The sequence below is a fragment of the Paenibacillus wulumuqiensis genome (assembly GCF_000971965.1).
Taxonomy (GTDB): Bacteria; Bacillota; Bacilli; order Paenibacillales; family Paenibacillaceae; genus Saccharibacillus; species Saccharibacillus wulumuqiensis.
The window spans coordinates 115343-173013 of the sequence record NZ_LAQP01000015.1 but is presented as its reverse complement, the minus strand read 5'-3'; the positions used below and the strand labels follow the sequence as shown (position 1 = coordinate 173013).

Annotated in this window: 46 protein-coding genes and 2 pseudogenes (1 of these 48 cut by a window edge); 33 read left to right on the top strand and 15 right to left on the bottom strand. The window is 51.4% G+C overall.

The annotated features are described in order from the left end of the window. Positions 1 to 584 carry the 5' portion of an NAD(P)/FAD-dependent oxidoreductase gene (locus tag WH45_RS18050; RefSeq protein WP_046215823.1) on the bottom strand. 415 nt of this gene lie to the left of the window's left edge, so the window shows 584 of its 999 coding nt (coding positions 1-584); the start codon lies at positions 582 to 584; its stop codon lies off the left edge, out of view. A gap of 649 nt (positions 585 to 1233) precedes the next feature. Here WH45_RS18050 and WH45_RS18040 point away from each other — a divergent pair. Further along, a complete protein-coding gene (locus tag WH45_RS18040; protein WP_046215821.1) occupies positions 1234 to 2427 on the top strand; it encodes an NAD(P)/FAD-dependent oxidoreductase in 1194 nt (397 codons plus the stop codon). Between the two features lies 1 nt (position 2428). Then, positions 2429 to 2677, top strand: coding sequence for a hypothetical protein (locus WH45_RS18035; protein WP_046215820.1), 249 nt, complete (start codon positions 2429 to 2431; stop codon positions 2675 to 2677). 237 nt (positions 2678 to 2914) lie between these two features. Here the strand turns inward: WH45_RS18035 and WH45_RS18030 are convergent, their stop codons facing one another. Beyond that, positions 2915 to 4918 carry a methyl-accepting chemotaxis protein gene (locus WH45_RS18030; protein WP_046215819.1) on the bottom strand — a complete coding sequence of 668 codons (2004 nt, stop codon included), beginning with the start codon at positions 4916 to 4918 and terminating at the stop codon, positions 2915 to 2917. 326 nt (positions 4919 to 5244) lie between these two features. After that, entirely contained in the window at positions 5245 to 5994 is a 750-nt protein-coding gene (hemQ, locus tag WH45_RS18025) for a hydrogen peroxide-dependent heme synthase (protein ID WP_046215818.1), read from the bottom strand. Positions 5995 to 6326: 332 nt separating this feature from the next. On the opposite strand from hemQ, the gene WH45_RS18020 reads away from it, so the two are divergent. The 4 genes from WH45_RS18020 (at position 6327) to uvrC (ending at position 12071) form a co-directional block, all read left to right on the top strand. Beyond that, on the top strand, positions 6327 to 7886 hold the full coding sequence (locus WH45_RS18020; RefSeq protein WP_046215817.1) for a replication initiation and membrane attachment family protein: 1560 nt from the start codon (positions 6327 to 6329) through the stop codon (positions 7884 to 7886). Positions 7887 to 7986: 100 nt separating this feature from the next. Further along, positions 7987 to 8949 carry a primosomal protein DnaI gene (dnaI, locus tag WH45_RS18015; RefSeq protein ID WP_046215816.1) on the top strand — a complete coding sequence of 321 codons (963 nt, stop codon included), beginning with the start codon at positions 7987 to 7989 and terminating at the stop codon, positions 8947 to 8949. Positions 8950 to 9132: 183 nt separating this feature from the next. Further along, complete coding sequence (gene trxA, locus WH45_RS18010; protein WP_046215815.1) at positions 9133 to 9450, top strand: thioredoxin; 318 nt, start codon at positions 9133 to 9135, stop codon at positions 9448 to 9450. A gap of 542 nt (positions 9451 to 9992) precedes the next feature. Then, positions 9993 to 12071 carry an excinuclease ABC subunit UvrC gene (uvrC, locus tag WH45_RS18005; protein ID WP_046215814.1) on the top strand — a complete coding sequence of 693 codons (2079 nt, stop codon included), beginning with the start codon at positions 9993 to 9995 and terminating at the stop codon, positions 12069 to 12071. A gap of 83 nt (positions 12072 to 12154) precedes the next feature. Here the strand turns inward: uvrC and WH45_RS18000 are convergent, their stop codons facing one another. After that, entirely contained in the window at positions 12155 to 14311 is a 2157-nt protein-coding gene (locus WH45_RS18000; protein WP_052723844.1) for a type II CAAX endopeptidase family protein, read from the bottom strand. Positions 14312 to 14606: 295 nt separating this feature from the next. Between WH45_RS18000 and WH45_RS17995 the strand changes: the two genes are divergently transcribed. Next, positions 14607 to 15953: a TrkH family potassium uptake protein gene (locus tag WH45_RS17995; protein ID WP_046215895.1), complete on the top strand. Its 1347-nt coding sequence runs from the start codon at positions 14607 to 14609 to the stop codon at positions 15951 to 15953. 66 nt (positions 15954 to 16019) lie between these two features. On the opposite strand, the gene WH45_RS17990 is transcribed toward WH45_RS17995, so the two are convergent. After that, positions 16020 to 16988: a LysR family transcriptional regulator gene (locus WH45_RS17990; protein WP_046215813.1), complete on the bottom strand. Its 969-nt coding sequence runs from the start codon at positions 16986 to 16988 to the stop codon at positions 16020 to 16022. A gap of 332 nt (positions 16989 to 17320) precedes the next feature. Between WH45_RS17990 and WH45_RS17985 the strand changes: the two genes are divergently transcribed. The 9 genes from WH45_RS17985 to WH45_RS17945 all read left to right on the top strand — a co-directional run bounded on the left by WH45_RS17985 (position 17321) and on the right by WH45_RS17945 (position 25933). Further along, positions 17321 to 17989, top strand: coding sequence for a succinate dehydrogenase cytochrome b558 subunit (locus tag WH45_RS17985; RefSeq protein ID WP_046215812.1), 669 nt, complete (start codon positions 17321 to 17323; stop codon positions 17987 to 17989). Between the two features lie 128 nt (positions 17990 to 18117). Then, the gene (sdhA, locus tag WH45_RS17980; protein ID WP_046215811.1) at positions 18118 to 19860 is read left to right on the top strand and encodes a succinate dehydrogenase flavoprotein subunit; all 1743 of its coding nucleotides are present in this window, start codon (positions 18118 to 18120) and stop codon (positions 19858 to 19860) included. Between the two features lie 99 nt (positions 19861 to 19959). Beyond that, a complete protein-coding gene (sdhB, locus tag WH45_RS17975; RefSeq protein ID WP_046215810.1) occupies positions 19960 to 20748 on the top strand; it encodes a succinate dehydrogenase iron-sulfur subunit in 789 nt (262 codons plus the stop codon). 117 nt (positions 20749 to 20865) lie between these two features. Continuing rightward, a complete protein-coding gene (locus tag WH45_RS17970) occupies positions 20866 to 21663 on the top strand; it encodes an AAC(3) family N-acetyltransferase (protein WP_046215809.1) in 798 nt (265 codons plus the stop codon). Between the two features lie 57 nt (positions 21664 to 21720). Next, positions 21721 to 22500 (top strand): DUF3891 family protein, encoded by a 780-nt coding sequence (locus tag WH45_RS17965; RefSeq protein WP_046215808.1) that lies wholly within the window; start codon positions 21721 to 21723, stop codon positions 22498 to 22500. 126 nt (positions 22501 to 22626) lie between these two features. Then, complete coding sequence (locus tag WH45_RS17960) at positions 22627 to 23565, top strand: metallophosphoesterase (RefSeq protein ID WP_152663589.1); 939 nt, start codon at positions 22627 to 22629, stop codon at positions 23563 to 23565. A 25-nt stretch (positions 23566 to 23590) separates the two neighbouring features. Further along, a complete protein-coding gene (locus WH45_RS17955) occupies positions 23591 to 24331 on the top strand; it encodes a metallophosphoesterase family protein (RefSeq protein WP_046215807.1) in 741 nt (246 codons plus the stop codon). 19 nt (positions 24332 to 24350) lie between these two features. Continuing rightward, entirely contained in the window at positions 24351 to 24995 is a 645-nt protein-coding gene (locus tag WH45_RS17950; RefSeq protein WP_046215806.1) for a GNAT family N-acetyltransferase, read from the top strand. Continuing rightward, positions 24992 to 25933 carry a DMT family transporter gene (locus tag WH45_RS17945; RefSeq protein WP_046215805.1) on the top strand — a complete coding sequence of 314 codons (942 nt, stop codon included), beginning with the start codon at positions 24992 to 24994 and terminating at the stop codon, positions 25931 to 25933. The genes WH45_RS17950 and WH45_RS17945 overlap by 4 nt, the downstream gene beginning before the upstream one ends. 158 nt (positions 25934 to 26091) lie before the next feature. On the opposite strand, the gene WH45_RS17940 is transcribed toward WH45_RS17945, so the two are convergent. After that, a complete protein-coding gene (locus WH45_RS17940) occupies positions 26092 to 26901 on the bottom strand; it encodes a histidinol-phosphatase (RefSeq protein WP_046215804.1) in 810 nt (269 codons plus the stop codon). A gap of 24 nt (positions 26902 to 26925) precedes the next feature. Beyond that, positions 26926 to 27828 carry a LysR family transcriptional regulator gene (locus WH45_RS17935; RefSeq protein ID WP_046215803.1) on the bottom strand — a complete coding sequence of 301 codons (903 nt, stop codon included), beginning with the start codon at positions 27826 to 27828 and terminating at the stop codon, positions 26926 to 26928. A 420-nt stretch (positions 27829 to 28248) separates the two neighbouring features. Between WH45_RS17935 and WH45_RS17930 the strand changes: the two genes are divergently transcribed. From WH45_RS17930 to WH45_RS17875, 12 genes are all read left to right on the top strand, one after another. Continuing rightward, entirely contained in the window at positions 28249 to 28704 is a 456-nt protein-coding gene (locus WH45_RS17930; protein ID WP_046215802.1) for a chemotaxis protein CheX, read from the top strand. Between the two features lie 267 nt (positions 28705 to 28971). Further along, positions 28972 to 29748 (top strand): SDR family NAD(P)-dependent oxidoreductase, encoded by a 777-nt coding sequence (locus WH45_RS17925; protein WP_046215801.1) that lies wholly within the window; start codon positions 28972 to 28974, stop codon positions 29746 to 29748. A gap of 140 nt (positions 29749 to 29888) precedes the next feature. Next, on the top strand, positions 29889 to 31322 hold the full coding sequence (locus WH45_RS17920; RefSeq protein ID WP_046215800.1) for a DEAD/DEAH box helicase: 1434 nt from the start codon (positions 29889 to 29891) through the stop codon (positions 31320 to 31322). A gap of 10 nt (positions 31323 to 31332) precedes the next feature. Further along, the gene (locus WH45_RS17915) at positions 31333 to 32097 is read left to right on the top strand and encodes an ABC transporter ATP-binding protein (RefSeq protein WP_046215799.1); all 765 of its coding nucleotides are present in this window, start codon (positions 31333 to 31335) and stop codon (positions 32095 to 32097) included. Further along, the gene (locus WH45_RS17910) at positions 32090 to 33313 is read left to right on the top strand and encodes an ABC transporter permease (RefSeq protein ID WP_046215798.1); all 1224 of its coding nucleotides are present in this window, start codon (positions 32090 to 32092) and stop codon (positions 33311 to 33313) included. The genes WH45_RS17915 and WH45_RS17910 overlap by 8 nt, the downstream gene beginning before the upstream one ends. A 155-nt stretch (positions 33314 to 33468) precedes the next feature. After that, the gene (locus tag WH45_RS17905) at positions 33469 to 34692 is read left to right on the top strand and encodes a PucR family transcriptional regulator (protein WP_046215797.1); all 1224 of its coding nucleotides are present in this window, start codon (positions 33469 to 33471) and stop codon (positions 34690 to 34692) included. Between the two features lie 202 nt (positions 34693 to 34894). Beyond that, on the top strand, positions 34895 to 36031 hold the full coding sequence (ald, locus tag WH45_RS17900) for an alanine dehydrogenase (protein WP_046215796.1): 1137 nt from the start codon (positions 34895 to 34897) through the stop codon (positions 36029 to 36031). Positions 36032 to 36545: 514 nt separating this feature from the next. Continuing rightward, entirely contained in the window at positions 36546 to 37757 is a 1212-nt protein-coding gene (locus tag WH45_RS17895) for a branched-chain amino acid ABC transporter substrate-binding protein (protein WP_046215795.1), read from the top strand. Between the two features lie 92 nt (positions 37758 to 37849). Beyond that, positions 37850 to 38836: a branched-chain amino acid ABC transporter permease gene (locus tag WH45_RS17890; RefSeq protein ID WP_046215794.1), complete on the top strand. Its 987-nt coding sequence runs from the start codon at positions 37850 to 37852 to the stop codon at positions 38834 to 38836. A 9-nt stretch (positions 38837 to 38845) separates the two neighbouring features. After that, complete coding sequence (locus WH45_RS17885; RefSeq protein ID WP_046215893.1) at positions 38846 to 40144, top strand: branched-chain amino acid ABC transporter permease; 1299 nt, start codon at positions 38846 to 38848, stop codon at positions 40142 to 40144. A gap of 149 nt (positions 40145 to 40293) precedes the next feature. Beyond that, complete coding sequence (locus WH45_RS17880) at positions 40294 to 41082, top strand: ABC transporter ATP-binding protein (protein WP_046215793.1); 789 nt, start codon at positions 40294 to 40296, stop codon at positions 41080 to 41082. Next, positions 41079 to 41783 carry an ABC transporter ATP-binding protein gene (locus tag WH45_RS17875; protein WP_046215792.1) on the top strand — a complete coding sequence of 235 codons (705 nt, stop codon included), beginning with the start codon at positions 41079 to 41081 and terminating at the stop codon, positions 41781 to 41783. Before WH45_RS17880 ends, WH45_RS17875 begins: the two co-directional genes overlap by 4 nt. A gap of 92 nt (positions 41784 to 41875) precedes the next feature. Here WH45_RS17875 and WH45_RS17870 read toward each other — a convergent pair whose 3' ends face one another. The 3 genes from WH45_RS17870 to WH45_RS17860 form a co-directional block, all read right to left on the bottom strand. Then, entirely contained in the window at positions 41876 to 44881 is a 3006-nt protein-coding gene (locus WH45_RS17870) for an S-layer homology domain-containing protein (RefSeq protein ID WP_046215791.1), read from the bottom strand. Between the two features lie 286 nt (positions 44882 to 45167). Then, positions 45168 to 46466, bottom strand: coding sequence for an aminotransferase class I/II-fold pyridoxal phosphate-dependent enzyme (locus WH45_RS17865; protein ID WP_046215790.1), 1299 nt, complete (start codon positions 46464 to 46466; stop codon positions 45168 to 45170). 250 nt (positions 46467 to 46716) lie between these two features. After that, positions 46717 to 47343 carry a pyridoxamine 5'-phosphate oxidase family protein gene (locus WH45_RS17860; protein WP_046215789.1) on the bottom strand — a complete coding sequence of 209 codons (627 nt, stop codon included), beginning with the start codon at positions 47341 to 47343 and terminating at the stop codon, positions 46717 to 46719. 224 nt (positions 47344 to 47567) lie between these two features. On the opposite strand from WH45_RS17860, the gene pdxR reads away from it, so the two are divergent. Both pdxR and WH45_RS17850 read left to right on the top strand, forming a co-directional pair. Then, positions 47568 to 49112, top strand: coding sequence for a MocR-like pyridoxine biosynthesis transcription factor PdxR (gene pdxR, locus WH45_RS17855; protein WP_046215788.1), 1545 nt, complete (start codon positions 47568 to 47570; stop codon positions 49110 to 49112). A 131-nt stretch (positions 49113 to 49243) separates the two neighbouring features. Continuing rightward, positions 49244 to 50029 (top strand): helix-turn-helix domain-containing protein, encoded by a 786-nt coding sequence (locus WH45_RS17850; RefSeq protein ID WP_046215787.1) that lies wholly within the window; start codon positions 49244 to 49246, stop codon positions 50027 to 50029. A gap of 482 nt (positions 50030 to 50511) precedes the next feature. Here the strand turns inward: WH45_RS17850 and asd are convergent, their stop codons facing one another. After that, the gene (gene asd / locus WH45_RS17845; protein ID WP_046215786.1) at positions 50512 to 51339 is read right to left on the bottom strand and encodes an archaetidylserine decarboxylase; all 828 of its coding nucleotides are present in this window, start codon (positions 51337 to 51339) and stop codon (positions 50512 to 50514) included. Between the two features lie 348 nt (positions 51340 to 51687). Here asd and WH45_RS17840 point away from each other — a divergent pair, with 348 nt between their 5' ends. Together WH45_RS17840 and WH45_RS17835 are read left to right on the top strand one after the other, a co-directional pair. After that, the gene (locus WH45_RS17840) at positions 51688 to 52287 is read left to right on the top strand and encodes a histidine phosphatase family protein (protein ID WP_046215785.1); all 600 of its coding nucleotides are present in this window, start codon (positions 51688 to 51690) and stop codon (positions 52285 to 52287) included. 35 nt (positions 52288 to 52322) lie between these two features. Next, positions 52323 to 52943: an NUDIX hydrolase gene (locus WH45_RS17835; protein WP_046215892.1), complete on the top strand. Its 621-nt coding sequence runs from the start codon at positions 52323 to 52325 to the stop codon at positions 52941 to 52943. Positions 52944 to 52963: 20 nt separating this feature from the next. Here WH45_RS17835 and WH45_RS17830 read toward each other — a convergent pair whose 3' ends face one another. From WH45_RS17830 to WH45_RS17820, 4 genes and pseudogenes are all read right to left on the bottom strand, one after another. After that, on the bottom strand, positions 52964 to 53899 hold the full coding sequence (locus WH45_RS17830; RefSeq protein WP_046215784.1) for an AEC family transporter: 936 nt from the start codon (positions 53897 to 53899) through the stop codon (positions 52964 to 52966). Between the two features lie 331 nt (positions 53900 to 54230). Continuing rightward, positions 54231 to 54587 (bottom strand): annotated as a pseudogene (locus WH45_RS24290) (nuclear transport factor 2 family protein); the annotation flags it as partial. 111 nt (positions 54588 to 54698) lie between these two features. Beyond that, positions 54699 to 55148 (bottom strand): annotated as a pseudogene (locus tag WH45_RS24285) (nuclear transport factor 2 family protein); the annotation flags it as partial. A gap of 255 nt (positions 55149 to 55403) precedes the next feature. Then, positions 55404 to 56612: a cytochrome P450 gene (locus WH45_RS17820; RefSeq protein ID WP_046215783.1), complete on the bottom strand. Its 1209-nt coding sequence runs from the start codon at positions 56610 to 56612 to the stop codon at positions 55404 to 55406. Between the two features lie 438 nt (positions 56613 to 57050). Here WH45_RS17820 and WH45_RS17815 point away from each other — a divergent pair, with 438 nt between their 5' ends. Next, positions 57051 to 57494: a GNAT family N-acetyltransferase gene (locus WH45_RS17815; protein WP_046215782.1), complete on the top strand. Its 444-nt coding sequence runs from the start codon at positions 57051 to 57053 to the stop codon at positions 57492 to 57494. The last annotated feature ends 177 nt before the right edge of the window (positions 57495 to 57671 follow it).

The window sequence follows — 57671 nt, the reverse complement described above, 5'->3', positions numbered from 1 at the left end:
TCATGCGCACGGAATTTGTCCCGGCGGTGAATCAGTGTCACTTCGGCTGCAACAGGCTCCAGCATCAGTGCCCAGTCGACAGCCGAGTCGCCGCCGCCACTGATCAGTACTTTTTTACCGGCAAAACGGCTCAGGTCGCTGACAAAGTAGTGCAGGTTGGTCTGTTCGAACTGGGCTGCATTGGGCAGTTCCAGACGGCGCGGTTCGAATGCGCCCACACCGGCGGTAATGATGACCGCTTTGCTCTCATGGGTACCTTTATCGGTCGTTACCACGAAGTGACGATCGCCTTTTTTCTCCACGTTGAGCACTTTTTCTTCCAGACGGATATCCGTGCTGAACAGATTCATCTGCTGCTGCAGGTTGTTGACCAGTTCCTGTGCAGTCACTTTCGGGAAGCCGGCCACATCATAGATATATTTCTCAGGGTAAAGGGCAGCGAGCTGTCCGCCCAGCTGAGGCATACTTTCGATCAGTTTGACAGATGCCTGACGCATACCGCCATAAAAAGCGGCAAACATGCCTGCAGGACCTCCGCCAATAATAAGGATATCGCTCATTTCTCCGGTGGTTGTAGATGTCACCGTACCACACCTCCATAAGTAGTGAAATCACAGTCTATAAGCAGAGCACTCAAGCGAGTGCCGGATGCTTCAATATAAGACATACATGCAAATCTTTTATCATTATAATCGGTTGAGAACGATTTTCAAAGGAAGGAAATGATCAATATTGTGAAGGGCAGGATCGCTTCAGTCGCTTTCTGAAAATTTAAGATTAATTTTTACATGAAATATACTGAAAATTAAATTTTCTCTTGATCTTTTCAGCGAAAATAGCTATCATTTCAGTTGTGTCGATAATGGTTTGTGACAGAAAAAGGACAGTTTTTTGAAAAAAAAGCAAATTTTTTTTGAAAAAATGGAGCATAAAGAGTACAATATAATGTGACATATCGTATAGCAATAACTAGACGTCATCTCTATTTCTGCCACCTGTTGTGTATATTTTCACAATTGCACTCTAGCGCTTCCGTGAAATTTATATACAAGTTTCTGCCAGAATGAAGAACCATTATCCAAGGTTTGGTTAAATAATTTATATCGTTTCAGTGCAGTGTCTGACTGTCTGTCTTCTAACGTAAGTGGGCAGCTGGATAATGCACGTAATGAATATCATTATGATTCAGCATTTTCTAATGCTCAATTGAACAATTGGAAGGGGAAAACAGACATGAGTAGCATTCCAAAAATCGTCATTCTGGGCGCCGGTTATGGCGGCATTATGACAGCACAACGTCTTCAAAAAGAACTGAACTATAATGAGGCAGACGTGACTCTGGTGAACCGTCATGAGTATCACTACTTCACCACTCATCTGCATATGCCTGCAGCAGGTACGGACGCTGAAGAAAACGCATATGTGCCAATCTCCAAACTGATCGACGAATTCAAAATCGATCTGGTGAAATCCAATGTCAAACAAATCCTGCCACAGGAGAAAAAAGTAATCCTGGAAGACGGTACACTGTCTTACGATTACCTGGTTATCTCCCTGGGCGGCGAGCCGGAAACATTCGGTATCCCGGGCATGATGGAAAATGCAATGATGATCCGCAGCATCAACTCTGTTCGCAAAATCCGCGAGCATATCGAAAGCCAATTCGTGGCTTACAAAACCGATAAAAAACCGGAGCGCCTGAGCTTTGTTGTCGGCGGTGCCGGCTTCACAGGTATCGAGTTCGTAGCCGAGCTGGCTGATCGTGTAGCCGATCTGTGCAGAAAACACGGTATCGACCGTTCTGCAGTAAAAATCTACAACGTGGAAGCAGCTCCAACAGCACTGCCAGGCTTCGATCCTGAACTGGTAGAGTACGCAATGAAAGTGCTGCAAAACAAAGGCGTTACTTTCCGTATTGGCGTAGCCATCAAAGAATGTCAGCCTGACGGCGTCGTCGTGGGCGACGATCTGGAGAAAATCCCGGCAAACACTGTCGTATGGACAGGTGGTATCCGTGGTAACCGTGTCGTGGAAGAAGCTGGCTTCGAAACCATGCGCGGCCGTGTCAAAATCGACGAATATCTGCATGTACCAGGCTATGATGATATCTTCATGATTGGTGACAGTGCACTGATGTTCAATCCGGAAGGTCGTCCTTATCCTCCGACTGCACAGATCTCCATGCAGCAGGGACCGGTCGTGGCACAGAACATTCTGGCTGCCATTCGTGGACAACAACCGAAGAAATTCGTATTCAGCAACAAAGGTACTGTCGCTTCCCTGGGTAAAGGCGAAGCTGTTGGTATCGTAGGCGACCGCAAGCTCAAGGGCTGGGTAGCTGCACAGCTGAAAAAAGTCATTGATATCCGCTGGCTGTTCATCATCGGTGGCGTATCGCTGGCACTGAAAAAAGGTAAATTCCTGTAAGATGCGTCATTGCAGCGTTCAGGTACGTGGATTGCTGACGCGTGACGAGCTGGACCGTTACAACGGCTTGATGGAAGCCGGTTCCTTTCTGGAAGAGCAAAGCCGTTATGATCTGGCTTATGTGATCCAGCAGGAAGTGGATCTGTTGATCCAGCCGGCCATTGAGCAGTTAAAGGATAAAAGCCGGGCACGTGACCGGGAAGAGCAGGAGTATCTCGCTTCTCTGAAGAATGAGGACACTGCTGAATAACCGAACTTTTCGTGAATAATGCTATGATATGCAGATACAGATAAAGAGCAGGCTCCGCTTAGGAGCCTGCTCTTTTTGTATTTATAACAGTCTATTCAGGAGAGAACAGAGCAAGAGGGATGAGGATAACGATTACTGATTGATGATGCTTGAAGCAGTATGATTGAAGTGTTAATTCAGCTTTGGCTCTTTCCAGATGGAATCAATGATTGGAATGTGGGTGAACTTGGCCCGGTGTTACCGGGAAGACGTATCGCCGGCTTGCTCATCCACTTTGAACTGGCCGATCTCCTGGAGCAGATGATTGGCGCTCTCGCTCAGACGTTTGGACGAAGTAGAGATGCTGGAAATGGACTGGGTCTGTTCGATAGTGGAAGAAGCGGCTTCCTGGGTAGCTGCAGCACTCTCTTCGGCTACGGCAGCCAGGCCGGTAATAACGTCGGATACCTGGATAGCACCGGATTGTACTTCATTGACACCGGACAAGACCTGGGTGATGCGGCCGATAATGCCATCGACCGAGCTGCGGATCTGTTCGAATGATTCGCGTGTCTCGCTCATGGACTGCTGCTGCTGTACTGTCGTCTCACGGAAGGAGGCGAGTACAGCAGAGCTCTGTCTGCCGGCATCCTGCAGTTCGGTCAGCAGGGCGCTAATGTCGGAAGCGGAATGGGAAGCCTGCTCAGCGAGCTTTTGCACTTCGCTGGCGACGACGGCGAATCCGCGTCCATGCTCACCGGCACGGGCTGCTTCAATGGAAGCGTTCAGGGACAAAAGATTGGTCTGGCTGCTGATGTCACGGATAACCTGCGTAATCTTGGCGATCTCTTCCAGCTTGTCGATGAGCAGGGAGTTGGAAGATTCTACACGTTTGGTCGATTCCTGACCTGCTTGGGATAGCGCGCTCTGCTGGGTAATGGCATCGGTACCGCGTGTCATTGCTCCATTGACTTCTTCGATCATGCTGGCAGCCTGTCCGGCATGAGCGGATACCTGCTCCAGTGATTGGGTCATGGTCATTACCATTTCGGCACCGGTCTGGATCGATTCAGCCTGGTCATTGGCACCACGGGCAATTTCTTCGATAACGGTCGAGATTTGCTGGGCAATATCTCCTGAGCTGGAGGCATTATTGTTCATTTGCTGTGAAGCGGCATTTACATTCTCGGCAGAACGGGAGACGGTCTGGATCAGATTGCGCAGAGCGGCCGACATGGTATTGAAGTCTGCTCCCAGCTGGGCGATTTCATCCTTGCCTTTGAATGGAACCTGTACAGTGAGATCGCCTTCGGCCAATTTTTGTGCGTTTTCTTTGAGAACATTCAGAGGCTTTACGATACGGGATGCGACTACAAAAGCGAATGCAGACAATGCCACAGTCAGTACAATCAGAATAAGAGTAATCTTGTTGCGTAACTGTACATAATCAGCGAAAGCATATTTCTCGGAGATGGAAGTGGCGATCGTCCAGCCGGTTCTAGGCAGCTTTTGATAGTACATCAGCTGTGGGTCACCATTGTAGCTGTAGGAGACCAAACCGGAATTGTTGGTAGTCAGGGAAGAGGCAATATTTCGATAATCAGCCTGCTCGGATAGCAGTTTATTAACAAAGTCGGTATTTGGATGAGCGAGAACATTTCCGTTGCGATCGAGCAGGAAGCTGAAGCCGCCTGGGGTTTTAATTGAATTGATATATTCGGTAATGGTAGAAAGATAAATATCTTCTCCAAGTATGGCGGCAACTTTTCCATTTTCATCTTTTAGGGGCATTGTAATGGGTACAGAGTATTTGTTAGTGGATATATCGAGATAAGGATCATTAACACTCAATTTGTTGGCGGCCAACCCATTTATATACCAGGGACGCTGGCGAGAATCATATCCTGCATCCGGTATCCAGCCACTCCCATCTACGAGAGCACCGTTATCAAGACCTAAATATAGATCGGATATGGTCCCATTATTGAGTTCGCTTTTGTATACTTCCAGGTGCTTGACAGTTACCTGATCAATGGGAATATTATCTTGAATAAATGTTCCTATCGTCTCCAGCACTTTGCTGTTGGTATTAATCCAGCCTTCTGTCTGACTTACGGCCGTTTTTACTGTACCTTTTAATTCATTGTTTACGGACTGCGTTGCTTCCTTGTTAAGTGCATACAGAGCAATGGTACCTACAGGTACGGCAATAAGAACGACTGCTGAAATGACGAGTAGAATCAACTTGAATTTTAAAGACATGTGATCTCCCTCTTTCTCTTTTCTCCGTAAAATAATGGTAAGTGTCAATGATTTTAATTTTATATCGTCAAACCGTCTGGGAATTATTACATTATTCGACACAAAATTTTCAGAATTTAAGCCTTTTTTACTAAATATATTGCAGAAAGTTTATTTGAAAGAAAACCCTTACAAAAAAGGAGGATGGACAAGACGGAAAGGTGAGCTTGCAGAGTCTGTCCATTTATATAAAAAAACCTGTACATGATCCGGAATATAGAGGATCATATACAGGTTTTGGGATGAATAGTAATCAATCTGCATCAATTACCAGGCATATGTGATATTTACAATTTCAGCATTTCTTCAAACTTCTCGCTGTCCAGCAGACTGCCTACATAGAAAGCGCCAAATTCGCCAAACCGTGCGCTGGCTTCGTCAAAACGCATTTCATAGACCAGCTTTTTGAACTGCAGGGCATCGTCGGAGAACAGGGTGACGCCCCACTCCCAGTCATCGAGACCGACAGAACCGGTAATGATCTGTTTGACCTTGCCGGCGTAGCTGCGGCCGATCAGTCCGTGGCTGCGGATCATCTCGCGGCGTTCTTCCATCGGCAACATGTACCAGTTGTCGCTCAAATTGCGCGTTTTGTTCATCGGATAGAAACAGATATAACGGGCAGCAGGCAGTGCCGGTTTGAGGCGGGCGACCACCTGTGGATTCAGCATCGGATCTTCCTCGCTCTTGCCGGCCATGTAGCTGCTCAGCTCGACGACGCTCACATAGGAGTATGCTTTTTCCGTAAACCGGGCAAAAGTCGTTTTATTAAATTCGGTCTCGATCTGATTCAGATCTTCGAGCGTCTCGCGCAGATGCATCATTACAAAGTCGGCTTTTTGTCCGACAATGCTGTAGAGCGCTGTGCTGCCGCTTCCTTCTGCGCTGATCGTGTTCCACTCATGGATAAGCGCGTTCAATTCTTCGAGGGCACCTGCACGTTCTTCATCATCGGCAGCTTTCCATGCCGTCCAGTTGATCGTACGGAAATCATGCAGTGCATACCAGCCTTCCAGTGTAGCTACAGCTTCGTTCATAAAAGAAATCACTCCTGTATGTGTAAGTTGGTCAACCGTGTATTTCCGGGAATATAATAAGGCGCAGCTGTTCAATCCATGCGCCCGGTCTGCAAAACCTGACCCTATTATTGTAACCGAACCGGTGGGGCAGGGCAATTCACTTCACACTCTGTTCATCGTTGCTTCATCCAAAAAAACGTTATTGATGTGCATTCCCTCAAACAATAGATCATGTTGAAGCACAGTGGTTATTCCGCCCATATTTTCACTTTATTTTCAGAGTGGAAAGTGAATGTTTTGTGGTAGAATAGAATTCCGTATAAATGGGTGCAGCAGAAAGGGGGCGGAATATGCGCATCAAGAATTTACTTCATTTTACAGAGAATCATCGTTACTGCGTATACCGCGAATTTGGATTGGGCAGTCTGGACGAACGGATGCTGAACCTGGTCTACCAGCCGCTCACCGGAGCGTTCGCCATCAGTCTGTACCGGCTGCTCTGTGATCATTTGAACGCTCAGCAGGTGGGCTATTCGCCAGTGGAGCAGCAGCGTGGTCTGTTTCTTACGCTCGGTCTGGAACCGGGGGAACGCGGACGCAAGCAGCTGATGGAACAGGCATCCCTGCTGGAAGCAGTCGGTCTGCTCCAGACGAGCCGGGTTTATTTTCCGAATGAGGATGACTATATATATGAATACGAACTGCAGCAGCCGCTGTCACCGGGCGAGTTTTTCCGGACACAGCATCTGACACTGCTGCTGCGGGACAAGATTGGCAAGTTTGCCGTGCTGTCGCTGCGTGAGCAGTTTTTCGCCAAGCAGCCGGAAGGCTGGGATAGCCAGTCCGTACAGAAAGAAAATATTTCACAGCCGTTCTATGATATATTTGAGCTGAATACGCATGTGATCGATTACGAACTGGAGCAGGCGCTGACCGAAGTGAGTACGCAGACTCGCAGCAACCAGCCGAAGCTGAGTGAAGACGATCTGATCAACTATGCGGATATCATCCGCTATTTCCCGCGTGGATCGCGCAACCGGCAGTTTGTGGAGAAGCTGCGCTTTCAGCCGGAACAGATGAATGTACTGAGTTATATCGCCTATAAATACAAGCTGGATATCCAGGATATCTGCCGGATGCTGGATGAGGACGGGATCTTCACTGCAGATGGCGAACTGGCCGAGGAAGAAATCCAGCGCCGGGCGAATCTGCAGTACCGTCAGGGCAAGAAGCGGACGGAAGAGCGTCAGATCCACGAAGCCAAAGTGGTCTCCCTGCGCCAGCAGCACCAGCAGGAAGCGGGCGAAGAGCCGCAGGATCTGCCGGTGGAGCACGCAGTGGAGATGGAATACTATCTGGAAGTGCCCAGACAGTTTACCGGCAAATGCGATATTCATCAGTACAATATGATGCTGCGCAACCAGCCATACACCCGGATGCTGGAAATGTTCTATCCGGGCAGTGTACCGAACAGTATTAATGATATTTTCGAGCATATCGATATTAATTATAAGCTGCCGGAAGAAGTGATGAATGTGCTTATTCATTACCTGCTGGCTGTCAAAATGTCCCAGCCGGGCGAGCGCCTGAGCGGCAAATTCGTGGACTGGATCGTGACCAACATGCTGAATCAGCAGGTCAATACGTATGAAAAGGCTGTCCGTTATGTACAGGAGCAGAACAAGCTGGATCTACGTATCAGCGATCAGGCCAAGCTGAAAGGCAAAGAAGGAGCGGCAGGCACAGCCAAGCGCACCGGACGAAGCTACGGACGCACGCCGGCACGTGCCAAGCCGGAGATTCCCATCGTGGAAGGCTCACAGGGAAAAGCATCCAGCATATCCGACGAGGAGCTGGCTGAGGTACTGAGAATGGCCGAACAGATGCAGTCTGGCAAAAACGGCGGCTAAACAGCCGCTGAACCGGCGATGAGCAGGATGCGCCGCAAGCCTGTCTGCCATCACAGGCAGCGATAGTAAGAGTTGAACAAACGGGAAGGGGCTACACACCATGGAATCCATCGGTGATCTGCTGCGGCAGATGAAGAGTACGCGATTTCGGGAACAATCGAACAAGATTGCCACGCAGCTGTTCACGGATCCTCTGGTGATGGAGCTGCGCAGCCAGCATCCGGAGCTGACCGATCAGGAGCTGATGACCAATCTCAGTAAGCTGTACCAGTATGTCGGGGATCAGCGCAACTGCGATAATTGTCCCGGACTCGATAATTGCCCGAATGATTTTCAGGGGCATTACACCAAGCTCAGTGTGCAGTCATCCGAAGAAGGAGCCCGGCTGCATGAGCGCAAAACACCATGCCAGAAGCAGCTGAGCAGACAGCATGAACAGCAGGTCAGACAGCGGATTCACAGCTTTTATGTGGATGACCGCGCTTTGAATGAAGGTTACAACGCCGTGGAGATCGTATCCAAGGATATCGAACGTGTCCCGGCGGTCAAGAAAATTTTTGGCTACATTAATGAAGTGAAACAAAATGGACTGTCCGCCAAGGGGCTGTATCTGGTTGGACACTTTGGTACAGGCAAGACCTTTTTGATGTCCTATATGCTGCATGAGCTGGCCAAAGCCGGATATACCGGCGTGATTGTATATATGCCTGAATTTGTGGAAGATCTGAAGTCGATGTTCCAGGACAACAATCGGATGAAAGAAACGATTGAGATTATGAAAAATACGGATCTGCTGATCTTTGACGATATAGGCGCAGAGAATCTGAACCCATGGGTACGTGATCATGTGCTGGGTGCCATCCTCAATTACCGGATGGAGCGCAAACCTACTTTTTATACCTCGAATTATTCGCTGGATGCGCTGCTGCAGCATCTGAGCTTTACGAATAAAGATGGCGAAGAACGGTACAAAGGCGAGCGGCTGATGAACCGGATTGCTCCGTTTGTCGATGTGATCAGCGTAAGCGGAGAGAACAAGCGTGGAGATATCCCGGGCGTTTGATTTGTTACTTTTGATATAATAGTGATTAAAAGATAAATGCTTACTAAAATATAGATAAGTATAATAAATTCGTATTATCTGTTTCGGAATTCGCATTCCTGTGTTATAATAGGGGTGTAATAGGTTCTGTAGTTGTTTAAATAATGAATAATTCAAATAAAGGTATTCAAGGAGGAAATTCCCATGGCAATCGTTAATGTATCTGATCAATCCTTTACAAGTGAAGTAGAGGGACAAGGCACAGTGCTGGTAGACTTCTGGGCACCATGGTGCGGTCCTTGTAAAATGCTTGCTCCAATCCTGGATGAGCTGGCAACTGAAGTTGGCGACAGCGTGAAAATCGCTAAAGTCAACGTAGACGAAAACCCTGAAACTGCTTCCCGTTTCGGCGTAATGAGTATCCCTACAATGATCTTCTTCAAAGACGGTCAACCGGTAGATAAAGTTGTAGGCCTGAACTCCAAAGATTCCCTGAAATCCATCCTGGCAAAACACCAATAATTTTGCCTGGCATATAAGATAACTGCAGCCAAGTGCAGCCCGTCCTTCGGATGAAGCCGTGCTTGCTGCTCCACAACCCCTGGTGTATACCGGGGGTTTTTTCTGTCATCAGGTGGATGCGGCGGTGATGTAAAGGGCAGGATATATACAGAACATACGTTGCTATAAAGCTACCAGTTCCCCTGCAATAGCTGGTATAATAAATAAGTCACCCACTCATTTGAACCATAGTGGGCCCGCTATAACGATAAAGATGCTGCTCAAGCTGTAAGTAAGAGCTTTTATTACCCAACTATACAGGTTGCCCTCAACGGGGTAATACATTGTAATATGCAGTCTGCTCAGCTGGATCTGCTCGCCTGCACAGAGCGCAGGAAAAGGAATTGGACCAAAGGACGGCCGTTAAGCCATAAGATCGACCGCCAGCGGTCATTTGAGATCTCATGGCTTAACCGGAGGACGTGTCCTAATCCTTTTTCATAGCGGTTGATGTCCAGCCCAGCAGTCATCTCACACCACGATTACCCAGAAAGGAGAAGTCTATGGATTCACATTTGGAGACGATTCGCGAACAGGAACAGGCCATGGATAATATCCGCAACAAGCTGGCACTGCTGCCTGATCTGCCGGGCTGTTACCTGATGAAGAACCGGGAAGGCACGATTATCTACGTCGGTAAAGCCAAAGTGCTTAAAAACCGCGTCCGGTCTTATTTTACAGGCAGCCATGATGGTAAAACCCAGCGTCTGGTCGCAGATATCCGCGACTTTGAATATATTGTAACCGGCAGTAATATGGAAGCACTCATTCTGGAGTGTAACCTGATCAAAACCCATCAGCCCAAATACAATGTACTGCTGAAGGACGACAAGACTTTTCCATATATCAAAATTACCAATGAAGCGCACCCGCGGCTGGAAGTTACCCGGCGTGTGCTCAAGGATAAAGCCAAGTATTTTGGCCCTTATCCAAACGCTTTTGCCGCCCAGCAGACCAAAAAGCTGCTGGATCGCATGTATCCGCTGCGCAAATGCAAAGTGATGCCAAAGGAAGTGTGCCTGTACTACCATATGGGCCAGTGTCTGGCGCCATGTGAGTACGAAGTGCCGGAGAAATCCTACGATGAGATCCGCCAGGAGATTACCCGCTTCCTGAGCGGTGGTCATGAGGAGATCAAAAAGGATCTGCAGCGCAAAATGGAAGAAGCGGCGGAAGATCTGTACTTTGAACGGGCCAAGGAGCTGCGTGACCAGATTCGTCATATTGATGCGCTAATGGAAAAGCAGAAAATTACGATGGCTGATGCCAGAGACCGCGATGTTTTCGGTTTCTCGGTGGATAAAGGCTGGATGTGCGTACAGATTCTGTACGTGCGGCAGGGTAAAATGATCGAGCGTCATGCCTCGGTATTTCCTTTTTACGGGGAGCCGTACAATGACTTCATGTCCTATGTCACCCAGTATTACAGCGATAATCCGGCGATGCCGCAGGAGATTCTGCTGCCGGCGATGGAAGCATCTGCGGATCTGGACAGTGCCGATGACAAGGCGCTGGATGCAGCCGAGCAGGAAGGTCTGAATACCAATGACGGAGACGGCTCTACCGGAATGAATGATCTGGCTGACCGCGTAGCCGAGACGGGTCAAGAATATGCCGTCCGCTCTGCAGCGATGGAAGCAGAAGCAGCAGAGTCTGAAGAGCCGGTGAACGTCTCCGGTGACCAGCAGGGCGATCCGGAAAGTGTCAAAGCCGCCGGAGGCGACCAGCTCGATGCTCCGAGCAGCGCCCAGATGCTGCAGCAGTGGCTGGGCATCAAAGTACTCATTCCGCGCCGCGGTCTGAAGCGGCAGATGATTACGATGGCGCAGGACAATGCCAGAGTCTCGCTGGATGAGAAGTTCCGCCTGATTGAACGCGATGAAGAGCGTACGTCCAAGGCAGCAGAGAATCTGGGACAGGCGATCGGCCTGAATAATCTGCACCGGGTAGAAGCATTTGATAACTCGAATATCCAGGGTTCCGATCCGGTATCGGCGATGGTCGTATTTATCGATGGCAAGCCGGCCCGAAAGGAATACCGCAAATACAAAATCCGCACCGTAGAAGGTGCGGATGACTATGGTACGATGCGTGAAGTTATCCGCCGCCGCTATGAACGGGTGCTCAAGGAAAATCTGGAGATGCCCGACCTGATCGTGGTCGATGGAGGTAAAGGTCAGATCTCTGCAGCGGCAGATGTACTCGAGAATGAACTGGGGCTGTTTATCCCGGTCTGCGGACTGGTCAAGGATGCGAAGCACCGGACCGCCCAGCTGATGGTTGGCGATCCGGCAGAACCGGTCAAGCTGGCCCGTGACAGTCAGGAATTCTATCTGCTGCAGCGAATTCAGGATGAGGTTCACCGGTTTGCGATTACGTTCCACCGGGAACAGCGCGGCAAATCGATGGTGGTCTCCCAGCTGGACAGTATTCCGGGTATCGGAGAGAAGCGGCGCAAGCTGCTGCTCAAGCACTTTGGCTCGGTAAAAAAAATAAGAGAAGCCAGTGTCGAAGACTTCCGGCCTCTCTCGATCGGCGACAAGCTCGCCCGGCAAATATTGGATGCATTAAAAGAAGAGTAGCCATCATGGCTACTCTTCTTTTTTGAATTATGATCATGCATGTCATCCATGATGTTCACCTGTATTGTAAGTGAACCGCCTTATTATTTGGATGTATCTTCATCATCTTTTCGTATAGGCGGATGCGGATGATCTGTCACCGAGTCGTCCGGCTGTCCGGCGGTATCCGGTGAAGCAGGATTAGCAGATGAGCCTGGTTCTACCGTACGGTTCGTCTCGGGCTTGTGAAGATTAACCGGCTGGGATTCGGAACGATCTACCGGCTGCTGATCGGCTGCACGCGGCGCTTCATGTTCACCGGTATGAGTAGGCTGGCCGACTGGCTCTGAGGGGTGAACAGGCTGCTGGTCACGGTAGCTGTCCTGCGGAGCAGGTGGCTGTACCGGTGCAGCAGGTGCCTGCGGCTCCTGATAGCGCTGGAACCGACCTGGATCATTGGGCAGTCCCTCTCCATGATGATGTGCAGGGGCGCCAGGATTGTAGTAGGAATGCGGCGGTTGGCCGATCCCTGGCTGTCCGGTGGGCGCATATACCGGCATTCCGGTCTGCTGTGACGGCGTATACGGCGGATAAGCATTATCCATCCCTTTATTACGTGTGAACAGATAAATGAGATACGCAATAATGGCCGGCATAATGATGTAGAAAATGCCAAGCGCAATATTGCCTGCTCCTCCCAGGGTCATCAGACTGAAGGACATCAGGATCGTATCGAACATGACGTGAGCGAATACGACAGCGATAAAGCCGTAACGCAGGAACACCAGACTGAACAACAGTCCGATAATGAGCAGTTCCACCGGACGGGCATAGACCGGATAGATCGGATACAGCGTATGTCCGAGCGCCCAGATGATCGAAGTGATCGCTGAAGCGACAAATGTATTCCGCAGCAGCTTCTTGAGCATGCCGATCCCGAACAGGCGATAGACGCCTTCTTCGCCAATGCCGGCCATCCAGGCGAGCAGCGGCAGCAGTGCCGGTATAGCCATATTGTATGGAGAACTGGAATCGTCACTGGACGAGAATATGCCGAGTGCATTTTCCAAAAACAGATAAATGATCGACTGTACACCGAGCAAAATAATGGCGAACAGGTAACCGACTGCAGCGCTGTGCAGTACATATTTGCCGTAGCCGATCTCTCTGGAGCGCGGCCACATGTTCATCCCGCGTTCGCGCCACAGGCCATCACCGCCGACGAGTGAGAAGTAGAGCAGTACAGCCATCATGACGTTCAGGATCAGCTGCAGCGCGACCAGGAACAGCGTCATGAAGACACCATAACCTTCACCGCCAAAGCTGGCTTCAAAATAAGGCCACATGTTGACCACACTGATCACGGATACCGCGCAGTAGATCAGCGACAGTATAATGCCTCTTTTAAAGGAAGTATGCTTGCGCTTCAGGGAAGCGAATACGATTGCCAGCACACCGAGCACCAGTGTGAACAGTCCATAACCGGCAAAAGTCAGCCAGTAGGCCAGTGTAGTTTGCTTTTCAATATAACTTGTATAGGAGGCAGGCGGCGTTAGCTCCGGCTGGAACGAACGCAGTTCGCCTTCTTCAAAAGTGAATTTGAGATGCAGCTGGGCTTCTCCGAGCTTGCCGCCATCACGCATCACATAATCCAGTCCGGGACCTCCATTGGTCTGAAGTTCCAGCGCATCCGGATCATAACCCATTGTTTTCAGTACAGGGCGAGCCTGTTTGACTTTTTGGGTGAGGGTCATATTGCCCTCATTGGCTGAAGTCGGCTTGGGCGATAACGGATTGCTGGTGTCCATCGGAGTGTCCGAATCGCTTTTGATCAGGAAAGCGACTACTTTTCCGGTGTTCATATGTACATCAATGTCTACGGAAGACAGGTAGCCGCCTGCTTTGTAATGTACACGGAAAATATCATAGGGAGCGATTTTCTCCAGTTGTTTGCTGTACTGCTTGCTAAGCTTTTCCTTGGCTACATATCCGCTCAGCTCCGAATCGGTATGATAGCTGACTGCAGGGGATTTCAGACGGCTAATCATCTCCGGGGTCAGCGGCAGATTATTCTTAAATGCGTCAGCACTGGCAATTGCTTTTTCCTGGCTGATCACATTGGTCTGATCCACTTCCAGTGTCTCCGAAGCGGTCAGCGGAATCACCTGGGTAAATAAAAAGATAACCAGAGCGATAACTGCCAGAATACTCAGTATCTTGTAATTGGGTTTAAGCTGTACAGGCTTGCCTGTTGGGTTCATAAGTTCCTCCTTGGTGTAATCATGTCATTTGTCCGTTCTGTCGCCTTTTATATAAAGAAAGGATTCAGGTACAATGCGAAAAAAGGCGCAGATAATGCAAGTTTAGCGTAATCTGTAAACTATTGCAAAATAGCTTTGTAGTCCGGTAAGACAGGGCTTATAATCATTAAGCATCCCAATTGGCAATATCTGCGATAGAAAGACATCCGACAGGTGAAGCTATCATAATATACACGCATATGGATGCTTATGAATACCATTAATGAAAGTGAACAGAGGTGTACATACGTTGAAGATGAATTTGAAGTTAAAACCCAATGCCAGAGCATGGACGCCGCCGCGTATTCTGGCGCTGGGCTATGCCACCATTATTTTGCTGGGAACCGCGCTGCTGATGCTGCCCGAGTCGCATCAAGACGGCGTGGGAATGAGCTTTTTGAATGCGTTCTTTACCGCTACGTCGGCTACCTGTGTAACCGGCCTGGTTGTTGTGGATACGGGAACATTTTTCACTACCTTTGGCCAGACGGTCATCATGTGTCTGATCCAGATCGGGGGTCTGGGCTTTATGACGATGGCGACGCTGATTGCGCTGGTATTCCGCCGCCGAATCTCCCTTCGGGAACGTCTGATTCTGCAGGAGTCGATGAATCAGGGCGATATGGAGGGCATCGTCCGTCTGATCAAAAAGGTACTTTATTATTCCTTTGCGATTGAGCTGGTCGGTGCGGTACTGTTCAGCCTGCGGCTGATGATGGATCATCCTCCCGGGCAGGCTGTGTTTTTTGGAATGTTTCATGCCGTATCGCTGTTTAACAATGCCGGGTTTGACCTGTTTGGTGATTACCGGAGTCTGACCGGGTATGTTGACGATCCGATCATGAATCTGGTGGCAATTCTGCTGATTGTACTCGGCGGTCTCGGATTTGTGGTACTGTCGGACCTGATCGAATTCCGCAAAAATCGCAGACTGTCCCTGCACACCAAATCGGTACTGCTGATGACAGGGATTCTGCTTACAACCGGATTTGTGCTTGTGTTTCTGTTCGAATTCTCCAATCCGGGGACACTCGGCAAACTGGGCTGGGGCGGCAAGTTCTGGGCGTCGTTGTTCCACTCCACGACGACCCGTACAGCCGGAGCCAATACGGTTGATCTGACCCAGTTGCGGCAGGCCACCCTGCTGCTGACCATTATATTCATGTTTATCGGCGGTTCGCCGGGTTCCACGGCCGGCGGGGTCAAGACGACGACGATTCTGCTGATGTTTGGCGCAGTGCTTGCCATGCTGCGCGGACGCAAGGATGTCGTGCTGTTCCGCTTCCGTCTGGGTCAGGAACGCATTTTCAAGGCGCTGACAATTGTTATCTTTGCGCTCGTACTGGTCATGACAGCGACGATGATCCTCAGCATGACAGAGACGGCGGATTTCCTGACCGTATTGTTCGAGGTCACTTCGGCATTCGGTACAGTCGGGTTGTCACTTGGACTGACACCGCATTTGACAGTGGTCGGCAAGCTGCTCATCTGCCTGTTGATGTTTGCCGGTCGGGTCGGGCTGATCACGCTCGCTTATGCGCTGGCACCAAAGCAGGAGAAAGAACCTTTCCGCTATGCCGAAGGCAAGATCATGATCGGCTGATTACCTGCCTGATCATCTGCAGGGTATCATATTTGTACGGGGATATTCAGCCAAATGAAAATGATCCTATGGCGACCACTCTTCATTTTCGAGCCGGGGAGGCGTATCGGCTACACGGATATTCGCATCCTTGATCATCCGTGAGGAATCGTCAAACCGGGCGGTCGTATCGGCGATCCACTGGCGTGCCGCTGATCCCAGCTCGGCCGCTTCATTATAAATAAGGCAGGTCGTACGGCGTGTCTGCTCCAGCTCCGGAATATGCAGAGAGACCAGCTCGTTGCTCGACAGCAGCTGTTCACCGATATAGGAGCGGGGCAGCAGCGCTGCCGCCATACAGATCGGCAGCAGCCGTACGATCGCCTCAAACGAATCGATCTCCATGCGCAGATCCGGCATGATCATATATCGGTGAAAGACATCATCGATCAGTTTGCGATACCAGGTACCCTTGGAGAACATAATCATCGGCAGCCCCTGCAGATCCTGCATGTCGGGCTGCTTTTTGCTGGCCAGAATATGACTTTTGGGCAGTACCAGTTCCAGATGATCGTCAAACAGCGGCGCACAGACAAGTCCCGACTCATGGATGGAAGAAGCAACGATGCCGATATCGGCACGTTTGTCACGAATGTCATTGACAATCTCGTGCGTCTTGCCTGTAATGAGCTTGACCTCGGCATACGGATGTTTCTCGGTAAAGCTGCGTACGAGCGGGGGCATGGTCGTCTGCAGGGTGGTCAGGCTGGCTCCAAACGTCACTGTCGTCTGTTCCTCGGACTTGTAACGGTTGAGGCTCTGGAGGAAGCGCAGCTGCTGCTGACGCTGTTCCAGGGCAAACGTATAGGTCAGCCGCCCGATAGCGGTCAGCTCCAGCCGTTTGCCGTTGCGGTTAAACAGGGCAACCCCCAATTGTGACTCCAATTTGGCTATTTTGCGGGAGAGTGCAGGCTGTGATAAATTCAGCAGCCGGGACGCTTGATTCAGACTGGATTGCTCGACAACGACAGCAAAAACATCTAAATCTTCTATCATCTGGGAAATAATCTCCTCTCTTATGCAAAAAAGTTATAACATTTAATAATTATATTGCAATTCCATTATAAGCCAAATTAGAGTAACATAAAAAGCGACACAACTTGTTCACATACGAACGTTATGTGAATATCTTTTCACGGAAGAAAGATATTGCATAATTGGACACCTTATTTACAGTCGTGAACAAGCTGTAAAGCTACGGAAGATGGGGAACTTCCTAGCAAGGATGGACAGAGGTCCGATACTTGCCTGTCCGTCCGGGTCTAGGCGGCATTTCAATATGCCTGTCGATATGAAAACGCTCTTATTAGGAAAGGGGAACGTCATTCATGAAAGGCTTTTACGCCAGAAGGCTGCATTCGCTGCTCGGGGTCATTCCGCTCGGTTTATTTTTTCTGGAGCATATGATCACCAACTTTTCTGCCTATGAAGGAGGAAAGGAATCTTTTGATGCCGGAGTGGAATTTCTAAATGGTCTGCCACTTGTACTGGTTCTGGAGACCTTTTTTATTTTCCTTCCGCTGCTCTATCACGGCATCTATGGTCTGTATATCGCATATCAGGCCAAGCCGAACAATGCTCATTATGGAAATGAGCGCAACTGGCGCTATACGCTTCAGCGTGTGACCGGTGTTATTACTTTTATCTACATCGCATGGCACGTATACGATACCCGCTTCCAGGTTGCGCTTGGTAATGTAACGCATGAGCAGCTGGGTGGAGTCATGCACAATATCGTCACCAATCCGGCAACATTCGTGCTGTATACGATTGGTGTGGTAGCGGCTTCGTTCCACTTTGCCAATGGACTCTGGTCGTTCCTCGTTACCTGGGGGATCACGGTAGGACCAAGATCGCAGCGCGTTTCTTCATACATCTGTATGGCGCTGTTTGTGATCGTATCGATTATGTTCGTTCTGTCTCTGGTAGCATTCCGTAATATGGAATTCCAAGACCCAACCGTTGCATTTCAAAGCATTCGTCATTTTATCGCATAAATGACCCTGCTGCTGTGCAGTCCATTTCGTTGTATCGTCTGCAGTGCCTGAAAGGGTGTGACGGTATGCAGCGAATGGCATTCACAGCCAGTCAGGGGCAAGCAGGTTAAAGGGGAGGGTAATTTCTTATGGCAACATCCAATATCATTATCGTGGGCGGCGGTCTGGCCGGTCTGATGGCTACCGTTAAAGCGGCGGAAGCCGGCGTTCACGTTCACTTATTCTCACTCGTACCGGTGAAGCGTTCGCACTCCGTATGTGCGCAGGGCGGCATCAACGGTGCAGTTAATACCAAAGGGGAAGGCGACTCACCGTGGCTGCATTTCGATGACAGCGTGTACGGTGGTGACTTCCTCGCCAACCAGCCTCCGGTCAAAGCGATGTGTGATGCCGCACCTGGTATCATTCACCTCATGGACCGGATGGGCGTTATGTTCAACCGTACCCCGGAGGGTCTGCTGGACTTCCGCCGCTTCGGCGGCACCAAGCATCACCGTACCGCTTTTGCTGGTGCAACAACCGGTCAGCAGCTGCTGTACGCACTCGATGAGCAGGCGCGCCGCTGGGAGACAGCCGGCCTCGTGACCAAGTACGAAAACTGGGAATTCCTGAATGCCGTACTGGATGATGAAGGCGTCTGCCGCGGTATTTCCGCTCAGAATCTGCGCTCCATGGAAATCGTTACGTTTGGCGCCGATGCGGTTATTCTGGCGAGTGGTGGTCCTGGTATTATTTTCGGCAAAACGACCAACTCGGTCATCAACACCGGTACGGCAGCGAGCGCTGTGTATCAGCAGGGCGTTCATTATGCCAACGGTGAGTTTATCCAGATTCACCCGACAGCCATTCCCGGCGACGACAAGCTGCGCCTGATGTCCGAATCGGCTCGTGGTGAAGGCGGACGGATCTGGACGTACAAAGATGGCAAGCCATGGTACTTCCTGGAGGAGAAATATCCTTCCTACGGTAACCTGGTGCCGCGTGATATCGCTACCCGTGAAATCTTCGACGTCTGTGTTAACCAGAAGCTCGGCGTTAATGGCGAGAATATGGTCTACCTGGATCTGTCCCACAAAGATCCAAAAGAACTCGACGTCAAACTCGGCGGCATTATCGAGATCTATGAGAAATTCATGGGCGATGATCCACGCAAGATTCCAATGAAGATCTTCCCGGCAGTCCATTATTCCATGGGCGGCATGTGGGTCGATTATAACCAGATGACCAATATTCCGGGTCTGTTCGCTGCCGGCGAGTGCGAGTACCAGTATCATGGTGCCAACCGTCTCGGAGCCAACTCCCTGCTGTCCGCGATCTACGGCGGTATGGTAGCGGGACCGAAAGCGGTCGAATATGTCAAAGGCCTCAAAAAATCCTCTGCCGATCTGCCAACAAGCCTGTTCGACCAGGCGCGCAAGCAGCAGGAAGAGAAATATGAGCGTCTGCTTGGCATGAATGGTAAAGAAAATGCTTACGTGATCCACAAGGAACTTGGCGAGTGGATGACGGATAATATGACGGTTGTACGCTACAATGATAAGCTGCAGGCGACGATAAATAAGATTAAGGAACTCAAACAGCGTTATGGCAGCATTGACGTGAATGACTCCTCCCGCTGGACCAACCAGGGAGTGGCCTTTACCCGTCAGCTGTGGAACATGCTGGAACTGGCTGAAGCGATGACCCTCGGTGCGCTGCTGCGTGACGAGAGCCGCGGAGCCCACTACAAGCCTGACTTCCCGGTCCGTAACGATGAAGACTTCCTCAAAACAACCAAAGCCACCTGGACACCGGATGGACCACAGATTTCATATGAAGAAGTCGATGTGTCCCTGATCCCTCCTCGTGTGCGTGACTACTCCAAAAGCTGATTAGCCGTCCGGAGCCGTCACTTGGAATACAATTGACATGTCGTGAGTATATCGTATGAACACTCAGATTAATGTGAATGATAGAAGGGGGCATTACCCATGGCGGAAGCAGTTTCAACCGAGAATCAAACCACACAGCAGACCGGCCGCAAAGTGAAGTTTGTCATCACCCGTCAGGACAAGCCGGAAGGCTCATCCTATACGGAAGAATTTGAATTACCGTATCGTCCCGGCATGAACGTAATCAGTGCGCTGATGGAGATTCAGCGCAACCCGGTCAACAGCGGCGGCAAAGACACCGCTCCGGTATGCTGGGAATCGAACTGCCTGGAAGAAGTATGCGGTGCCTGTTCCATGGTCATCAACGGCAAGCCGCGTCAGGCCTGCTCGTCTCTGGTCGACAAGCTGGAGCAGCCGATCACAGTAGCGCCGATGAAGACATTCCCTGTTGTCCGTGACCTCGTCATTGACCGCAGCCGGATGTTCGGTGCACTGAAAAAGGTAAAAGCATGGATTCCGATCGATGGCACGTATGATCTGGGTCCGGGTCCACGCATGGCGGAGAACAAACGTCAATGGGCGTATGAACTGTCCAAATGCATGACCTGCGGGGTCTGCCTGGAAGCCTGTCCGAATGTGAATGACAAAACCGACTTCATCGGCCCTGCGCCGTTGTCCCAGGTTCGTCTGTTCAATGCCCATCCGACAGGTGAAATGAACGCCGAAGAGCGTCTGGATGCCATTATGGGCGAAGGTGGTATCGAAGCCTGCGGTAACTCGCAGAACTGTGTGCGTTCCTGTCCAAAAGGAATTCCGCTCACCACTTCGATTGCCGACCTGAACAAAGAAACCAACAAACGTATGTTCAAGCGCTGGTTGAGTGTATAATAGTCTACAGCCAGCAGCATAATACGAAGAGCAGGCGACTGCTCTTCCCACAAGCGGGTGACGCGTATAACGCGGAAGCCCGCTTTTTTATACATATGATTACCGGAGGAAGACGATATGATTAGTGAAAGACCGATTAGCTTTGACCAGTTAACTGCCGAATTCCGGGCGCTTGGCGTAACGGCAGGCATGAATATTCTGCTGCATTCTTCCTTGAAAAGTATCGGAGGGTGGATTCCCGGCGGCGCGGAGACCGTGATTCTGGCGTTGGAGCATGTGCTGGGAGAAGAAGGCACATTGATGGTGCCGACGCAGACTTCACAGCTGACACACCCCAAGCTGTGGAAATATCCGCCTGCCGATCCCAAATGGTGGGATCTGATCTGTGAGAGCACACCCGCCTATGATCCTGATTTTACTGTACCGACAGGGATGGGGGTCATAGTGGAGACGTTCCGCAAGCAAAGAGGCGTCATTCGCAGCAGTCATCCCCATGTCTCATTCGCCGCTCGCGGCCCCTATGCACGCGAGTGGATGGCCGATCATGGACTGGACTATGGGCTGGGCAGTGATTCTCCGCTTCAGAAGCTGTATGATGCGGATGGTCATGTGCTCATGCTGGGCACGGATTATCTGACCAATACGTCGATTCATCTGGCCGAATTCATGGCCGACTGGAATGGCAAAAAGCAGATCGAGATGAATGCACCGGTCATGACGGAATCCGGGAAACAGTGGATTACGTTCAAGGATCTGAACTTTGACTCGGATGATTTTGACCGAATCGGCAGTGACTTCGAAGAGGATTGTCCACATCTGTGGAAGCAGGGCAAAATGGGTCAGGCGGATGCCAGGCTGCTGTCCCAGCAAGGACTGGTCGATTACGCGGTGGGCTGGTTGGAAACGCATCGTTGAGGATATATATTAGGTATAAATCTTTTACATAATCGGTTAGAGAGAGGGGTTATCCTTATGATATGCCGAGAGCGCGAACATTCTTTTATTATGATCCGTCAGCATGATCATGCACGACTGTCCGGAGAATTCTCAAGACATATGGATTCCGGCCCAACCCGGGAGACGACGCGCTGGGATGAAGTGATTCTGGGCTGTGAACAGCATGATCGGGGCTGGATTCCGCTGGATCAGATTCCGGTATGGAATGATGCGGAGCAGAAGCCGTATACCTTCATGAATTTCCCGGAGCCGGCCAAGCTGGTCTTTTACCGCTATGGCATCAGCCAGCTGGAAGAGATGAGTGCTTACGGGGCGATGCTGGCGAGTATGCATTATACGGCGCTGGTTAGTCATTATGGCGAGGAAGATCCATTTTGCCAGGCCTTTTTGCAGGAAGAAAAGGAACGTCAGGACCGTATCCGGGAGCAGCTCTCTCCGGCAGAGGATGAGCTGGCCTACCACCGGTCGGTACTGGAGCTGTGTGATGATCTGTCGCTGTATGCCTGTCTGAATGAGCCGGGTGTCAACAAGAGCGAGGAGCAGGACTGGTGGAAAGACGGATTTGCTGTCGGCAAAAAGCTGGATGTTACCGGTCACCAGACGATTATGCCGCAATGGCAGGAGCCGGGAATCATCACGCTGAGTCCGTTTCCTTTACGGGAATCGGTTGATGTTCAGCTAATCTACCGCGAAGTATCCAAGGAGGATATCCGAAAGTCCGGACTCGCCGAAGCGTATGAAGCGGCGGCAGAGCAGCAGCTGAAGATTACGTTTCAACCGGCCAAAGACAGCTGATTTGTTCTGACGGGAACTTCCGAATTTGACGAAGGCTTCAGGATTCGGCAAAATAATCATTATATATAACAGCGCCTGCATGTACTGCAGGCCTGTCTGTAATGAATAGAGCTGAAGACAGCCGGAGTGGAGAAGGAGGGGCCCAGCCTGAAATATCATAATAAAATAGACATTGCACATAGCAGAGGCGGCTCTCTCATACCGTCCCATCTGTATTCCATGACCCGCAGGCAATTTCTCAAAGGCAGTGCAGCTGCGCTGGCGGCACTCGGAGCAGGTGGCACCGGGTATACATGGCTCGGCGAACCGAACTGGCTGGAAAAGGTATATATCCAGATGGAGCTGCCGCAGCTGCCAGCCAGTCTGAACGGCATGAAGCTGATCCAGTTCAGCGATATGCATCTTGGACTCGGCAAAAATGAAAAGGATCTGGAGCAGCTGGCGGATGTAATTATGGCCGAGCAGCCGGATATGATCTGCTTTACCGGGGATATGGTCGACGATGATGCCGCAGCGCTGAGCCCCGGCGTGGGCGCTCTACGGCGTATGAAGGCTCCGCTAGGCCAGTATGCCGTGCTGGGCAATCATGATTATCTGCAGGATGCGCTGGCCGTATCGAGGATGATGGAAGAAGGCGGATTCCGTATGCTGATGAACGATAACCACCAGATTCGCCGGGAAGATGGCGTACTGGCGATTGCCGGTCTGGATGATCAGCTGCTCGGCAATCCGGATATACATAAAGGAGCGGCAGGTATTCCCGCGGAAGCCTGCCGGATTCTGCTTATGCATGAACCCGACTATGCAGACCGGATACCGGCGGATCTGAACTTTCATCTGCAGCTGTCCGGTCATAGTCATGGCGGTCAGATCCGGCTGCCGATGTTCGGAGCGGTCATTACGCCGAGAGGCTCACGCAAATATATTATGGGCTGGTATCAGGCCGGACCGACAGGACAGCTGCCGCTCTATGTAAACAGGGGGATCGGCATGTCCCAGATTCCGGTTCGGTTGATGTGCCGTCCGGAATTGACCATTTTCACCCTGAAAAGAAAGACGGTATAAGCATCGCCGGAAATGGAGGAAAACGATGGAACGTATTGCACTTGTATCTGATATTCACGGCAACTATCCTGCATGGCAGGCCGTGCTGGATGATATCGAACGCCGTGGAATCCGGCGTATTTTTTGTCTGGGCGATATTGTCGGCAAAGGACCGGATTCGGTCCGGATTACCGACAGTGTGCGGGAACGCTGCGAAGTCGTGATCCGCGGCAACTGGGAAGAGCTGATTGTACGGATGAGCGGAGATGATGAGCTGTTCGGCTGGCATGCCGAGCGTCTCGGTACCGAGCGTCTCGACTATCTGGATTCGCTGCCGCTGCGGCATGACTTTATGCTGAGCGGACGGATGGTCTCGCTGGTGCACGCCTCTCCGGAAAGTGTATTCCAGCGCGTGCAGCCATGGGACCCGGTAGAACAGCGTCTGGCGATGTTTGCTCCTGTACCCGGGCAAGAGACCTCAGCGCCGATCATCCCGGATATCGTAGGCTACGGAGACATTCACAACGCCTATCTGCAGTATCTGGAAGGCCGGATGCTGTTTAATGCCGGCAGTGTGGGCAATCCGCTCGACCTGTCGGAGGCATCTTATGCTATTCTGGAAGGAGACTATCTGTCTAATGCGATATCTCCCTATTATCTGCAGTTCGCCCGTGTGCCGTATGATATTGAACAGGCAGTGGCGGATGCGCAGACAGCGGGAATTCCGGCATTGGATTATTATATCAAGGAGCTGCGTACCGGCATATACCGGGGACTGCAGACCTGAACCCAGGGAGGAAAGAGGAATGGCGATGCTGAGTAAAAAGGAATTGAAAAAAGGAATTCCCGAGCTGCAGACCGACCGGCTGATTCTGCGTCGTCTGACCGCAGGGGATATTGAGCGCTGGTGGGAATATCTCAGTGATCCGCAGGTCATTACGTATCTGTATGGCTCTCCCCAGATCAAAGAATACCAGGCACTTCAGCCGGACCGTCTGGGACGGAGAGTGGACGAAGCATTCCGCAGTATGACCTCCATTCATTTTGCCGTTACTTCCAAGGAAGATGGCACAATATATGGCGTATGTTCTTTTCAGCGCTGGGATGAACATGCGGCCCGGGCAGAGATCGGATTTGCGCTGTGTCAGCAGTTCTGGGGCAAAGGTTATGCGACCGAGGCGGTAGGCCGCCTGGTCACTTTCGGATTTGAGGATATGGGTCTGTCCCATATTGTCGGACGCTGCCATGTCAAAAACCAGCTGTCTATCCGCGTACTGGAGAAAAACGGAATGCGTCAGCAGCCGCCTTCCAATCCGGGGATCAAGAGCTACTGGCAGGAAATGGGGATCATTGTGTATTCTGTAGCGAACAGCGAATTTGTGCTGCGCAAAGAGCGGGCTTCCATGCATCCGCATATACGCGAGGATCTCGGTGGTTCCGTCTCTTCATGAGTGGTCAACGCTGGTTCACCAGTCCTGTCGGTGTACTCGTCAGCTCGCTGATCGCTGTCATTTTGTGGGGAAGTGCACTGCCGTTTATCAAGCTGAGCTATCAGCATCTGGGCATTGGTTCGCATGATTTGTTTGCCCAGTGGCTGTTTGCCGGATATCGGTTTACGCTGGCCGGTCTGCTGCTGATACTGCTATCTTATGCGCTCAAGCCGCGCGGCCAGAAGATTACCAAAATACCGGCCGGACGGCTCAGTATGCTGGCGCTGCTGCAGACGCTGCTGCAGTACATTCTGGTGTATGCGGCGCTGGGACTCGGCTCGGGCATTACGATGTCCATTATTGCCGGCTCCACTTCATTGTTCCAGCTGCTGGCGGTTCGCTGGATGGAACGTACGGAAAAGCTGTCTGCACGCAAGTGGATCGGTCTGCTGCTCGGTTTCTCGGGTATTACGGTTATGGGCATGGCCCAGGGCAGTGAACTGCGGCTGGTGTTTGGAGTCGCGGAGCTGCTGATGCTGCTGTCGGCACTGTCTGGAGGCGTAGGGAACGTGCTGGCACGCCGTGAGGCTGCGGTAGAGCCGGTGATCAGCCTGACCGGCCGCCAGATGTTCTGGGGCGGTCTCGGCCTGCTGGTGCTCGGCTGTGCCTCGGGAGAGCCTTTTCCGTTCCATTGGGATCTGATAGGGATCGGCATGCTGTTCTACCTGGCTGTCGTCTCGGCAGGAGCCTTTGCACTCTGGAATATGGTGATGAAATACAATGAAGTCGGCAAAGTCTCCATGTATCTGTTTCTCACTCCATTGTTCGGGGTGGTACTGTCGGCGGTATGGCTGGATGAGAAGATATCGTTGTGGGCGCTCTTGGCACTGAGCCTTGTTGCTGCAAGTATTGTGCTGGTGAACCTGCAGCGCAGACCAGACGAATCACAGACATCATAAAGTTACTTGTTTGTCATCCAACTGCAATACAGTCGCAACGTGATTCTAACAAGCTGGCTTTATGATAAATGGCAAGACCCCCTTTTTGATACATGTAAAAGGACCTGCACTCGGCAGGTCCTCTTTTTTTGCGTATAAATATGTTATCTGCTGTTTGGTTATAGCGCCACAACCTGCCGCTGCTTCTGTTTGTAATATACCCATTCGGTATAGCCGATCTCGCGCAGCTTGCGGGCGACCAGATCGAAATCATCCCCAACGCGCTGGGCAATGTGCGAATCCGAGCCAAAGGACACTTCCACCCCAAAATGATACGCGCGCTCCAGAATATCATCCACCGGATGCCACAGTCCGCATACTTTGATCTTGCCCGACGTGTTCACTTCAATCGCTACACCGGATTCGGCGATCGTCTGCAGCATCTGATCCAGCGCCTCGGGAGCCTGAATGTCCGTAAAGGCGGGATAGTTGCTCTTCATGGCGTCGATATGGCCGAGAATCTGGAACATGCCGCTTTTGGCGGATTCGCCGATCAGGCGGAAATATTCCGATTTGGCAGCGACCTGGGCTGCGGTATCCATGCCTTCCCAGCGGGTACGGTCAAAGATGCTGTAGCCATCGCTGAAATGAACGGAGCCAATAATATAGTCAAAAGGGTACTGGGCCAGTGTCTGCTGATACAGCTGCGCATGATCCGGGAAATAGTCCGATTCGATGCCGAGCAGCACGTCAATTTTGCCGGCGTATTCTTTTTGCAGATCCAGTACTTCCTGTACATAATTTTTCAATTCGCTTTTGCCCATGGTTGTATTGGGAAAAGGCTGTTCCTCGTCGGAACCAAAATAGGGGGTATGATCGGAAATGCCGATCACCTGAAGGTCTGCGGCAATCGCAGCCTCGATATAATCACGAATATCACCATCTGCGTGACCGCAGCGGTAATGGTGGGTGTGCAGGTCAAATCTCATACGTCAACCGCTCCTTTAGCTAATTTATTCCGGACTCGTAAAATGATCTTCCGGCATGCCCTTAAGATCATTGAGAAACTGGCGCATCGCCGAATTGAGATAGCGGCCGGACTTGTAGATCAGGCCGACCGGATGACTGACTTCAAACTCCGGCATCGGGATCATGACAAGCGTTCCATGCTTGAGCTCACTCGTAATGGACTGTCTGGAAATGATCGCTGCGCCCAGATCAATCTCGACCATTCGCTTCACTTCCTCACTGCTGGACAGCTCCATCATGACCTGCGGCTCAATGCCATGTGTTTTGAATACTTCATCGACAAACCGTCTGCCGACCGTATCCGGAGACAGCATAATCAGGGGAAGGTTCTCCAGATCATGAATCGTGGCCTTGCGGGTACGTGCCAGGGGATGCTGGGGCGAGACGACCAGTTCGAACATATCATAATAGAGGATGGACGTCTCCAGATTCGGATTGCGCTCGATCAGATAACCGATACCGACATCCACCAGCCCGTTCTCTACACTGTTATAGACCTGGGAGGAAGACATCGAATGAATCATCGTCTTGATCAGCGGGAACTGATTCTGGAAATAGGATAATACCCGTGGGAGAATCTGAATGGCAATTGAGGTCGTTGTCCCGAGCAAAATGCGTCCCTGGGGCGTCTCGTCCAGATCAGCCAGCCGCTGCTTAAGCTGCTCGACAATGGTCAGAATCTGTTCGGCATGCTCTAGAAATACAGTACCCTGATCGGTTAACGTAACCGGCTGGTTGCGGTTAACGAGTATGGTCTTGAATTCATCTTCGAGGCTTTTGATCTGAGCGGAGACCGCAGGCTGTGTCAGATTAAGCAACTCACCTGCCTTGCGGAAGCTCATCGTCCGCGAAATGGTCAATAATGTCTCCAATTGACTGATATTCATGAGTTCCTCCTTATGTACACCTATTATTAAATTATAGGTGATTCCCGAAAAAGCGGCAATGCGGTGGAACACCTATTCATACGTGAATCACCATCTCTTTTGTAAAATCTGCAAAATAATTGGCCCAAACCGATTTATTCAGCACATTCTAATCTACATAAAACCCTCTTACTATCCGATAATAATAAAAAGGCAGTCGATTGGACCTATAAAACAGCATACACACCATTCTTTGTACCTAGAAATCGACATTCTATCATCGATGAAAACCTTATTTTCAAACAAATTTTAATTATTATCGAAGTTTTCCAATGTTTCTGGATGAATTGTCCTAGGTTATAAGTTATAATAACATTACAATTCATAGGTCATAAGTTTCAGTTAAAATAGTAACCCATAAGTAGAGGGGAGTATTAAAGTATGAAGGCGGAAGTTATTAATCCATTTTTAGAAGCAGCAAGGTTGGTTATCGGACAGGTGGTTCAGGTGGCCCCTTCTACCGGAAGTCTCGGCATTAAGGATATTGAGTTGGTGGACGACCATATCTGGATCCAGATTGGCATGACCGGACAAATGAGCGGCGATATTATTTTTGGTATTCATGAGAGTGTAGCTTTGCGGATGGTCTCGGCCATGATGGGCGGATTTGTAATGACAGAGATGGACGAGATGGGACAAAGTGCCATTTCCGAGCTCGGCAATATGATCAGTGGTAATGCAAGTACCATTTTGTCCAACCAGGGCGTAACCGTAGATATCACACCTCCAAAAGTGATGAAAACAAGTGCAATTACCTTTACCTCTGCCAAAGCATTGACCATTCCATTGATTATGGAAGGGATTGGCGAGCTGGATATTCAGGTTATGGTATCCTGATCCACGATACGGCAAAGCAAAAACGATGTCATGAGGACATCGTTTTTTTATGGGGAAATGCTGTATGAGAGAATAAGATGATAGTAGTTATTATAAATACAAGACCCCAATAATCTCAAATATCAATATGGCTCTTCGCGAATCAGCGGAGGGCTATTTGACTTTCTCGCCTTTGCCGCTCAGAACTTTAGTCATAATCAGTAAAATGCTGTCTGCTGGATATCTGGCGGTGAATCTCTTAAAATAGAAGAGACTGGAGGGAACGGTATGAATCTGGAAAATAAAGTGATATTAATAACAGGCGCATCCAGCGGATTGGGCGCAGGAGTGGCTCCGCTGCTGCTGGAGCAGGGTGCGATCCCGATCCTCACCGCACGCTCTGTGGACAAATTGTCAGAGCTGTCAAGGCGGCTTAACGGGCCGCATGAGGTTATGCGCATGGACGTGCAGAATGCAGAGGAGATTGATCGGGTCGTCCGGCAGGTCATGGAGAAGTACGGCCGGATCGATATTCTGCTCAACAACGCCGGCTACGGCCAGTTCAAAACGATCCAGGAGATGGAGCTGGAGGAATACAGCGAGATGATGGATGTGAATTATCTCGGTATCGTTCGCTGTACGAAAGCCGTACTGCCGCATATGCTGGTAGCAGGCAGCGGACAGATCGTCAATGTGGCTTCACTGGCCGGCAAGTTTGCCACCGCCAAATCCACCGCCTATACCGCGACCAAGCATGCTGTGCTGGGCTTCACCAACTCGCTGCGTCAGGAGCTGCGCGGCACCGGCATTACCGTATCTTCTATTAATCCGGGACCGATCAGCACGGCTTTTTTTGAAAGGGCGGATCCTTCCGGGGAATATGTGCGCAATGTGAGCGGATTTATGCTGCCGGCCGAACGGGTATGCCGGGAGATTGTCCGTGTCATGCGCAAAAAGCGGGAAGAGTCGGATTTGCCGGGCATCGCCGCTTTTGGGCTGCGGCTGTATTCGCTCTGTCCGCGTCTGGCCGATCGGCTCACCTACCGGTTTTTTGACCGCAAATGACGGAGGCGGCTGAAATGCATATTACAGTTCGGATTTATGCAAAATGCTGATATAATGGTAAAGTATTGTGCTCTGTAAGGATCATGGCTGTGTCCGTTGATTTGCATACACTTTAACTTGAACGATAAAGGATGAAACCTATGGAATCAAAATTGAATTTTCTCGGGTTGGGCATTAAAGAATCCCTTCATGATGCACTCGCCCGTTATGGTATTACGGCTCCCTCGCCCGTACAGGAGGAGACGATTCCGCTGATGCTGGAAGGACGGGATATTATAGCCCAGTCCCAGACCGGCAGCGGCAAGACGCTGGCCTATCTGCTGCCGATTCTGCAGAAGATCGATCCGCAGCACAAGCAGATGCAGGCGTTGATTCTGGCACCTACACAGGAGCTGGCGATGCAGATCGTCCGCGAAAGCGAACGGTACGGCGAAGACCTCGGCATTACGACGCTCGGACTGATCGGCGGCGCAGCAATCAAGCGTCAGGTCGAGAAACTGAAGCGTCATCCGCATATTGCGGTCGGTACACCGGGACGGATCAACGAACTGATCAATATGCGCAAGCTGAAAATGCACGAAGTGAACGTGATCGTCGTCGATGAAGTCGATCAGGTGCTGGGTCTGGGTGGCGGTGCCGATGTGCAGCGTATCATCAAGAGTGCGCGCCGTGATCGTCAGCTCGTCTTCCTGTCTGCTACGGTCAATGAAGAGATCCGCAGCGTAGCCTACCGGGATATGAAAGATCCGGCCACCGTTGGTATCGAGCCGGAGCGTCATACGGCCTCTGCGATTGAGCATGTCTATTTCGTAACCGAAGAGCGGGACAAAATGGACACGCTGCGTCGTGTGCTGCGTCATTACAAGGCTCCACGCTCTATCGTCTTCGTCAATACGACGGAACAGATCGCCGAAATCGAGTCCAAGCTCGATTATATGGGCTTCAAAGTACGCGCCATCTACGGCGATGCCGATAAAGTAACCCGCAGTACGGTATTGTCCCAGTTCCGCTCCGGCAAGGTGCAGGTACTGGTAGCGACCGATGTGGCGGCACGCGGCCTGGATATTGAAGACCTGAATCTGGTTGTCAGTCTGGACCCGGCCTTTGATGCGGAATTCTATGTGCATCGCAGCGGACGTACCGGTCGTATGGGCAAAAAAGGTGTCTCCGCTTCCATCGTGACCGATCGCGAACGCTTCATTATGCGCAAGTTCGCCGAGACGCTGAATATTAACCTGGAAGAACAGGTGCTGGAAGCGGGTCAGGTTCTTCGGAGCGATGAAGTGGTCAAACGTCCGGCGCGCAAGCCATCCAGCTCGCCATCCCGTCCGGCAAAAGCAGCTCCTGCCGGACAGCCTAGCGGAACACTGGATCAGACATCCAGCTCGTCCGCACGTGCCATGCCAGCCGATGATAAAGGAAGACCATCTTCCGGAGGCAACCCAGCCGCCGGCCGTACAGGCTCCACCTCCAAAAAAGATGGCAGAACCAAAGTAAGAAAAGCCGATCAAAAAAGCAAGGGAGCGCCAAAATGGCTAAAAGCCAAACGTGAAGCTTCCCAGGACGAAAAGTGAGGTCTTAACTATGGAACAGGTATCTGTACTTAACGTTAACCGCCTGACCGGCGGTTACAGTCATGGCAAGCCTGTCCTGCACGATATCAGCTTTGAGGTTGGCCGTGGTGAGATGATCGGATTGATCGGCCTGAATGGTGCAGGCAAGAGTACAACAATGAAGCATATCCTCGGTCTGATGACGCCGCAGGGTGGAGAAGTGCGTATCCAGGGCTCTACATTGTCCGCAGATACGCAGCAGTACCGGGCTTCGCTGGCCTTTGTGCCGGAATCCCCGCAGTTGTATGAAGAGATGACGGTACGCGAGCATCTGGAATTTACCGCCCGCGCTTATAACGTGAGTCCGGAAGATTATGAGCAGCGCTCCCGGCGGCTGATCCAGCTGTTCAATATGGGAGACAAGGAAGACAGTCTGTCGATGCATCTGTCCAAGGGCATGAAGCAGAAAGTCATGATTATGTGTGCCTTTGTCGCAGCACCGCCGCTCTATATTATCGATGAGCCGTTCCTCGGACTGGACCCGCTCGGTATCCGGTCCCTGCTCGACTTTATGGTGGAGACCAAGCAAAATGGTTCTTCCATCTTGCTGAGCTCGCATATCCTGTCAACGATCGAGAATTATTGTGACCGGTTTATCGTGCTGCACAAAGGCCGTGTCATCGTGCAGGGCACCCTGGAACAGATCCGTGAGCAGACGGGTCAGCAGGGAGTACCGCTGGAGCAGATTTTCTACGATCTGGTTCAGGACTCCAAATGGACGGTTAGCGATGAATGATCTGCTGCGGCTGCGTCAGCAGCGGAGGGCCGACTTCTGGTCCAGGATACTTCCGTATACGCAGTATGTCATACAGAGCGGTCTGGCTGTTGTAACCCTGTTTCTGCTCATTGCCTTTGCCGCCTGGTATACGACCTTTCTGCAAAAGCTGCCGCCGGGTCTGCCTGTATACTGGATCATGCTGATTCTTCTGACACCGCTGACCGTGTACGGTACAGTGCGCACCTATATGCGTCCTGCGGACGTCGTATTCATGCTGCCGATGGAGACCAGAATGCGTGAGTACTTTGCTCCGGGCTGGCGTGGTGCAGTAATTGGCAAGTACATCTGGCTGCTGCTGATTACGCTGATTGCTTGGCCGTTCTATATCCGGGCCGCCGCTGATCCCAAGCCGCTGCTGCTCACGCTGGCACTATTGCTGCTGCTCAAAATAGTCAGCAATTACGGCAGCTGGCAGGAGCTGCGGATCAATGGCGATGCTCTACGGGTCATCTACCGACTGCTGCGCTATGTGGCAGTCATCGCCCTGCTGGCCGCTTATCTGTGGCTGCCGCTGTGGACAGGAACGATCGTGCTGCTAATCGGAGCCGCCGTGTATTATGGTCTGCTGCGAATGCCGGGCAAAGCCCAGGTTCCGTGGGAACGACTGATTGCTGCCGAGAAGAATCATGCTACCGCCGTTATGCGTATGCTGGGCTGGTTTGTGGATGTGCCGACCGGTGAGCGCAAGATTAATCGCCGCCGCTGGTTGTCCTTTGTCGGTAACCGGGTACCCTGGAAGCAGGAGCGGGCGTTTCGCTTTCTCGTCTCCAAGACGCTGGTGCGCAGTGAACTGCTGCCTACCCTGATCCGGTTTGTACTGTTCGGGATGCTGCTGGTACTGCTTACCCGGGAATCATGGTTTGGTGTCGCTGTCTATCTGCTGTTCATTCTGCTGGCAGGTATGCAGATGACTACTCTGCGCAAGCAGCATACGGACACCCTGTGGCTGTCCATTTATCCACTGCCGCCGACGTCCCAGCGATTGGAGACGGTCGGTCTGATTACCCAGGTACAGCTGCTGATCGCTATCCTGCTCTGGATTCCGCTGGCAACCGCCGGTGATCCGGTGCGGATCGTCTGGACACTGGCTGCCGGTCTGGTCATGGTATGGCTGTATCGCAGCTCCCTGAATCGTAAGTGGCTGCGCGATCTGGCAGCGGAGGATGAGCTGTAGACGTAAGGGTGGATAGAGTGAATGGATGGAGTAAAATGAATGTAATATCATGATATGCCGGATTGGATGCTGTCCAATCCGGTCTTTTCTATCCGCTGCCGGACGCCGGGCAACCTGCGAGCCGCAGCGGCCCAAACCGAAGAGACAGGCGGTGTATGACATTGGAGCATATAATCGACAGCCAGATCGACAGTCTGCAGACGCTGGCCGAGACGATCAGCGAAGTAATGGGCAGTCCGGTGACGATCGAGGATGAGAGCCATCGGCTGCTCGCCTACAGTACCCATGATCCGAATACAGACCCGGCCCGGATTGCGACCATTGTGGGACGCAAAGTACCGGAGCATGTGCAGCGTGCCCTGTATGAGTCCGGAGCGATGCAGCGGCTGCTGGACAGCGAGGAACCGCAGCATATCCGGGAGCTCAGCGAGGTAGGGCTGCGCAGCCGGATGGCGATCTCGGTGCGTCATTATGATGAGGTGATCGGCTATATCTGGCTGCTGGAAAATGACGGTTCCTACACGGCAGAGCAGCTGCGGCAGTTCAAGCGCGGCGCCCGGATTGCCGCCTCCAAAATGATCCAGCAGCAGCAGCGCCAGCAAAAGATCGAACTGTTCCGTAGGCTGCTGAACGGACGCTTCCCGTCCGAGCAGGAGGCGGCAGAACAGGCGAGAGAGGCGGGTATTGAACTTCCTGATGCAGGATATGTGCTGGTGATGGAGCAGGGAGGGCAGCAGGATACCAGCGGCTGGTATGACAGAGTCGTTCAGGCTTCTGCCGAATATGCAGTCAAAATCCATCTGCAGCTGCCGGAGCCGAATCGGCTGATTCTGCTCTGCGGGATGAATGGTCCATTCCGATCCGATCACTCTGCCGAACTGTCTGCACGGATCGGGCTGATCATTACGCGGCTGCGCCAGCTGCTGCCGGTCGAGGGGCTCTGTTATGCCGCCGGCGAAGGATTCAGCTCCGTTCTGCATATCCAGCGCAGCTACCGGCAGGCACGGGAACTGATCACCCTGCATCAGCATCTGCCGGAGACCCGTGTCCTTCATTATTACCCGGATGCGGGATTCTATCGGTATCTGAATGCGATGCACCGCGAAGCCGAGCAGTTCCCGGTAAGCTGGGGGCCGATCGACCGGCTGGCCGCCTATGATCAGGAACACAACAGCAATCTGCTGCAGACGCTGGCGGTATTTCTGGATCATGACAGTGATGCCAAGCAGGCAGCCGCCCAGCTGCACGTGCATACGAATACGCTCAATTACCGGCTGCGGCGGATTGCCGAGGTAGGACAGGTGAATCTGGACAGCATGGCAGAGAAAGTCACCCTGTATCTGGAACTCAAGCTGCTCTGGTTTGATGAAGGAAGTTAATACTGCATCAATCATTCGTCATAGATGAGCTTAACCGACATTTGGCTCAATTATATGTCAGTAATTATGACGTATTGCTAGGCTTTTTGTATTTTTACACAATTGAGATTGTTAAAATTTGGGGAACTGGACGATTACATGCCATTTTATCTATCCTATAATGAGGGTACGAACAGGCACGTTATCTGAAGGAGGCAACCCGATGAAGATTGGTATCCCGAAAGAGATTAAAAACAATGAAAACCGTGTAGCGATTACGCTGGCAGGTGTAACAACGCTGGCGATGGCAGGGCATCAGGTGTACGTGGAGAGCAGTGCAGGCCAAGGCAGCGGATTTACGGATGCAGCTTATGAACAGGCAGGCGCAACAGTGATTCCGCAGGCAGCCGAAGTCTGGTCGACCGCCGAGATGATTCTCAAGGTCAAAGAACCACTGCCGTCGGAGTATGGCTATTTCCGCGAAGGACTGATTCTGTTCACCTATCTGCATCTGGCCGCCGCGCCTGAACTGGCCGCCGCATTGATCGAGAAAAAAGTAATCGGGATCGCCTATGAGACGGTAGAGGTGAATCGTACCCTGCCGCTGCTTACTCCAATGAGTGAAGTGGCTGGCCGGATGGCGGTACAGATCGGTGCCCAGTTCCTGGAGCGTCCGCATGGTGGCAAAGGGATACTGCTCAGCGGTGTACCGGGTGTCAAAAAAGGAAAAGTGACCATTATTGGCGGCGGTGTCGTGGGTACCAATGCAGCCAAAGTAGCCGTAGGCATGGGTGCGGATGTCACAATGATCGACCTGAGTGCAGATCGTTTGCGTCAGCTGGAGGATATTTTTGGCCATTCCATTCAGACGTTGATGTCCAACCCGTATAATATTGCTGATGCCGTAGCCAGTTCGGATCTGGTAATTGGTGCAGTGCTGATTCCGGGAGCCAAGGCGCCTAAGCTCGTTACAGAAGAGATGGTTAAACAAATGGAAGCGTATTCAGTTATTGTCGATGTCGCTGTCGATCAGGGGGGCATCGTGGAGACGGTAGACCGGATCACTACGCATAACGAACCGACTTATGAAAAGCATGGCGTACTGCATTATGCTGTCGCCAATATGCCGGGTGCCGTACCAAGAACATCGACGATGGCGCTGACCAATGCGACCATGCCTTATGTATCGCAGATCGCCAATCGCGGACTGCGTGAAGCACTGATGACCAATCCGTCACTCAAGCTGGGCGTTAATACGGCTGCCGGTGCCATGACTTACGCGGCAGTCGCCCGGGACCTGGGCTATGAATATGTATCGGTAGATGATGCGCTGAAAAAGACCTTTACTGCAACGAGCTGAGGAATCGCCGATTGGTAGCCGAATATAAACAATCCACATGAACTCATCAAAAACAAAAACTCCGGATCAGGGATCGCCTGCCGGAGTTTTTTTATGTTTGTGTACGTATTTCTTATTTCTATATAGGAACAGAGTATGATTATGTAATGTAAATGTTATATAAATTTTATTTAACAAATAATAAAGTCATATTTATTTACATATTAAGTGGCATATTATTATAAAATACACCTACGAAAAACTATAGAAACCTATACTGGAGGAAAATGAAAAGCGATTAAAGGTGCATGAATATGTAATAAACATATATCATTTTGCTTTAAACGAACGATTTAAGATTGAATTTAGTAAAATATACGTTTATTTAAAATATTAATTCATAATATATTCCATTTTATGATTAATAAATTCACAATTTCTGATTGCCGGATGTATGGAATGTATGTATACTTTAAACAAGCTATCGTACCACATAATGTTAATTAAACTTACATTAAAAGGGGGATTAAGTAGTATGAGATGGAGATGGAATGGTGTAGTGGCAGCGGCCCTCGCAGTGGGCCTGCTGGCGGGATGCGGCAATGGCGGCAGTGCAACAACGACCGGTGCAGCATCCGGCGGGGACAGCGGAAGTGCCGGCAGTAAAGTGATCAAAATTGCAACACAATCTCCATTATCCGGGGGCAGCTCGATCCAGGGCGAAGCGATCCGGCTGGGAGCGCAGATGTCGATGGAAGATCACAAGGAAGACTTCAGCAAGCTTGGTTATTCACTGGAGCTCGTTCCTTATGATGATCAAGGTGATCCCAAAAAAGGTGTAGCCAATGCCGAGCAGATCGGTGCGGATCAGGCTGTGCTGGGTGTTATCGGTCATCTGAACTCCGGTGTATCCATTCCATCTTCGGTTGTGTATGAAAAATACAATATTCCGATGATCTCCCCGGCGAGCACGGCGACCGAATTTACCGATCGTAAGCTAAAAGTGGCTAACCGCGTCGTCGCACGGGATGACTTTCAGGGACCGGCCGCTGCAGAGTATGCGGTGAAGACGGTCGGGGCCAAAAAGATCTTTGTTATCCAGGACAAGACAGCCTACGGACAGGGACTGGCTGAAGCTTTCCGCGATAAAGCACAGGAGCTGGGCGCCACGATTGCCGGTTATGAAGGCATCACGGTAGGAGAGAAGGATTTTAACGGGGTGCTGAATATTGCTGCAACGCAAAATCCGGACTTTATCTTCTTTGGCGGTCTGTATGCCGAAGGCGGACTGATTATCAAGCAGGCACGGGATAAAGGAATTACGGCTCCGATCATGGGCGGCGATGCGCTGGATTCCTCGGGACTGGTCGAGATCGCCGGTGCCGATGTCAAAGGAGCACTGTACAGCTCGGTAGCCGGTGAGATCGCCAAAATGGAAGGCGGCTCCGACTGGGCAGCCCGCTATCAGCAGGAATTTGGCAAGGCACCGGAAGGTTATTCCGCTTACGCCTATGATTCCATGACCATTATGCTGGATGCGATCAAGAAGACGCTGGACAGCGGCGGCGGAGAGATGCCATCCCGTGAAGCCGTGCGCGACGGTGTACGGGCCACCAAGGATTTCAAAGGCATTGCCACCGAAGTCAGCTTTGATGATAAAGGGGACAACGCCTACGCCAAAGTATATATTTACGAATTTGCCGATGATACGTATCCAGGCAAGCTGGTATCCGAAGTCAGCCAATAATTGCAGCACATCAACATGCGGCCAAGAGGTATGTGCGGATTGACGGCATACCTGTTGGCCCTTGTTTTATAGCGATGGAAAGGGGTGCGTTCATGTTCGCAAGCATTTTACAAACACTGCCACAGGTACTGATCGATGGCCTGGCGCTGGGAGCGATCTATGCGGTGGTAGCGCTCGGATATACGATGGTATACGGCATTCTCGAACTGATCAACTTTGCGCATGGCGAGATTTTCATGACCGGAGCATTTGCCGGTACATCGGTGCTGCTGCTGTTTCAGTCGATGGGCTGGCTGGGTGGTCTGCCTGCTTGGGTCTCGTATGTGCTCATTATCTTTATCGCCATGATGGTCACAGGGGCGCTCGGGGTAGGGATCGAGCGTGTCGCCTACCGTCCGCTGCGCAAAGCACCCAAGCTGATTTCACTGATTTCCGCGTTTGGGGTTTCCTTTGTGCTGCAGGATCTGGTGCGTTTTATCGCGGAACTGAAAACCGGCAATTATATCATCAGTGTGCCGCAGCTGTTCGATGGACGCTTCACGCTAGGCTTCTCATCGATGACAGCGATGTTCAGCAATGCGACGGTGAAGACGAATACGATCTTTATTTTTATTGTAGCAATTGTGCTAATGATCGGATTGGATATTTTCGTTAATCGGACCAAATGGGGCGGAGCGATGCGGGCAGTCGCCCAGGATCGGGATACCGCTGCCCTGATGTCGATCAATGTGAACAAGGTGATTCTGCTGACGTTTTTTATCGGATCGGCGCTTGGCGGATCGACCGGTGTGCTGTTCGCCCAGCAGTACGGCACGATTGATCCGTATATCGGCTTTATCCTCGGACTCAAGGCATTCACGGCAGCCGTGCTGGGCGGAATCGGCAATATCCGCGGTGCGATGTTCGGCGGCATTGTCATCGGTGTACTGGAAATGTTCGCTTCGGCGAACCTCGGTATTATGACCGGCGGTAATTTTGGCGCAGAGTACAAGGATGTATTTGCCTTTGCGATTCTGATCGTCGTATTGATATTCAAACCAGAGGGCTTGTTTGGCAAAGCCGTCAAAGAGAAAGTGTAGGTGGAACCGATGAGCAAATGGGCCAATATGCGTATCACCCTGCGAGAGAACAAGCTGGCGCAGATCATTCTACTGGTGCTGTTCACGCTCGTAACAGCAGCGGCTGTGCATCTGATGGAGCGTTCGGTCACCGCCTTTCTGCTGCTGCTCGCTTCCTTGCTGCTGCTGTATTATACGTCCTTTACCAATGGGATCAAATGGACGATTGCCCTGATCCTGCTGCTGGTCGTCATACCGTTCGCGTCGTCAGGAGGCTCGTCCTATGACTCCTATATGGAAGTGGCGACCCAGTGCGGGATCTATGTAGCGATGGCGCTGGGATTGAATATTGTGGTCGGCTTTGCCGGTCTGCTGGATATGGGCTTTGTCGCTTTCTTTGCGGTTGGCGCATACACTTACGGGATCTTTGCGACCGACCAGGCGAATAACTTTATCTCGGGCGATCTGTTTCCACTCTCCGGCGGCACATTCTGGATCTTCATTCTGATCGGCGGATTCATGGCCGGCATTTTCGGAATTCTGCTCGGGCTGCCGGTGCTGCGGGTCAAAGGGGATTATCTGGCGATCGTGACGCTGGGTTTTGGAGAGATTATCCGCATTATTTTCAACAACCTCGAGAAGCCGGTCAATATTACGAATGGTGCGATGGGATTGTCTTCGATTCAGCCGCCGGATCTGTTTGGCTTTGATTTTACGTTTCCGCATCAATATTACTTTATCGTGATTGCCATTTTACTGGTGGTCATCTTCGCCGTCAGACGACTGGAGCATTCCCGGCTGGGGCGTTCGTGGAAAGCGGTACGGGAAAATGAGATTGCCGCCCAGTCGATGGGTATTCCGCTGATCCGCACCAAGCTGATTGCTTTTGCGATCGGTGCTTCCTTTTCCGGGATGATGGGTGTGGTGTTCGCGGCCAAGCAGACATTTATCGATCCGACGAGCTTTACACTGATCGAATCGACGACGATTCTGGTCATGGTCGTACTGGGCGGTATGGGCAGCGTGCCCGGTGTTATCCTCGGTGCGAGTCTGGTAACCATTCTCAATCTGCAGGTGCTAACCGAGCTGACGAACTGGCTGAACCAGCTCTCCATGCAGGGTATTATTGAAGTGCCCAATGCACTATCACCTTCCAAAATGCAGCGGTTTATTTTCGGTATGATCCTGATTCTGGTTGCGATCTTCCGGCCGAATGGACTGATCGCCGCCAAAAACCGCAAAATTCCCAAGGAGGTGGTGACCGGTGGTCCACATCAACATCATGAAGTTCCTGCTGCTGCGATCAAAGCCAAAGCCAGACCCGAATAAATCATTGTGGGCGTCAGCATGTAATCATTGGACGGCTGCCCTGCTGAACCGGTACACGCCTGTACGGATGATCCCGGTATCTACAACTGCCGGGGAACCGGAAATATACACCGGGCCAAATCGATCCCGCCTATGAGGAGGATGCAGTCATGAGTATTTTAAAGGTAAACCGTCTAACCAAGCGCTTTGGCGGACTGACCGCAGTCAGTGGAGTGGATTTTGAGTTTCCGAGGGGACAGATCTCTGCGGTGATCGGTCCGAATGGAGCGGGCAAGACGACCTTTTTTAATATGATTACCGGTATCTATGTACCGGATGAAGGACAGATCGAATTGGACGGCAAGTCCATCGTCAATGTGAAACCGGACCGGATTACTGGCAGAGGCATCGCTCGTACGTTTCAGAATATCCGGCTGTTCGGCAGTATGACCGTGCTGGAGAATGTACAGGTCGGCATGCATATCCATCTGAAAACAGGCGTGATCGGTACCCTGCTCAATCTGCCGAGAGTACGGCATGAAGAGCATACGTCCCAGCAGGAAGCGTACCGGATGCTCGAATATGTGGGACTGGCAGAGTGGTACAATGCCGAAGCGAGCAGCCTGTCCTATGGAGCCCAGCGCCGACTGGAGATTGCCCGCGCACTGGCGGCCCGGCCCAAAGTGCTTCTGCTCGACGAACCGGCAGCCGGCATGAATCCACGGGAGACCATAGATCTCACCTCGCTCATCCGCCGGATTCAACAGGAGCTGGATATCTCCATCATCCTGATCGAGCATGATATGAAGCTGGTCATGGAGCTGTCGCATCATATTCTGGTGCTGGATCATGGTGTCAAAATCGCCGAGGGTGGACCGCAGGATATCCGTTCCAATCCCAAGGTGATCGAAGCCTATCTGGGCAAAAGCGCTGTCGAGGAAGGAGTGTTGGCGGAATGAGTCTGCTGCAGCTCAAGCAGGTAGAAGCGTATTACGGCGCTATTCAGGCACTGCGCGGTATTACGGTGGATGTAAATGAAGGCGAGATCGTAACACTGATCGGCTCCAACGGCGCCGGCAAATCAACTACGCTCAAATCGATCTGCGGACAGGTGAAGATCCGCGGGGAAGTCTGGTTTAATGGTCAGAATATCTCCGATCAGCCGCCTCATGTCACGGCCCAGAGCGGCATCGCCCATGTACCGGAGGGGCGGCGCATTTTCCCCAGGCTGACGGTCAAGGAGAATCTGGAGATGGGCGCATTCTCGGTCAAAAGCAAAAGCCTGATCAAGGAACGGATCGAGAAGTCCTTTGCCTACTTCCCGCGGCTCAAGGAACGCTACCATCAGGTCGGCGGCACGATGAGCGGCGGGGAACAGCAGATGCTGGCGATTGCCCGCGGCCTGATGATGGGTCCTAAGATTCTACTGCTGGATGAGCCGTCGATGGGGCTTGCACCGGTTATCGTGGATCAGATCTTCGAGATTATCCAGGAGCTGAATGCCTCGGGCATGACGATTCTGCTGGTCGAGCAAAATGCCTATCAGGCGCTGCAGATTGCCCACCGCGGCTATGTGATCCAGACCGGAGAGATTATTTTGCAGGATCAGTCGGTGGAACTGCTCAAAAACGATCAGGTTAAAGAAGCCTATCTGGCATAAGACTGGGATATGTAAAATGAAATTACTCCATATCCTCAACCAAAAAACCAGCACTGGATTATACCCGGTGCTGGTTTTTTGAATGCAAGTACTTATTTTATTTGCTGTAGGGCAGTGTTCAATTCCTGTAAAACGGAAATCTTGTCCTGAACGGCAGCGGCTGAAGTCAGATTGTTTTTACGATCCAGTGCCGTCTGCAATCCGGTTACATCCTGATCTGCAGAATGCTGCTGGATCAGTGTCTCTGCCTGGTGAGCCGCTTCATTCAGCCAGGTGTCCAGATTAGGGACATCCACATATACGGTCTCCTCGAGACTGAGGTCACCCTTTTTCAGTAGGACGATGACTTCATACTGGGCTGTAGAGGCGCTGCCGTTGTACTGGAGCAGCTGCAGACCTTTATTCGTCTCGGAAGCTGCCAGATATACATTATCTGTTACCGAAGAACCGGTATCTGTATCCTGATCGATAGAAGTCAGCAGTTCGACGGAAGATACCGTTCTGGTTATACCATCAGCGGGCGGGCCGTCCGCCAAAGCCAGCTCCTGCATCGGAGCGGTAGAGTATGGCAGCACAATATCGTCTGGCATACGATCTGCTTCCCTGTACAATTCTGTCCGATCCGCATTGGCATCATGTGGAGACGGATAGGCCGAGAGAGGAGCCGTATTGGTCAGCAGATTGCGATCGGTGAAGCTGAGCTGACCGGCGGTGATGTCCATATCGAATACATGCCAGTAGCGTTCATTGCCTGCGCCTGCCGGGATATGATAGGTCTTGACCGGAGTCGCGGAAGCACCATCATAGACTTCGACCCGGGCAGAAGAATTCCGGAGAGTTGCAGTACCTCCGTCGTGTGACTGACTGTAGTTTTCGATATAAAACGTATAGGTGCCAGCTGTCCGTTTGCGAATAGTCATCGCTTCCGGACCATAACCTGCTATAGAATCATATTCCAGTTCGGCATAGAGTTCATTGTCATAGATAAATGTGTCATTCGAAGGAAACGTATGGAAACTGAATCCATCCGGAGTCGGGCCGAGCAGATGAGCATCTTCATCTTCGGGCAGTTCATCCCAGGTGAGTACGATACGAACCTGATCATTATCGCCCTGTCGGATAGCAACAGCATTCGCTTCATTCAGCTCGTCTGCTGATGAAGTGGCTGTCATGTAAGTGGTAACGAACCCTTCTTTTTGCAGTTCTCCCGTATAGATGCCCGGGGGAAGTTGTATCATATAATCTCCAGCCATTCCAGTAACGACGGTCGCCTCCACCGGACCGGTTGTTGTACCGATTCCTCTGCGGAACAGAATTTTCATCTCGTCTACCGGATAGTCTCTCGTATCCATGATGCTGCCGAGGATTCCACTGATTAGTACACTGCCCTGGAATGTATATGCAAGGCGGGAAGAGTCGGCAGCTGGCGCTACGGTGAGCTTCAGTACTTTTCCATAATAACGGGTGAGCTTCAGCGGTTTAAAATGCAAAGTACGCGTCATGCTATCATAGCTGATATTTTCCAGTGTCACAGATCTACCATCTATTGCAGCCGTTACATCCATATCGCTGAGGAACAGTGTCTCACCTGCCGACAGCGGCAGGGTGATCTGTCCGTTCTGTACATCCAGATACTGTATTTTTTGTGGATCGGTATCCGTCACCGGAGTCGGTGCTGGATCGCTGACCGGAACAGCCGGTTCATCATGCTTGGAATCTTTTTTCTTCGTATTGGTCGGGGTCAAAGGAAGGCCGACCGTACTGCCGCCTACCCGTGCGGTAATCCCGTTATCTACATTCGTCTGCATTACCCGCGGAGTAATGGTCACCCCATCAGCGCGAATATAGGCTTTCTCGACTGTACCGCTGCCGCCAATGGTAGCCGGGGCATTCAGCGTCGCCGATTGAATAGAGGATTTACTGGTCGTGTCCACACGATTGCCAGTGGTGCCGGCAGCTACAGCCAAATTATCGATCGAACCGGTAACCAGCTGCACATCCAGTGAAGACGCGGAGATATCCACCGCATCGAATCGTCCGTTCATCGTTACCCGGGCACCTGTCGGCATCATGGAGGACATGACCACATTGGTGAATCCGTTTCCGACAGAAGCGGCTTTTTCTTCCAGAATGGAACCGGATTGAAGAACGGTCTGTGAAATGACGGTTGAACCGGAAGTCTCGATACGAACATCGCCGTCTTTTTTGTTGATGATCATGCTGGACAGATTGGAGTCCTTGACATGAATGCTGTGACTGCCGCCGCCGTTAACGGTAGTGGTTCCTTTGACCGTTACATGATCGAGCAGTGCATCTCCTTCACCAATTCCCTGGCCGAGCAGTAGATCACCTTCGATGACCGTATTGCGAATGGTGCTGCCGGCAGCATGAAGCTGAACATTGCCGGATACTTGCTGCTGTCCGGATGCCGGGCCGTAGACGCCGGCCGTATTGTATACTATGTTGTTGGAACCGGTGGATTGAAGCGAGCGATTTAGCACAGTGACTGCCTCTGCCCGTGTCGTGGTATCCCGGGGACGGAATCCTTTTTCGTCGCCATTCATCAGTCCGTTATCGATAACGGCACCGATCGAGCCCTTGCTCCAGGCAGGACTGTTAGCCGTATCTTTCATACGGCTGGCGGAAGCGGATGATTTTAATTTTTTGATGGAAGTGAGAATTACCGCCAGCTCCTGGCGGGTGACCTGCTGATCCGGATGGAAAGTGGAGTCCTTGTATCCTTCCATATAACCCTGCGCTTTGGCGATGGCAACATCGTTATAGTACCAGTCGGATGGTTGTACATCCCGGTAATGGATCGGCGCAGCAGAGGTGAAGCCGAATGCTTTGTTGATCAGGGCAGCCAGCTGCGAACGGGTTACGCTCTGATCCGGCTGCAGGCTGCCGTCCTGAAAGCCGCTAATATAGCCTTTGTTCTGCCAGTCCGTGAGTACACTTTTGGCCCAGTGGTTTTGAATATCTGTCGCTGTGACCGACTGTGCGTGGACAGGAATCGTCGCTGTCAGTCCAGAAGCCGGCAAAAGGATAGCGGTGCTGAGCAGCAGCATGGCCCACGGCCGAATTGTCTTTGTTAACATTCCCCAAGTTCCCCCAATGAATTATCAATTTAAGCGTTGGTCCTAATGATATGGTCTAGATCGCCTATATTTCTCTATTCACTTTACAAAAATAGGCATATTGATCTATATTACTACAATTTATTTCGTTTGGGAATGGGATTTTCCTGCATTGGAATAGTATGGATAGTGCAGGTGTCAGGAGGGGGGCGATATGCATAAAAAAGCAGACCCCGGTAATGATCGGGGTCTGCTTCTATTTATGCTGCTATTTATAATGGAAACTATCCTTATGGAAATGTAAAAATTAACCCTGCTGCACATCCAGCACAGCCTGGTAAATCAGATCATACAGATCTTCCAGGTACTGCTCCTCGATACAGGAGAAAGCGATCCGCAGATCATGCTCGCCCAGAGCAATAGTGCCGATCTCGTACTGGGTGAGCAGACGCTGGCGTACCGCTTCGGCGGATATATTTTTGAGTTTCAGGCACATAAAGTAGCCGGAGTTAAACGGATAGTATTCCCATACATCGCCGTATTTGCCGCTGTCGAGCAGATCTTTGACCTTGTTGGCGCGGCCTTTCATTACCTGGAACTTCTCGGCTTTTTGCACTTCGAATTCCGGGGAACGCAGGGCGTTCAGGACAAACGTCTGGGATGGATGCGCACCGCTGGAGATGGTTGCGCGGATAATACCGAGCGTTTTCTGCTCCAGAGCAGTCAGTGCCGTCGTGGACTGGGCGCCATACGTAATAAATCCAACGCGGAAGCCCCATACATATTCTTCCTTGGTTGCACCGTCGATCTTGATCGGCAGGATACGCGGATGCAGATTGTTCAGCTCGCCGAACAGGGATTCCTGCATCGAATCTTCGAAGAACAGTCCAAAGTAGGCATCATCCGTAACCACGATTACATTAATACCGGCCAGTGCCGCTTCGTTAATCGCAGCCACGATCTGGTGACCATCTTCGACGCTTGGCGTGTAGCCGGTCGGGTTGTTCGGGAAGTTCAGCACGACAATTGCTTTACCGCGGTCCTTCTGTTTCAGCAGTGCGTCGCGCAGACCATCGCTGTTGAACCGCATATCTTCCGTGAACAGCGGGTAGTTCACGATCTGTGCACCGCGGCGAATGCCAAAGGTCAGCTCGTAGTTCTCCCAGTTTTTGTCCGGATAGATGACTGCATCGCCTTCGTCGGCGAACAGGTCGGCCACAATGCTCAGACCATGGGTCAGCGCATTGGTAACAATCGGATTGCCAAAAGTTGTACTTGCAAGAGACGGATTATCCTTGATCATTTTCTCACGCCATGCGCTGCGCAGTTCGGGCTTGCCTGCCGGTGGAGCGTAAGGATACAGATCTTTCGGTTGAAAAGCAGATAGGGAATCCTGAATGACCTTCAGATGCATCGGTCCGCCATTCTCGGTAGCAATACCGATCGTGGCATTATATTTTTTGGCCTGGCTCGAAGCTTCTGCCGATTGGCTCAATATGCCTTCTTTGGGAAAATAGATCTCTTTGCCGAGCTTGGACAGCATGTCATAAATATAGGGGCTGTCCGCTTTCAGATTCTCATTCAATTGTCCTGCCAGTGGGTTCATCTTGTTCATCCTTCCGGGTCTGTTTAGAAGATATCAACCAGGCGAATCTGCTGCGTATTCCGTCTGATTTCGCTGCCTCATAGTATATCATTGTTCACATTACGGTGTCACTGTGTGACCGGAGGATTTTGAACGGATAGATGTGAAAAGGGTGTGAATTTAAAGCGTATTTGGGCAGCTGCGGCTCATCATTTCTCAAAGTGTTTGTTCCAGTGTTCAGATTGGGGTTAGACTATGGGCACATTCCTAATTATTCGCCGGAAGATGGATGATACGGACAGTATTTTTCCATCATTTCCAGGGTTGCCAGATCATCGGTGGAGCCTCGCTGCTGCAGGCCGCTGATGATCTGTTCGCGTTCCTGACCTTTGACATTCTGGCCGAACTTGAACTTGGCGGTCCATTCGTCCGGGATAATCTTGATCAGCGCGACTCCCTTGAGCCGGGGGATATACTGCGGATCATCTATCGTAATCGGATCATATCCGCCCTCCGGCTGCAGCTTCTGCATAAAGGCGCTGAGTGCCACCGCCTTTTCTTCCAGCTCGGTGACGATCTCGGCATGTCCGCGTACAGTGACACTTTTGAAAAAGGCAGTCGCCGGACAGGCCATCTCTTCATCGGTAAAATACGAAGGAATCAGCGCATATTCACGGGCTGCCGAGAAGGTAACCCGGTTGTCCTGCTTCAGCAGCTTCATTTTCTCTCCCGCCCGGCTGCCATGCATATAAAATATCCCTTCATGATAGGCAAAATTCAGCGGAATGACCCGCGGCCAGCCATCCTCGCTGCCCAGACCGAGAAAGCCAAAACTCACCTCTCCGAGAAACTGCTCCAATTCCTGTTCTTCCTCTACCGTAAACTCTTTTCTTCTCATCTGTATATTCTCTCCTTTGTCTCTATCTGGATTGACGATTTATGGTAATCAGCTTATGCTGAAAAGTGTCAGGTGAAAAGGTCCAATTCAGGTATAGTGATACGGTCCAATTTTAGTGCGTTAATGAATTGAAGTATGATCAGAGATAGACAGAATCTATTTTGTCGAAGTCTGGTTTTGCAGAATATACAGTTTACAGGTGTGAAAGAGAGGTACAGCTGGACATGGATATCACCATCGCGTATCAACGTGCCCTGCAGCAGCACAGTCACAAATATATCGCGCTGTATCATGCACTGCGCGAAGCCATTCTGAACGGTTCGCTGCAGCCGGGTACCCGGCTGCCATCGACACGTGAACTGGCAGCGAGCTATGGCGTCTCCCGCGGTAGTGTGGCGGAAGCATACGATTTGCTGCTGGCCGAGGGCTATACCGAATCGGCTGTAGGCAGAGGCACCTATGTAGCACGGCAGCTCACCACGCTGCCGATCCTGCAGGAACAGTCAGCAGAACGGAGTGAACAGACGCCGAAGTCCGATGCCGATTCGGCGGCTGCCGGTTCAGACAGTTCGGCCCGCACTTTGTCCCGCTGGGGAGAACGGCTGCTGGGGCTGGATCGCCGCCAGCCCATGAAGCCGTATCCGCCAGCTGATGTTCCGGCCGAAGACCGGATTGACTTTCAGGCGCAGGAGATTCTGCTGGGAGGCAGTTCCCTGACCGACTGGCGCAGCGCCATGACCGGTGCGGTCAGGGATCTGCAGCAGGGAAGCGGCCATGATGAAGCCAATGAAGCCGGTGGTGACCGGATGCTGCGGGAGGCGATCTGCAGCCATCTGGGCAGGACACGCGGCATTGCGGCCCAGCCGGAGCAGGTCGTACTGTGCAGCGGCTCGATGGAAGTGATCGTACTGCTCTGTCAGCTGCTCGTGAATGAAGGCGATCCGGTCATTCTGGAAGATCCGTGTTTTACCGGACTCTACCGGGCGATCGCTGCCTGCGGCGGACAGGTCTGCCCGGCACCGCTCGATCGGCAGGGCATTATCCCGCAGGAGTGGGAATCCCGACTGCTGATCGTAACGCCGGGCCGCCAGTTTCCGACCGGAGCGGTGCTGCCACTGCCAAGACGCCAGCAGCTGCTGCAGTGGGCCGATCGCCGGCAAGCATGGATTATCGAGGATGATTATGACAGCGAGTTTCGCTGGGAAGGCCGGCCGATCGAGCCGCTCAAGGCACTGGATACGGCAGAGAGTGTCATCTACGTAGGTTCCTTTTCCAAAAGCATGTTCTCCAGTCTGCGGCTCGGCTATGCGATTATGCCGCCGGGACTTGCGGAAGCGCTCGTGGCGGCCAAGCGGCTGTACGATCCGCTGCCTTCCTCACGGCTGGAGCAGCGTGCGCTGGCCCGTTTTATTATGCGGGGCGATTATATGAGACATCTGCGCCGTATGACCCGTCTATACAGAGGACGCCATGCCATTTTCCGGGAACAGATGGAGCAGCAGCTGCCGGGATTGTTCCAGTGGATGTCTGCCGGTTCCGGGCTGCATGTATACGGCGTCTGGCAGCATGATCAGCATTCGTATGAGGCGTTCCGACGGCTTGCTGATGCCTGTGGAGTCAGTTGGCGGGATGCTGCGGATTACCGACTCACGGATGGACCGCCGTCGGGGTGCTTTATTTTTGCCCATCTAGCGGAAGAGCAGATCCGTGAGGGGATTCGGCGTCTGCGGATGGCCTGGAGCAGATATAAATCCACAAAATTTCATTAATTAGGTAACCTACCATTGACGAATCCCGACTTTTTGCGCAATATAAGCGCATAGCCGTTTAATTCGTTACAGCGGTATAGTGGATATCCGATAGGAAATTTAGATAGAGGAATTGGAGAAGGAGGAACAATATGCTTGAATTATCACCTGCTTCATTTATACTGAAGCCCGCCTTTGCCAAAATTTTCTGTGAACCGGAGTGGCGCTGGCCCAAGCGGGAGAAGCCCATGCCCAACTACGACCTGTTCTATGTGTGGAGTGGAGAAGGGGAACTGATCCTTAACGGAGAACCTTATGCGATTAGCAAGGGAAGCTGCTTTTTGTTCCGTCCGGGAGATGAGACGACCGCTACCCATAATCCGCAAAAGCCGCTGGTTCTGACCTATATCCATTTTGATGTGAATGAGCCGGTCAGTCGTGTGCCTGCCCGCTACCGGGTGCTGGAGGAGACGATTGATTTTGAATACATGCTCGTTCGTTATGTGCGTCTGCTGCTGGAAAAGGCGTTTGCCGCCGAGGAGGAAGCACGCCTCATTCTGAAGCAGCTGATGATCCATCTGCTGCGTGACGAACAGCACAAGCCTGCTCCGCGCAAAGTGAGCAATCAGCTGCACGAGACCATTCAGGAGGTTGCCAATTATATTCGCCAGCATCCGAGTCTGGCACACCGGGTCGAGGATCTGGCTTCACGGGCCGGATTGTCGCCCCGCTACTTCTCGATCAAGTTCAAGGAATTGATGGGCGTATCTGTGCAATCGTATATCATTCGGATGCGGATCGAACGTGCGGAGCATCTGCTCGTCTATACGGGCATGAATGTAACCGAAGTGGCGGATGCGCTGGGCTACCGGGACATCTTCTTTTTCAGCCGGCAATTCAAGCAGTACACCGGCAAAAGTCCGTCCGAGATTCGCTAACGGAGCTGGGTAGGCCCCCTTTGCCGCAAAGTTGCTCTATGGTAGCTGACTGCTTTACAATAAAGGGAAGCATGCGGTAAACGCCCCGATCCGTTGTTTGTTTCAATGCAAAACACGCGGGGTAAATACTGCTCATGCATATTGTAAGCATGAAGTAAAACTTCTGTAAGCGGTTATACCGTCCAGTTGTTTGATTCCATGCCATAGAGAGGGGGCCTTCAGAATGCGTTTGAGAAGACGGGGGCGTAATTACAGTTCATCCAAGATCACCAGCAAAGTCTTCCGGAACCGTCTGCGCCGATTGCAGTCCGCAGCACAGCAGGCAGCAGAAGCCTGGTTCTAATTTAACCTATACTTAAGTAATTGTTATTCATATATAGGAAAACCGGCAAAACAAGCAGCAGCCCCGTCCGAATGCATTATTCGGCGGGGCTGCTGCTTTGTACTGTATAGATGCGGTCAGAGCAAAGTCCAAACGCTGCTCAGGCGTGTTCGGTCAGGCGGCGATACGGACGGGTCGATTCCATGTCCAGCAGCGTGCCGAGCTTTTCGCCCATTTTGACACGGCTGCCGATATGCAGCGTATCATCCGGGGTAAATGTACCCTGCTGGATCAGCAGCACAATCGTCGAACCAAACTCGAAATAAGCCAGCTCGTCGCCCTTGTTCCAGGAAGTGATCGTCTCGTCGGGATAGCGGATGCTGCTGACATTGAGCGCGCCGACCTTGACGACTGCGACTTCGCCATAATGATGCTTCATATACGTAATCTGGCGTTCATTGCGGCTCAGGACAGAGCGCATATTCAGCATGCTTTTATCGTTAACCGGATAGACTTTGCCGGGGATATGATCCCGTTCGGTCTGCTTGCCGGTGACCGGTGCATGAATCCGGTGATAATCGGTTGGGCTCAAATACAGCACGAACATATATCCATCCCGGTAGGTCTCCATCCGCGGAGAGTGATTCAGCAGTTCTTCCAGTGTATAATCCTGGCCTTTGACCTGTGGAATCAGCCCATCCTGCAGCGGGCCCATTGCCGTGATCATCGCATCGACCGGGCTGGTCAGCGACATCGGGTCCGGATCAATCGGGCGTGAACCCGGACGGAGCCTGCGGGTGAAAAATTCATTTAATGAAGGATAATCGGTAACGCTTTTCTCTGCTTCTTCTGCCGGAATGCGGTAAGCCTGAATAAACTTCGGAATTAGCGCGCGGCTGGCCCGTGATTTAGCAAAGCTGCCTGTTAGCCGGGATATCCATTTGCGTGAGGATAGCTCGGTCATCAGGCGGAACAGTGAATTGGCCATGATAGTAATGTACCCCTTTCCAGATTAAGGAAAAATAATGCGATCATTTGTTTGCTTCGTTATATTGACACAGATGTCATCCAAAATCAACGTTCAACGCCAGACAGCTGCTCCACTGCAACTGTCCGGTATCCGTCAGGCCATCATTCGGCAGCTGACGGAACGTCCAACATCCCATGAATAAACATGGTAAGATACAGGTAGGAGTGCAGACTACTCATACGATGATTCAGGAATACTCTGTTTAAGGCAAAATAAAATATATAAACAAGAGATTATTGTATACTTTTTACCCGCAAATGTCACTCATCAGGTTAAGGCCATAACGCGCGTAAAGGAGGAATAACGATGACTACATTCGGTTTAATCCGTCATGGCAGTACAATATGGAACAAAGAGGGCCGTGCACAGGGAAGTTCGGATATTCCGCTGAATGAAGAAGGCTGGGAACAGGCTCGCCAGCTCGGGGAACGAGTCGCCGGAGAAGCATGGGATCGCATCTATGCGAGTGATCTGATTCGTGCGCGCCAGACCGCACAGGCAATCGCGGAAGCTTCGCATCTGCCGGTCAGCTATGATCCACGTCTGCGAGAGCTGGATGGCGGCCAGATCGAGGGCACGACACACGCCGAGCGGATCGAACGCTGGGGAGAAGAATGGAAAACCAGGGATCTCGGACTGGAGACACCGGAGTCAGGTGCGGCCCGCGGAATCAGCTGCCTGCAAGAACTGGGACGCAGGTATCCCGGCGAGCGCATCCTGATTGTCAGCCATGGTGTGCTGCTCAATCATGTGCTCAATGCCATTCTGAAGGAAGAACCGAAATGGCATACTCTTGAAAATATGTCGATCACCGTCGTCCGCTGTGACGAGCAGAATGCCTGGGACTGTGAATTGTACAACTGTGTTCGCCATCTGTTACCATATGAGGCAGAACAGCAGAAATAACGACAATTCATGATGCCGCAGGGGAGATGAATGATGTGCAATTGAAATGGCTGGAGTGGGCCAAGCAGATTCAGGCGATCAGTCAGGCAGGACTGGAATATTCCAGGGATGTATACGATCTGGAACGGTTCCAGCAGCTGCGCGAGCTGAGCGTGGAGATTATGCAGCAGTACACGGAAGCGGAGATCGAGCTGATCCATGATCTATTCGCGGGGGAGACCGGTTATGCGACACCCAAGGTGGATATCCGGGCTGTTGTATTCCAGGAGAACCGGATTCTGATGGTCCGGGAGAAGCTCGACGGTGCCTGGGCACTGCCGGGAGGATGGGCGGATATCGGCCTTTCACCCAAAGAGATTGCGGTCAAAGAGGTCAAGGAAGAGTCCGGCTACGACGTGCGGGCAGGACGCCTGCTCGGTGTGGTGGACAAGAAATTCCATCCTCATCCGCCTTCACCATGGCATGTGTACAAATTTTTCATTGAATGCGAACTGATTGGCGGGACGGCCGCTACGGATACGACCGAGACGATGGAAGTCGGCTTTTTCGCTGAAGATGAACTGCCGCCGCTCTCCGTCGAACGCAATACCGAGCAGCAGATTCGCACGGCATTCAGCTATTTGCACAATCCGGGTTTGCCGGTATTTTGCGATTGATACCGAAGTGGCGGACTGCGTTATTGCAGCCACAGAATCAGCACCGGCAGCATAACGACAGAAGCCAGTGTCGTCCATAAAATGCAGCGTGAGACGAGCTGCGGCGCCGCTCCGAACTGCTCGGCCAGAATGACCGCATTCACTGCCGTCGGCATGGAAGTCAGAATGAGCAGCACATGGAACAATATCCCTTCTATACCGAGCAGGGTCAGCAGCAGCCAGGATAACAGCGGCGCGGCAGCCAGCCGGATCATTATGCCCGCCCAGAAGGCGCGGCGAGATGGTCGGTGGGCTGCCGTTTCTTCGTCCCGGGAGCTGACATTGATCATCTGAGCGCCCAGTACAGCGAGCGCGACAGGCGAATACGCGGCAGCCAGCATGGCAAATCCCTGATCCAATGTGGCAGGCAGTGCCAGCCCGGACAATCGCAGCAGTACCGCTATGACAGTAGCATAGACCGCCGGCAGCCGGAAAATCGAAGTAAACGCCTGCCGTACCGAGAAATGCGAACGAGCAGCGAAAAAGACACCGACCGTATTCACAATGACCATTTGCCCGATGACATAAACCGAAGCCTTGTCCAGACCAAGCTGCCCGAATGCCAGCAGCACGAGCGGCAAACCATAATTGACACTGTTGGTAAAAGTGGAGATCAGCGTAAGCCCGGCCTTTTCCTGCGGATTCAGACGAAGCATCCGGCTGACCAGTACAGCAATCAGCCACAGCAAGACCAGCGTCAGCAGGGAAAAGCTAATCGTCGAACTCACATCCTGCCATGAAATCTCCGCATGCAGCAGCGTATTGAACACGATGGAAGGCGTCAGAATATAGAGCGAAAGCAGGGCGAGCGGCCTGGTATCCATACCACGGAAACGGCGTAGTAACAGGCCGCCGACTACAGGAAGAGAGATCGGGAGAAAGACCTGGTACAGGGTAGACAGTAACTGGAGCAGCATGATGCTCATCCTTTCTGCAGGACATGATGAACAGCCGGGAATAAAGGCAGACAGAAGAAGGCGGTCTATCCCCCCTTAATCACGGAATGCTTTATTCTTATCTATTCCTAAGCTGTTATCACTGTAAGCCCGAACAGAATAACCGTCAAATACCCGAATCCTATGCTTTTATAGTTATATTCTATTACACGGGCATATCTTATTGGTATGAGAGATATAGCCCGGCAACGGGGATATAAGTCTTATGACATTTATCCGCGCTGCCGGGCTATGGGGTGTTATACCGTCTTATTATAAGATGATGTCATAATGAATAGCGGGTATTTTTATTTCAGAACATCGTATTATCGTTAGCCGATTTCTCCGGCACCTGCTGAATCACATCCCAGTGCTCGACGATCTTGCCGTTGGCGACGCGGAAGATATCCACCACTGCACTGCCGCGGTCATTTTTATTGCTGCGGGAATGAACATGCAACGCTACGATATCCCCTTCGGCAATGACGCGAACGATCTCATTGCGGCTGTCCGGGCTGCTTTTCAGGAACGGGATAAATGCTTCCAGCGGTTTGCGGCCGGTGGGAACGGTCGGATTATGCTGGATATAATCTTCGGCGATATACTTTTTGAGCGCAGAGCCATCATGTTCGTTGAAGAATTTATTGTAGAAAGTGGTGACCAGTTTCTTAGTGGCGGCAACCTGCTGCGCACTGGCAGGTTGGACCTGTACCGGCGTACCGGCCAGCGGGAACATCGTATTATCATTGGCCGACTTCTCCGGGACTGCCTGACCGACATCCCAGTGCTCGACAATCTTGTTATTCTTGATCCGGAAAATATCCACCACGGCCATACCCTTATCTTGTTGGTTCGTTGTTACATGATTATGGACCAATACCAGATCACCGTCAGCAATGACGCGCTTCACTTCTACTTTTAGATGGGGGTTCTGCTTTACATAGGCGCTGAAAAAGTCTGCAAAAGCCTGGCGACCATCTGCTGCGAGTGGATTATGCTGAATATAGCCCTGGGCGATATAGGAGCTGATTTTGTTGAGTTTATGCTCGTTAAAGACGTCTTTGTATATGTTCAGTACAAGCTGCTTGTTTTTGACCTGCTGGGAAGACGCAGGCTTGGACGTACTTGCTGTCCGGGACAGGGAAGTCGGTGGACACACGGAAGATGCTGCATCGGCCAGCGGAATACCTGCTGTCGTCAGGGTCAGTACGGAGACGATTGCCGTACTCATCCAAAATGTACTTTTCTTCTTCATTACGATCACTCCTTTGGTTACAAGCAAGCCGGATAGCTTGCGGATTGGTTAGATTGTAACCTGTAACTACAAATGTTTCAACTTTGTGTTAGAAGAATGGCAGCTTGAAGTGATTGATATATACAGGCTGACATATAAAAAGACTGCTTTCTCCCCTGAAAAGGAAAAAGCAGTCTGCTTCAATGAGTACAGTTTCAATGAGTACAGTTTCAATGAGCACAGTCTGTTTGTTTAATGATGCGAAATAGGCTGGAAAGTCACCGGGTATTCTTTGACCCCGAATACAAAGGCGCTCTGGATCGGCTCCAGCTGTGTGCCTTCTACAAGCGCGATCCGGTCCATATGACGCAGCAGCGTATTCAGCACAACACGGCCTTCCAGCCGGGCGAGCGGTGCACCCAGGCAGAAGTGAATGCCAAAGCCAAATCCCATATGCTGATTCGGCTTGCGGTCCGGGATAAAGGTGTCGGCATTGGTAAACTTCTGCTCATCCCGGTTGGCGGCACCGACCCAGGAGATGATCTGCTCACCGGCCTGGATGTGCTGACCGCGCAGCTCGGTATCCTCCTTGGCGACGCGTCCGATGGCGACGATCGGCGGATAGTAGCGCAGCGTCTCTTCCACGGCGGATGGTACCATTTCGGGATGTTCACGCAGTCGCTGCTGCAGCTCCGGCTGCTCGGCCAGAATGCGTACGGCATTGGTGATCAGATTGGTCGTTGTCTCATTACCGGCTGCCAGCAGCAGAATGCAGAAGCTGATAATCTCATCCTCGGTCAGATGCTGCCCTTCGATCTCGGCAGCGATGAGCAGGGAGATCAGATCTTCCTGCGCTTCCTGGCGGCGCTGCTGGATAATACGGCCAAAGTAAGCACCCAGCTCTGCATTGGTACGGTCTTTCTCTTCCATCAGTTCCTGGAAGGCTTCATCGCTATCATCACGGGCGCCTTTGACGAGAATATCCGACCATTCCTTGAACCGATCCCGGTCGGAGGAAGGTACGCCGAGCAGTTCAGCGATCACGATGACCGGCAGCGGCGTTGCCAGATCATGCACCATACGCAGCTGTCCCTGCTGCAGATGGGGTGCCAGCAGATCGTCGGCGATATTCTGGATATGCGGCGCCAGCTCCTCGATCTTTTTCGGGGTAAAAGCCTGGTTCACCAGATCGCGCAGCTGCTTGTGCTTGGGCGGGTCCTGGGTCAGCATGCTCTCGCGGTTGGTACGATTGCGCCGGGAAGAGAACAACTTGGGATTTTTCAGTACATACTGGACGTCTTCATACCGGAATACATCCCAGCAGCTGCGGTTCTCGTCGTAGCGGACAGGGGACTGCTCCAGCAGTTCATTATAGGCATCAAACGGGAACAATTGGCGTTCCACTGTATTCAGTTCACGCATCGGAATGTAGTTGGCATACTTATTACTGGTCTTCTTCATAAGTTCCTCCTTGGTAAATATATCATTATTTACATAAAGAACGCTGCTCCAATTATATAACATCCTATTGCAACATACAAATTTTGTAATTTTTATCGTTGCTTTTGTTTCCCCTTTTTGATGGCTGGTATAACCGGATTTCCTTATTTTCATAGGACAAACAGCAAAGCAGTGTTACAAAGTGACTGAATCTGCTGATTAGTCTGCTTGCGAAATGGGGAAAGAAAACAGATACTTGCTTGCTGCGTTTATAGGAACTTGTATGGAAAACAGGCTTGGTAATCTGACAAAATCATCATTTTGTGTCGATAGAAAGCCGCAGAAGGATTGGCTATACTAGGATCAGCAGCAGGATATACAGAAGAGAAGTACAGTATACATAGCAGAGTTGGCAGGAAACCGGCACAGCCGGAATGACGGAGAACAGGGAGGCAGACCATGGAACAGACATTGGTTATTCGGGAAGCGCATCAGGAGGATATAGCGGCACTGGCGGTACTAATGGACGAGTTGGGATATCCGGTATCCGAGGAGAATATGAATACACGGTTTCTGGCTTTGCAGGAGCATCCGGATTATCAGTGCTATGTGGCAGAAGCCGATGGCGAAGTGATTGGCATGATTGGATTGATCCGGGAACTGCGTTTTGAACGTGATGGTGTGCATGTACGGATAGGTTCACTAGTCGTTCGTGAGCAGCATCGAGGCGGCGGAATCGGCAAAGCGCTGATTCTGGCAGCAGAAGGCTGGGCAGGCAGTGTAGGCGCACGTGCACTTGCCCTGAACAGCGGCAACCGTGAAGAACGGACAGGAGCGCATGATTTTTACCGTCACCTGGGTTATGAAGGAACATCTACCGGCTTTGTAAAACGGATTCTGTAGATCAAAGGGTACAGCCTGTATAACGTTCTACCTTATTGGAAACAATAGTTTATACAAAAGTAATAGATACAAATACGCAGTATCAAAAAGGAAGCCCCTCCAGGGAGCTTCCTTTTCGAATAGCGCTTATATAACGCTGATAATATTCTTTTCTGGAATGCAGATGCATCTGCTGCT

Excerpts from the sequence above, each read along its gene's own strand:
- WH45_RS18040 (WP_046215821.1), top strand. The coding sequence starts at position 1,234 with ATGAGTAGCATTCCAAAAATCGTCATTCTGGGCGCCGGTTATGGCGGC.
- WH45_RS18035 (WP_046215820.1), top strand. The coding sequence starts at position 2,429 with ATGCGTCATTGCAGCGTTCAGGTACGTGGATTGCTGACGCGTGACGAG.
- WH45_RS18030 (WP_046215819.1), bottom strand. The coding sequence starts at position 4,918 with ATGTCTTTAAAATTCAAGTTGATTCTACTCGTCATTTCAGCAGTCGTT.
- hemQ (WP_046215818.1), bottom strand. The coding sequence starts at position 5,994 with ATGAACGAAGCTGTAGCTACACTGGAAGGCTGGTATGCACTGCATGAT.
- WH45_RS18020 (WP_046215817.1), top strand. The coding sequence starts at position 6,327 with ATGCGCATCAAGAATTTACTTCATTTTACAGAGAATCATCGTTACTGC.
- dnaI (WP_046215816.1), top strand. The coding sequence starts at position 7,987 with ATGGAATCCATCGGTGATCTGCTGCGGCAGATGAAGAGTACGCGATTT.
- trxA (WP_046215815.1), top strand. The coding sequence starts at position 9,133 with ATGGCAATCGTTAATGTATCTGATCAATCCTTTACAAGTGAAGTAGAG.
- uvrC (WP_046215814.1), top strand. The coding sequence starts at position 9,993 with ATGGATTCACATTTGGAGACGATTCGCGAACAGGAACAGGCCATGGAT.
- WH45_RS18000 (WP_052723844.1), bottom strand. The coding sequence starts at position 14,311 with ATGAACCCAACAGGCAAGCCTGTACAGCTTAAACCCAATTACAAGATA.
- WH45_RS17995 (WP_046215895.1), top strand. The coding sequence starts at position 14,607 with ATGAATTTGAAGTTAAAACCCAATGCCAGAGCATGGACGCCGCCGCGT.
- WH45_RS17990 (WP_046215813.1), bottom strand. The coding sequence starts at position 16,988 with ATGATAGAAGATTTAGATGTTTTTGCTGTCGTTGTCGAGCAATCCAGT.
- WH45_RS17985 (WP_046215812.1), top strand. The coding sequence starts at position 17,321 with ATGAAAGGCTTTTACGCCAGAAGGCTGCATTCGCTGCTCGGGGTCATT.
- sdhA (WP_046215811.1), top strand. The coding sequence starts at position 18,118 with ATGGCAACATCCAATATCATTATCGTGGGCGGCGGTCTGGCCGGTCTG.
- sdhB (WP_046215810.1), top strand. The coding sequence starts at position 19,960 with ATGGCGGAAGCAGTTTCAACCGAGAATCAAACCACACAGCAGACCGGC.
- WH45_RS17970 (WP_046215809.1), top strand. The coding sequence starts at position 20,866 with ATGATTAGTGAAAGACCGATTAGCTTTGACCAGTTAACTGCCGAATTC.
- WH45_RS17965 (WP_046215808.1), top strand. The coding sequence starts at position 21,721 with ATGATATGCCGAGAGCGCGAACATTCTTTTATTATGATCCGTCAGCAT.
- WH45_RS17955 (WP_046215807.1), top strand. The coding sequence starts at position 23,591 with ATGGAACGTATTGCACTTGTATCTGATATTCACGGCAACTATCCTGCA.
- WH45_RS17950 (WP_046215806.1), top strand. The coding sequence starts at position 24,351 with ATGGCGATGCTGAGTAAAAAGGAATTGAAAAAAGGAATTCCCGAGCTG.
- WH45_RS17945 (WP_046215805.1), top strand. The coding sequence starts at position 24,992 with ATGAGTGGTCAACGCTGGTTCACCAGTCCTGTCGGTGTACTCGTCAGC.
- WH45_RS17940 (WP_046215804.1), bottom strand. The coding sequence starts at position 26,901 with ATGAGATTTGACCTGCACACCCACCATTACCGCTGCGGTCACGCAGAT.
- WH45_RS17935 (WP_046215803.1), bottom strand. The coding sequence starts at position 27,828 with ATGAATATCAGTCAATTGGAGACATTATTGACCATTTCGCGGACGATG.
- WH45_RS17930 (WP_046215802.1), top strand. The coding sequence starts at position 28,249 with ATGAAGGCGGAAGTTATTAATCCATTTTTAGAAGCAGCAAGGTTGGTT.
- WH45_RS17925 (WP_046215801.1), top strand. The coding sequence starts at position 28,972 with ATGAATCTGGAAAATAAAGTGATATTAATAACAGGCGCATCCAGCGGA.
- WH45_RS17920 (WP_046215800.1), top strand. The coding sequence starts at position 29,889 with ATGGAATCAAAATTGAATTTTCTCGGGTTGGGCATTAAAGAATCCCTT.
- WH45_RS17915 (WP_046215799.1), top strand. The coding sequence starts at position 31,333 with ATGGAACAGGTATCTGTACTTAACGTTAACCGCCTGACCGGCGGTTAC.
- WH45_RS17910 (WP_046215798.1), top strand. The coding sequence starts at position 32,090 with ATGAATGATCTGCTGCGGCTGCGTCAGCAGCGGAGGGCCGACTTCTGG.
- WH45_RS17905 (WP_046215797.1), top strand. The coding sequence starts at position 33,469 with ATGACATTGGAGCATATAATCGACAGCCAGATCGACAGTCTGCAGACG.
- ald (WP_046215796.1), top strand. The coding sequence starts at position 34,895 with ATGAAGATTGGTATCCCGAAAGAGATTAAAAACAATGAAAACCGTGTA.
- WH45_RS17895 (WP_046215795.1), top strand. The coding sequence starts at position 36,546 with ATGAGATGGAGATGGAATGGTGTAGTGGCAGCGGCCCTCGCAGTGGGC.
- WH45_RS17890 (WP_046215794.1), top strand. The coding sequence starts at position 37,850 with ATGTTCGCAAGCATTTTACAAACACTGCCACAGGTACTGATCGATGGC.
- WH45_RS17885 (WP_046215893.1), top strand. The coding sequence starts at position 38,846 with ATGAGCAAATGGGCCAATATGCGTATCACCCTGCGAGAGAACAAGCTG.
- WH45_RS17880 (WP_046215793.1), top strand. The coding sequence starts at position 40,294 with ATGAGTATTTTAAAGGTAAACCGTCTAACCAAGCGCTTTGGCGGACTG.
- WH45_RS17875 (WP_046215792.1), top strand. The coding sequence starts at position 41,079 with ATGAGTCTGCTGCAGCTCAAGCAGGTAGAAGCGTATTACGGCGCTATT.
- WH45_RS17870 (WP_046215791.1), bottom strand. The coding sequence starts at position 44,881 with ATGTTAACAAAGACAATTCGGCCGTGGGCCATGCTGCTGCTCAGCACC.
- WH45_RS17865 (WP_046215790.1), bottom strand. The coding sequence starts at position 46,466 with ATGAACCCACTGGCAGGACAATTGAATGAGAATCTGAAAGCGGACAGC.
- WH45_RS17860 (WP_046215789.1), bottom strand. The coding sequence starts at position 47,343 with ATGAGAAGAAAAGAGTTTACGGTAGAGGAAGAACAGGAATTGGAGCAG.
- pdxR (WP_046215788.1), top strand. The coding sequence starts at position 47,568 with ATGGATATCACCATCGCGTATCAACGTGCCCTGCAGCAGCACAGTCAC.
- WH45_RS17850 (WP_046215787.1), top strand. The coding sequence starts at position 49,244 with ATGCTTGAATTATCACCTGCTTCATTTATACTGAAGCCCGCCTTTGCC.
- asd (WP_046215786.1), bottom strand. The coding sequence starts at position 51,339 with ATGGCCAATTCACTGTTCCGCCTGATGACCGAGCTATCCTCACGCAAA.
- WH45_RS17840 (WP_046215785.1), top strand. The coding sequence starts at position 51,688 with ATGACTACATTCGGTTTAATCCGTCATGGCAGTACAATATGGAACAAA.
- WH45_RS17830 (WP_046215784.1), bottom strand. The coding sequence starts at position 53,899 with ATGCTGCTCCAGTTACTGTCTACCCTGTACCAGGTCTTTCTCCCGATC.
- WH45_RS17820 (WP_046215783.1), bottom strand. The coding sequence starts at position 56,612 with ATGAAGAAGACCAGTAATAAGTATGCCAACTACATTCCGATGCGTGAA.
- WH45_RS17815 (WP_046215782.1), top strand. The coding sequence starts at position 57,051 with ATGGAACAGACATTGGTTATTCGGGAAGCGCATCAGGAGGATATAGCG.